Source organism: Agrobacterium sp. DKPNP3, assembly GCF_052686535.1.
Window position 1 is genome coordinate 1 of the sequence record NZ_JBQYSN010000018.1, and the last position, 57,671, is coordinate 57,671.

48 protein-coding genes and 1 pseudogene (1 of these 49 running past the window's edge) are annotated in these 57,671 nt (G+C 58.8%); 32 read left to right on the plus strand and 17 right to left on the minus strand.

Translation table 11 applies throughout. From position 1 onward, the window contains the following. The 10 genes and pseudogenes from ACUTJJ_RS07600 to ACUTJJ_RS07645 all read left to right on the plus strand — a co-directional run. Positions 1–382: pseudogene (locus ACUTJJ_RS07600) on the plus strand (carbohydrate ABC transporter substrate-binding protein); the annotation flags it as partial. 57 nt (positions 383–439) lie between these two features. After that, a complete protein-coding gene (locus ACUTJJ_RS07605; RefSeq protein ID WP_063949156.1) occupies positions 440–1,408 on the plus strand; it encodes a carbohydrate ABC transporter permease in 969 nt (322 codons plus the stop codon). Beyond that, positions 1,401–2,444 (plus strand): carbohydrate ABC transporter permease, encoded by a 1,044-nt coding sequence (locus tag ACUTJJ_RS07610; protein ID WP_445541803.1) that lies wholly within the window; start codon positions 1,401–1,403, stop codon positions 2,442–2,444. Before ACUTJJ_RS07605 ends, ACUTJJ_RS07610 begins: the two co-directional genes overlap by 8 nt. A gap of 22 nt (positions 2,445–2,466) precedes the next feature. Then, on the plus strand, positions 2,467–3,546 hold the full coding sequence (locus tag ACUTJJ_RS07615) for an ABC transporter ATP-binding protein (protein ID WP_445541804.1): 1,080 nt from the start codon (positions 2,467–2,469) through the stop codon (positions 3,544–3,546). 37 nt (positions 3,547–3,583) lie between these two features. Further along, the gene (gene araD / locus ACUTJJ_RS07620; protein ID WP_445541805.1) at positions 3,584–5,308 is read left to right on the plus strand and encodes an L-arabinonate dehydratase; all 1,725 of its coding nucleotides are present in this window, start codon (positions 3,584–3,586) and stop codon (positions 5,306–5,308) included. Positions 5,309–5,319: 11 nt separating this feature from the next. Next, positions 5,320–6,117, plus strand: coding sequence for an NAD-dependent epimerase/dehydratase family protein (locus ACUTJJ_RS07625; protein ID WP_445541806.1), 798 nt, complete (start codon positions 5,320–5,322; stop codon positions 6,115–6,117). Between the two features lie 33 nt (positions 6,118–6,150). Then, the gene (locus ACUTJJ_RS07630) at positions 6,151–6,861 is read left to right on the plus strand and encodes a ribonuclease activity regulator RraA (protein ID WP_445541807.1); all 711 of its coding nucleotides are present in this window, start codon (positions 6,151–6,153) and stop codon (positions 6,859–6,861) included. Positions 6,862–7,207: 346 nt separating this feature from the next. After that, positions 7,208–8,137: a sugar ABC transporter substrate-binding protein gene (locus ACUTJJ_RS07635; RefSeq protein WP_063949162.1), complete on the plus strand. Its 930-nt coding sequence runs from the start codon at positions 7,208–7,210 to the stop codon at positions 8,135–8,137. A 224-nt stretch (positions 8,138–8,361) separates the two neighbouring features. Beyond that, positions 8,362–9,903, plus strand: coding sequence for a sugar ABC transporter ATP-binding protein (locus ACUTJJ_RS07640; RefSeq protein WP_445541808.1), 1,542 nt, complete (start codon positions 8,362–8,364; stop codon positions 9,901–9,903). 32 nt (positions 9,904–9,935) lie between these two features. Then, a complete protein-coding gene (locus ACUTJJ_RS07645; RefSeq protein ID WP_445541809.1) occupies positions 9,936–10,964 on the plus strand; it encodes an ABC transporter permease in 1,029 nt (342 codons plus the stop codon). 96 nt (positions 10,965–11,060) lie between these two features. Here ACUTJJ_RS07645 and ACUTJJ_RS07650 read toward each other — a convergent pair whose 3' ends face one another. After that, positions 11,061–11,816 carry a gamma-glutamyl-gamma-aminobutyrate hydrolase family protein gene (locus ACUTJJ_RS07650; protein WP_445541810.1) on the minus strand — a complete coding sequence of 252 codons (756 nt, stop codon included), beginning with the start codon at positions 11,814–11,816 and terminating at the stop codon, positions 11,061–11,063. Positions 11,817–12,105: 289 nt separating this feature from the next. Between ACUTJJ_RS07650 and ACUTJJ_RS07655 the strand changes: the two genes are divergently transcribed. Next, positions 12,106–13,203, plus strand: coding sequence for a TRAP transporter substrate-binding protein (locus ACUTJJ_RS07655; protein WP_144576582.1), 1,098 nt, complete (start codon positions 12,106–12,108; stop codon positions 13,201–13,203). Positions 13,204–13,562: 359 nt separating this feature from the next. Here the strand turns inward: ACUTJJ_RS07655 and ACUTJJ_RS07660 are convergent, their stop codons facing one another. Then, complete coding sequence (locus ACUTJJ_RS07660; RefSeq protein ID WP_445541811.1) at positions 13,563–15,044, minus strand: TRAP transporter large permease; 1,482 nt, start codon at positions 15,042–15,044, stop codon at positions 13,563–13,565. A 32-nt stretch (positions 15,045–15,076) separates the two neighbouring features. After that, the gene (locus tag ACUTJJ_RS07665; protein ID WP_063949168.1) at positions 15,077–15,616 is read right to left on the minus strand and encodes a TRAP transporter small permease subunit; all 540 of its coding nucleotides are present in this window, start codon (positions 15,614–15,616) and stop codon (positions 15,077–15,079) included. A 390-nt stretch (positions 15,617–16,006) separates the two neighbouring features. Here ACUTJJ_RS07665 and ACUTJJ_RS07670 point away from each other — a divergent pair, with 390 nt between their 5' ends. Together ACUTJJ_RS07670 and ACUTJJ_RS07675 are read left to right on the plus strand one after the other, a co-directional pair. Next, positions 16,007–16,231 carry an aa3-type cytochrome c oxidase subunit IV gene (locus tag ACUTJJ_RS07670; RefSeq protein WP_063949169.1) on the plus strand — a complete coding sequence of 75 codons (225 nt, stop codon included), beginning with the start codon at positions 16,007–16,009 and terminating at the stop codon, positions 16,229–16,231. Between the two features lie 65 nt (positions 16,232–16,296). Next, a complete protein-coding gene (locus tag ACUTJJ_RS07675) occupies positions 16,297–16,830 on the plus strand; it encodes a hypothetical protein (RefSeq protein ID WP_445541812.1) in 534 nt (177 codons plus the stop codon). A 12-nt stretch (positions 16,831–16,842) separates the two neighbouring features. Here ACUTJJ_RS07675 and ACUTJJ_RS07680 read toward each other — a convergent pair whose 3' ends face one another. Next, positions 16,843–18,096 carry an NAD(P)/FAD-dependent oxidoreductase gene (locus ACUTJJ_RS07680; protein WP_445541813.1) on the minus strand — a complete coding sequence of 418 codons (1,254 nt, stop codon included), beginning with the start codon at positions 18,094–18,096 and terminating at the stop codon, positions 16,843–16,845. Positions 18,097–18,384: 288 nt separating this feature from the next. On the opposite strand from ACUTJJ_RS07680, the gene ACUTJJ_RS07685 reads away from it, so the two are divergent. Beyond that, positions 18,385–20,118: a methyl-accepting chemotaxis protein gene (locus ACUTJJ_RS07685; protein WP_445541814.1), complete on the plus strand. Its 1,734-nt coding sequence runs from the start codon at positions 18,385–18,387 to the stop codon at positions 20,116–20,118. Positions 20,119–20,276: 158 nt separating this feature from the next. Here ACUTJJ_RS07685 and ACUTJJ_RS07690 read toward each other — a convergent pair whose 3' ends face one another. Both ACUTJJ_RS07690 and ACUTJJ_RS07695 read right to left on the minus strand, forming a co-directional pair. Further along, positions 20,277–22,565: an NADP-dependent malic enzyme gene (locus tag ACUTJJ_RS07690; protein WP_445541815.1), complete on the minus strand. Its 2,289-nt coding sequence runs from the start codon at positions 22,563–22,565 to the stop codon at positions 20,277–20,279. A gap of 160 nt (positions 22,566–22,725) precedes the next feature. Next, complete coding sequence (locus tag ACUTJJ_RS07695) at positions 22,726–23,625, minus strand: LysR family transcriptional regulator (RefSeq protein ID WP_445541816.1); 900 nt, start codon at positions 23,623–23,625, stop codon at positions 22,726–22,728. Positions 23,626–24,024: 399 nt separating this feature from the next. Here ACUTJJ_RS07695 and ACUTJJ_RS07700 point away from each other — a divergent pair, with 399 nt between their 5' ends. The 11 genes from ACUTJJ_RS07700 (at position 24,025) to queE (ending at position 36,696) form a co-directional block, all read left to right on the plus strand. Next, positions 24,025–26,454, plus strand: a complete 2,430-nt coding sequence (locus ACUTJJ_RS07700; RefSeq protein WP_445541817.1) for a glucose/quinate/shikimate family membrane-bound PQQ-dependent dehydrogenase — start codon at positions 24,025–24,027, stop codon at positions 26,452–26,454. 274 nt (positions 26,455–26,728) lie between these two features. Next, entirely contained in the window at positions 26,729–28,159 is a 1,431-nt protein-coding gene (locus ACUTJJ_RS07705; protein WP_144576576.1) for a mannose-1-phosphate guanylyltransferase/mannose-6-phosphate isomerase, read from the plus strand. Between the two features lie 291 nt (positions 28,160–28,450). Continuing rightward, positions 28,451–29,683: an ABC transporter substrate-binding protein gene (locus ACUTJJ_RS07710; RefSeq protein WP_209091264.1), complete on the plus strand. Its 1,233-nt coding sequence runs from the start codon at positions 28,451–28,453 to the stop codon at positions 29,681–29,683. Positions 29,684–29,823: 140 nt separating this feature from the next. Continuing rightward, the gene (locus ACUTJJ_RS07715; protein ID WP_296067193.1) at positions 29,824–30,726 is read left to right on the plus strand and encodes a carbohydrate ABC transporter permease; all 903 of its coding nucleotides are present in this window, start codon (positions 29,824–29,826) and stop codon (positions 30,724–30,726) included. Beyond that, positions 30,719–31,660 carry a carbohydrate ABC transporter permease gene (locus ACUTJJ_RS07720; RefSeq protein ID WP_209091266.1) on the plus strand — a complete coding sequence of 314 codons (942 nt, stop codon included), beginning with the start codon at positions 30,719–30,721 and terminating at the stop codon, positions 31,658–31,660. The genes ACUTJJ_RS07715 and ACUTJJ_RS07720 overlap by 8 nt, the downstream gene beginning before the upstream one ends. A 5-nt stretch (positions 31,661–31,665) precedes the next feature. Then, positions 31,666–32,754, plus strand: a complete 1,089-nt coding sequence (locus tag ACUTJJ_RS07725) for an ABC transporter ATP-binding protein (RefSeq protein WP_445541818.1) — start codon at positions 31,666–31,668, stop codon at positions 32,752–32,754. Between the two features lie 56 nt (positions 32,755–32,810). Next, positions 32,811–33,575 carry a sugar phosphate isomerase/epimerase family protein gene (locus ACUTJJ_RS07730; protein ID WP_445541819.1) on the plus strand — a complete coding sequence of 255 codons (765 nt, stop codon included), beginning with the start codon at positions 32,811–32,813 and terminating at the stop codon, positions 33,573–33,575. Positions 33,576–33,597: 22 nt separating this feature from the next. After that, positions 33,598–34,731, plus strand: coding sequence for a Gfo/Idh/MocA family protein (locus tag ACUTJJ_RS07735; RefSeq protein WP_063949183.1), 1,134 nt, complete (start codon positions 33,598–33,600; stop codon positions 34,729–34,731). A gap of 146 nt (positions 34,732–34,877) precedes the next feature. After that, entirely contained in the window at positions 34,878–35,588 is a 711-nt protein-coding gene (queC, locus tag ACUTJJ_RS07740) for a 7-cyano-7-deazaguanine synthase QueC (protein WP_445541820.1), read from the plus strand. Further along, positions 35,588–35,944, plus strand: coding sequence for a 6-carboxytetrahydropterin synthase QueD (gene queD / locus ACUTJJ_RS07745; protein ID WP_445541821.1), 357 nt, complete (start codon positions 35,588–35,590; stop codon positions 35,942–35,944). The genes queC and queD overlap by 1 nt, the downstream gene beginning before the upstream one ends. Further along, positions 35,941–36,696, plus strand: coding sequence for a 7-carboxy-7-deazaguanine synthase QueE (gene queE, locus ACUTJJ_RS07750; protein ID WP_445541822.1), 756 nt, complete (start codon positions 35,941–35,943; stop codon positions 36,694–36,696). The genes queD and queE overlap by 4 nt, the downstream gene beginning before the upstream one ends. 94 nt (positions 36,697–36,790) lie before the next feature. On the opposite strand, the gene ACUTJJ_RS07755 is transcribed toward queE, so the two are convergent. Then, positions 36,791–38,227 (minus strand): NAD-dependent succinate-semialdehyde dehydrogenase, encoded by a 1,437-nt coding sequence (locus ACUTJJ_RS07755; protein ID WP_404495038.1) that lies wholly within the window; start codon positions 38,225–38,227, stop codon positions 36,791–36,793. 602 nt (positions 38,228–38,829) lie between these two features. On the opposite strand from ACUTJJ_RS07755, the gene ACUTJJ_RS07760 reads away from it, so the two are divergent. From ACUTJJ_RS07760 to ACUTJJ_RS07775, 4 genes are all read left to right on the plus strand, one after another. Beyond that, a complete protein-coding gene (locus ACUTJJ_RS07760; RefSeq protein WP_063949188.1) occupies positions 38,830–39,336 on the plus strand; it encodes a molybdopterin-dependent oxidoreductase in 507 nt (168 codons plus the stop codon). Between the two features lie 21 nt (positions 39,337–39,357). After that, on the plus strand, positions 39,358–41,280 hold the full coding sequence (locus tag ACUTJJ_RS07765) for a putative bifunctional diguanylate cyclase/phosphodiesterase (protein ID WP_296067182.1): 1,923 nt from the start codon (positions 39,358–39,360) through the stop codon (positions 41,278–41,280). A 115-nt stretch (positions 41,281–41,395) separates the two neighbouring features. Continuing rightward, positions 41,396–42,091: an FkbM family methyltransferase gene (locus ACUTJJ_RS07770; RefSeq protein WP_144576567.1), complete on the plus strand. Its 696-nt coding sequence runs from the start codon at positions 41,396–41,398 to the stop codon at positions 42,089–42,091. A 317-nt stretch (positions 42,092–42,408) separates the two neighbouring features. Further along, the gene (locus ACUTJJ_RS07775; protein ID WP_445541823.1) at positions 42,409–43,245 is read left to right on the plus strand and encodes an alpha/beta fold hydrolase; all 837 of its coding nucleotides are present in this window, start codon (positions 42,409–42,411) and stop codon (positions 43,243–43,245) included. 52 nt (positions 43,246–43,297) lie between these two features. Here the strand turns inward: ACUTJJ_RS07775 and ACUTJJ_RS07780 are convergent, their stop codons facing one another. The 7 genes from ACUTJJ_RS07780 to ACUTJJ_RS07810 all read right to left on the minus strand — a co-directional run bounded on the left by ACUTJJ_RS07780 (position 43,298) and on the right by ACUTJJ_RS07810 (position 50,667). Further along, positions 43,298–44,680: an FGGY-family carbohydrate kinase gene (locus tag ACUTJJ_RS07780; protein ID WP_445541824.1), complete on the minus strand. Its 1,383-nt coding sequence runs from the start codon at positions 44,678–44,680 to the stop codon at positions 43,298–43,300. Next, on the minus strand, positions 44,677–45,000 hold the full coding sequence (gene rhaM, locus ACUTJJ_RS07785) for an L-rhamnose mutarotase (RefSeq protein ID WP_445541825.1): 324 nt from the start codon (positions 44,998–45,000) through the stop codon (positions 44,677–44,679). Before rhaM ends, ACUTJJ_RS07780 begins: the two co-directional genes overlap by 4 nt. Before the next feature lie 3 nt (positions 45,001–45,003). Further along, positions 45,004–46,014 carry an ABC transporter permease gene (locus ACUTJJ_RS07790; protein ID WP_445541826.1) on the minus strand — a complete coding sequence of 337 codons (1,011 nt, stop codon included), beginning with the start codon at positions 46,012–46,014 and terminating at the stop codon, positions 45,004–45,006. Beyond that, positions 46,011–47,012: an ABC transporter permease gene (locus ACUTJJ_RS07795; RefSeq protein WP_063949195.1), complete on the minus strand. Its 1,002-nt coding sequence runs from the start codon at positions 47,010–47,012 to the stop codon at positions 46,011–46,013. Before ACUTJJ_RS07795 ends, ACUTJJ_RS07790 begins: the two co-directional genes overlap by 4 nt. A 14-nt stretch (positions 47,013–47,026) precedes the next feature. After that, positions 47,027–48,559 (minus strand): sugar ABC transporter ATP-binding protein, encoded by a 1,533-nt coding sequence (locus ACUTJJ_RS07800; RefSeq protein ID WP_445541827.1) that lies wholly within the window; start codon positions 48,557–48,559, stop codon positions 47,027–47,029. Positions 48,560–48,784: 225 nt separating this feature from the next. Continuing rightward, positions 48,785–49,795 carry a rhamnose ABC transporter substrate-binding protein gene (rhaS, locus tag ACUTJJ_RS07805; protein ID WP_404494696.1) on the minus strand — a complete coding sequence of 337 codons (1,011 nt, stop codon included), beginning with the start codon at positions 49,793–49,795 and terminating at the stop codon, positions 48,785–48,787. Between the two features lie 47 nt (positions 49,796–49,842). Continuing rightward, complete coding sequence (locus ACUTJJ_RS07810) at positions 49,843–50,667, minus strand: DeoR/GlpR family DNA-binding transcription regulator (protein WP_063949198.1); 825 nt, start codon at positions 50,665–50,667, stop codon at positions 49,843–49,845. A 200-nt stretch (positions 50,668–50,867) separates the two neighbouring features. Here ACUTJJ_RS07810 and ACUTJJ_RS07815 point away from each other — a divergent pair, with 200 nt between their 5' ends. Then, on the plus strand, positions 50,868–52,964 hold the full coding sequence (locus ACUTJJ_RS07815; protein WP_445541828.1) for a bifunctional rhamnulose-1-phosphate aldolase/short-chain dehydrogenase: 2,097 nt from the start codon (positions 50,868–50,870) through the stop codon (positions 52,962–52,964). 189 nt (positions 52,965–53,153) lie between these two features. After that, on the plus strand, positions 53,154–54,446 hold the full coding sequence (gene rhaI / locus ACUTJJ_RS07820; protein ID WP_445541829.1) for an L-rhamnose catabolism isomerase: 1,293 nt from the start codon (positions 53,154–53,156) through the stop codon (positions 54,444–54,446). An 81-nt stretch (positions 54,447–54,527) separates the two neighbouring features. On the opposite strand, the gene ACUTJJ_RS07825 is transcribed toward rhaI, so the two are convergent. Then, positions 54,528–55,529: a DUF2125 domain-containing protein gene (locus ACUTJJ_RS07825; protein WP_445541830.1), complete on the minus strand. Its 1,002-nt coding sequence runs from the start codon at positions 55,527–55,529 to the stop codon at positions 54,528–54,530. A 49-nt stretch (positions 55,530–55,578) separates the two neighbouring features. Between ACUTJJ_RS07825 and ACUTJJ_RS07830 the strand changes: the two genes are divergently transcribed. Then, positions 55,579–56,130 carry a gamma-glutamylcyclotransferase gene (locus ACUTJJ_RS07830; protein WP_445541831.1) on the plus strand — a complete coding sequence of 184 codons (552 nt, stop codon included), beginning with the start codon at positions 55,579–55,581 and terminating at the stop codon, positions 56,128–56,130. Here the strand turns inward: ACUTJJ_RS07830 and ACUTJJ_RS07835 are convergent. Continuing rightward, positions 56,103–56,900, minus strand: coding sequence for a lysophospholipid acyltransferase family protein (locus ACUTJJ_RS07835; protein WP_445541832.1), 798 nt, complete (start codon positions 56,898–56,900; stop codon positions 56,103–56,105). The genes ACUTJJ_RS07830 and ACUTJJ_RS07835 overlap by 28 nt on opposite strands. 115 nt (positions 56,901–57,015) lie before the next feature. Then, positions 57,016–57,671 carry the 3' portion of a YdcF family protein gene (locus ACUTJJ_RS07840; RefSeq protein WP_445541836.1) on the minus strand. Its footprint extends 61 nt past the window's final position, so 656 of the gene's 717 nt are visible here — the last part of the coding sequence; its start codon lies beyond the right edge, outside the window; it ends in the stop codon at positions 57,016–57,018.

A 57,671-nucleotide genomic window follows, 5' to 3' on the forward strand; every position in this document is an offset into this window, starting at 1 on the left:
CGGCACCGGGATCGTCGGCTTCAAGCAGACCAAGAACCCCAAGATCGTTGCCGACATCCTGAACTTCCTCGCTCAGGACGAGAACTATCTCGACTTCACCATGCGCACCCGCAACGTTCCAGCCAACAAGGCCGTGGCTGACAAGGGCGTGACCTACACGGGCGCAACGCCTGCAACGCAGAAGGCCATGAACGCCTGGCTGGATCAGGTGCCCGGCATCAGCCCGATTGCCTATGCCTATCAGGGCTACAAGAACAACCGCGCCATGTTCAACATCTCGGTCCAGCGCATCACCCAGGCCATCGTTGGTGAGAGCACCGTCGATGAAGCGATGGCCCGTGCGAAGGCGGACCTTGAGGAAGCGTTGAAGCAGGCGAAGTGATCCGTCGCCTTCCGGCGCGGCGCATGCCGCGCCGCGCCGGATAGAAGGAGGACCCTCATGTATAAATTTCTTGCTCCCGTCATGGGTATTGTCGAACTGCCCTTTTCCTTCCTGCAGAAGGTCCTCGGCCACCGTCGGATCGCCTGGGTGTTTCTGACGCCCAACCTGATCCTGTTTGCGGTCTTCGCCTTTCTGCCCATCGTGCTGAACATGGCCTACTCCGTGACCGGCAGCGAACAAATATTGCTCTCCGAGCGCCCTTCGGTGGGCGGCGAAAACTTTTCGGTCCTTCTTTCCTGTCAGAACTACCTTGATCCGAATTCCTGCGAGCGTGACCTCTTCTGGCGCTCCGTCTGGAACACGCTGTTCTTTGTCGTGCTGCAGGTGGGTTTCATGGTCGGATTCTCACTGATCACGGCCATCGTGCTCAATCGTGATATCCGTGCGCGTGGTTTTTTTCGCGCGGTCTTCTTCTTCCCGGTTCTGTTGTCGCCCGTTGTCGTGGCGCTGATCTGGAAGTGGATTCTCCAGCGTTTCGGCGTCCTGAATGCCGCCATGGAGGGGCTCGGTCTCGGTTCGGTGGACTGGCTGCTCGAAGCTAATCTTGCCTTCGGCTGGTCGGTCTTCCTGTCGGTCTGGGCGCATATGGGCTTTTACACGCTCATTCTTCTCGCCGGCCTGCAGGCGATCCCGCGCGATGTCTATGAGGCCGCGCAGCTGGACAAGGCGAGCCCGTGGCGCATCTTCCGGCGCATTACCCTGCCACTGCTTGCGCCCACCATGCTGGTCGTTCTCGTCCTGTCTGTCATCAAGGGCGTGCAGACATTCGATGAAGTCTTTGCCTTTACTGGCGGTGGCCCGGGTTCGGCGACGACTTTCATCATTCAGTTCATCTATCAGACCGGCTTTGCCGGGACGCCCCGCAATTTCGGCCTCGCGGCTGCGGCTTCGCTGCTGCTCGCCGTGGTGCTCGTGGTGCTGACCGCCCTGCAATTCCGGGCAAACAGGAGCAAGGTCGATGGCTAGGATTGGCGCATTTCTGACCCGTACCCGCGGCCGCGACGGCAAGCTGCACTGGACCGACTGGCTGTCCTACGCCTATCTCGGCGTTGCCGTGCTGATGATGTTCGGCCCCGTCGTCTGGCTGGTGCTCTCCTCGTTCAAGACGGAAGCGGACCTCCAGCGCTTCCCGCCGCGCCTTCTGCCCTACAGCCAGGAAACCGTGGCCGTGGACGGGCAGCCAAATCCGCTGCCGGCCTATGTGGATAAAGACGGCCGCAAGCTCGGCATGATCAGGCGCATCGGCCTCGTGGCGCAGGTGGTCGACCCCGCCAAGCCGGCCGAAGTCCTGAAGATGCCGTTCAACGAGCTGAAGCCTGCCGAAAAGGTGGCACTGGCAACGGAAAACTATACCGAGCTTTTCCAGCGCTTCAATTTCCCGCTCTATTTCTGGAACTCGACCTTCATCACGGTGACCTCGACCATCATCATGCTGATCGTCAATTCCATGGCGGCCTTCGCGCTCTCGAAATATCAGTTCAAGGGCAGGGGCGCCGTGCTGGCGCTGGTGGTCGGTACGCTGATGATCCCGCAGACCGTCGTGCTCGTGCCGCTGTTTCTCATCACCAGCCAGCTGGGCATGATCAACAGTCTCTGGGGCGTGATTATACCCGGTGCGGCTACACCGACCGGCGTCTTCCTGCTCCGGCAATATATGCTGACGATCCCGGATGAAATTCTCGATGCGGCGCGCATGGACAAGGCCAGCGAGTGGAAGATCTACTGGCGCATCATTCTGCCGCTTTCAGCACCGGCGCTTGCGGTTCTGGCGATCCTTGCGATCATGTGGCGCTGGAACGATTTCCTCTGGCCGCTCATCGTGCTGACCCGCAACGACAACTTCACCCTGCAGCTGGCGCTCAACTCCTTCCAGGGCGAGATGACGACGGAATGGAGCAATCTTCTGGCCATGACGGTGCTGACACTCGCCCCGATCGCCCTGGTTTTCATGTTCCTGCAAAAATACATCGCCACCGGCATTGCATCGACTGGCGGCAAATAATCCTCAGGGAGGAAATACGACAATGGCAAGTATTCAGCTTCGTCAGGTCAAAAAGACATATGGCGCGCTCGATGTGATCAAAGGCGTCGATCTCGATATCAAACATGGCGAATTCTGCGTGTTCGTCGGCCCTTCCGGCTGTGGCAAGTCCACCCTGCTGCGCATGATTTCCGGCCTCGAAGAGTTGAGCGGCGGCGATATCGTCATCGGTGGCGATGTGGTCAACACCGTGCCCGCTGCCGATCGTGGCCTTGCCATGGTGTTCCAGTCCTACGCGCTTTATCCGCATATGACGGTCCGCGAAAATCTCTCTTTTGGTCTTGAGAATATCGGCACGCCTAAGAAGGAAATCGCCGAGAAGATCGCCCAGGTCGCCAAGATGCTGCAGATCGACCAGCTTCTGGAGCGTCGCCCCAAGGACCTGTCGGGCGGTCAGCGCCAGCGCGTCGCCATCGGTCGCGCCGTGGTGCGTGAACCCCGCGTCTTCCTTTTTGACGAACCCCTGTCCAACCTCGACGCAGAGTTGCGCGTTGATATGCGCGGCGAAATTTCCAGTCTGCATCGGCGGCTCGGCAACACCATGATCTACGTCACGCATGATCAGGTGGAAGCCATGACCATGGCCGACAAGATCGCCGTTCTGCGCGCCGGCAAGCTCGAGCAATTCGGCGTGCCGCTCGATCTCTATAACCGCCCGGCCAATCTCTTCGTGGCAGGCTTTATCGGCTCCCCGAAAATGAACTTTTTCGCAGGCGAAGTGACCTCGGACGCAACGCCCGCGCTGAAGATCGCGACCGGCGAGTTGATCCCGCTGCCGCAGACCGGCTTTGCCTATAAGCCCGGTCAGAAGGTGACGCTCGGCGTGCGCCCGAACCATGTGGAGCCGGGCGAAGGCGGCGCACTGACGATGTCGGTTCGCACAGCAGAACAGCTGGGCGGGGAGTCCTATCTCTACGGCAATCTCGGTGATGGCACTCCCGTAACGCTGCATCTTTCCGGCCAGACCTCGACATCGGCGGGCGAAGTCATCCGCCTGTCGGCGCCGCTTCAACACATCCATCTCTTCGATACGACGAGCGGGCTAACGCTCCGGCACGACTGACAGCCTTAAGCGCAACCCGCAATGCAGGACCATTGACATGACCGATAAAAAACTCCGCTCCGACCGCTGGTTCGCACCCGACGACCTGCGCAGTTTCGGCCACCGCTCGCGCATGATGCAGCTGGGTTATGCGGAGGAGGATTTTGTCGGGAAACCCGTCATCGGTATCCTCAACACCTGGTCGGAACTCAACACCTGTCACTCGCACTTTCCCGAGCGCGTGCAGGACGTGAAACGCGGCGTGTTGCAGGCGGGTGGCTTCCCGGTCGAAATGCCTTCGCTCTCGGTCGATGAGAGCTTCACCAAGCCGACGTCCATGCTTTACCGCAACATGCTGGCCATGGAGACGGAGGAAATGATCCGCTCGCATCCGCTTGACGGCGTGGTGCTGATGGGCGGTTGCGACAAGACGACACCCGGCCTCGTCATGGGTGCGATATCGGCCGGTGTACCGATGATCTATTTGCCCGCCGGCCCAATGATGAGCGGAAATTATGCCGGCAAGGTTCTGGGGTCGGGTTCGGACGCCTGGAAATATTGGGATGAGCGCCGCGCCGGCAATGTGACGGACGAGGAATGGCGTGGCGTGCAGGGCGGCATTGCCCGTTCTGCCGGTGTGTGCATGACGATGGGCACGGCCTCGACCATGACGGCCATTGCCGACGCGCTCGGCATCACCCTTCCGGGTGCCTCCTCCATTCCGGCCGTCGATTCCGAACATCAGCGCATGTCCGCCGCCTGCGGCCGCCGCATTGTCGAGATGGTGTCGGAAGACCTGACACCGGACCAGATCCTGACGGCGGCAGCTTTCCGTAATGCCGCCATCGTTGCGATGGCCACCGGCTGCTCCACCAATGCCGTCGTCCACCTCATCGCCATGGCGCGCCGCGCCGGTGTGCCGATGACGCTGGACGAGCTGGACGAACTTGGCCGCGTTACGCCACTCATCGCCAATGTCCGTCCTTCCGGCAAAGACTATCTGATGCAGGACTTCTTTTACGCCGGTGGCCTTAGGGCGCTGATGAAGCAGCTGGAAAGTCGTCTCGACTGTTCCGTGCTGACCGTAACCGGCCGCAGCATGGGCGAAAATCTCGAGGGCGCGAAGGTCTATAATGATGACGTTATTCGCTCGCTTGACAATCCCGTTTATGCTGAAGGCTCGCTTGCCGTGCTGCGCGGCAATCTCTGCCCTGACGGTGCCGTCATAAAGCCGGCCGCCTGCGATCCCAAACTGCATGTCCATCAAGGGCCGGCGCTCGTATTTGACAGCTACCCGGAAATGAAAGCCGCCATCGACGATGAAAATCTCGACGTCACGCCCGACCATGTGCTGGTGCTGCGCAATGCCGGTCCGCTCGGCGGCCCCGGTTTTCCCGAATGGGGCATGTTGCCAATCCCGAAGGCGCTGATCAAAAAGGGTCATCGCGATATGCTGCGCATTTCAGACGCCCGCATGTCCGGCACGTCCTACGGGGCGTGCGTCCTGCATGTCGCACCGGAGAGTTTCGTCGGCGGTCCGCTGGCACTGCTGAAAACCGGCGATATTGTGCGCCTCGATTTGCCGCAGCGCCGCCTCGATATGCTGGTCAGCGAAGAGGAAATTGCAGAGCGCCGGCGGGCATGGCAGGCGCCTGCGCCGCGTTATGAGCGTGGCTATGGCTATCTCTTTTCGAAACACGTCACGCAGGCGGATCAGGGTTGTGACTTCGACTTCCTGCAGACGGATTTCGGACGTTCCGCCGGCGAGCCGGATATTTTCTGAGAGGCACCATTATGTTGAAGCGATTGCTCATCACCGGTGCCGGCGGCAAGCTGGGCAGCATGTTGCGCGGACGGCTTGGCCATGTTGCTGAAACCATCCGTCTTTCTGATGTGGTTGATCTCGGTTCGCCAGCGCCCCATGAAGAGCTCGTCCGCTGCGCGCTGGAGGACGAGCAGGCAGTGCATGATCTTGTCAAGGGCTGTGACGGCATCGTTCATCTCGGCGGTATCTCTGTCGAGAGGGCCTTCGATCCAATAGAGGCCGCCAATCTGCGTGGTGTCTACAATCTCTATGAAGCGGCGAGGGCACACGGCAATCCTCGCATCCTGTTTGCCTCCAGCAACCACACGATCGGCTATTATCCCCAGGGGCAGCAGCTTGGTCCTGAGACGCCTTTTCTGCCTGATGGCCTCTACGGGGTTTCCAAGATTTTCGGTGAGGCGATGGCGAGCCTCTACCATTCCAAATTCGGACAGGAGACGGCCATCGTGCGCATCGGCTCCTGTGACGAGAAACCCACGAACTGGCGCATGTTGTCGACCTGGCTCAGCTATGGCGACTTCGTCTCTCTGATAGAGGCGACCTTTCGGGTCCCAAAACTCGGCTGCCCGGTTATCTGGGGCGTTTCGGCCAATGACGACAGCTGGTGGGATAATTCTCATGTCGATTTTCTCGGCTGGCAGCGGCGCGACAATGCCGCGCGCTACCGGGCCGAAATCGAGCGCGACGTCCCGCGCCCCGATTCCGAGGCCGCGATCGCGAAATACCAGGGCGGGGTTTTTATCGATGAGCCCATTCACAGGACCTGAAACACATTATCCGGCCATTGCGAGGAGACAGATATGAACAATGAAACGCGCGAAAAACTGTTGACGATTTCCGTCGCTACGCTGGCGACAGCGCTCTACAAGCGCGGCCTGCGAAACCAGGTCATCCAGGGCGTGCGCCCGCTGGGCTACAAGGGCAAGAACATGGTTGGCCCTGCCTTTACCCTGCGCTACATGCCGGCCCGCGAGGATCGCAACCAGCTCGTCGAATTTCGCAATCCGGCCCACCCGCAGCGCGTCGCCATCGAAACCTGCCCGCCGGGCCATGTGCTTGTCATGGACAGCCGCAAGGATGCCTCGGCCGCCTCGGCCGGCGATATTCTTGTCACGCGCCTGATGGTGCGCGGCGGTGCGGGCATCGTTTCCGATGGCGGTTTTCGGGATGCGGCCACGATTGCCGAGCTGGATATTCCGGCCTACCACACCCGGCCTTCGAGCCCCACCAATCTCACCAAACACGAGGCTATCGAGATCAACGGCCCCATCGGCTGCGGCGATGCGCCGGTCTTTCCCGGGGACATCATTGTGGGCGATGCGGATTGCGTCATCGTCATCCCCGCCGACATTGCCGATGAGGTGGCGACGGAAGCGGTGGAAATGACGGCCTACGAAGATTTCGTGGTGGAGCAGGTGAAAGCCGGAGAGACGATCATCGGGCTTTACCCTTGCACAAAGGAAGAGCATCAGACTGCTTTTGCGGAGTGGCGTAAGATCAACAATCGCTGAACACTCAGGCCATTCGAAAACCAACGCCGCGCGACGCCAGTTGCGCGGCGTTTCTGTTTGAGCCTCCAATGGATCCAATGATTGATAAGGGCGCTCGGCGCTTACCGAACATTCGCTCCGAAATCGTTTTTTCTGAAAATTCAAGCCCATTACCGCCTTGTGTCCCGCTTTGCAGCGTCGCTGCGAAGAAGGCATTGACGTCTGAGCCAAAAATGGAATAAATATATCGAACAGACAGAAATTCGGTTTCATTATTCCGTTTTCTGGTGTGAGGAGGTTGCGGCGAACCTGCGGGTTCGCCTCCGGTTGGGAGAGGCGGCACCGGACGCCATGGAGGAGAAAAACAATGAGGAAATTCATCATCGGTGCAGCCGTATCTGTGCTTATGGGCACGGCGGCACATGCAGAGACTGTCGGCGTTTCGATGGCGCTGTTCGACGACAACTTCCTGACGGTGCTGCGCAATGGCATGCAGGACTATTCCAAGGAACTGAAGGGCGTTACCCTCCAGGTCGAAGACGCGCAGAACGACGTCGCCAAGCAGCAGAGCCAGATCCAGAATTTCATCGCCTCCAAGGTCGATGCGATCATCGTCAACCCCGTCGATACGGACGCGACGGCCGCCATGTCGAAGCTTGCCGCCGATGCCAAGATTCCGCTCGTCTACGTCAACCGCCAGCCGGTGAACGTTGACAGCCTGCCGGATGGCCAGGCCTTCGTGGCTTCCGAAGAAACAGTCGCCGGCACGCTCGAAACCAAAGAAGTCTGCCGCCTTCTCGGTGGTAAGGGCAAGGCCGTGGTGATGATGGGCGAGCTTTCCAACCAGGGCGCGCGCATGCGTACCCAGGCGGTTCATGATGTTCTCAAGACCGACGAGTGCAAAGGCATCTCGATCGTGGAAGAGCAGACTGCGAACTGGCAGCGTACCCAGGGTGCCGACCTCGTCACCAACTGGCTGTCGAGCGGCGTCGAGTTCAACGCCGTCATCGCCAACAACGACGAAATGGCCATCGGCGCCATCCAGGCTCTGAAGTCGGCCGGCAAGGACATGAAGGAATATGTCGTTGCCGGTGTGGATGCGACACAGGACGCACTTGCCGCGATGCAGGCGGGCGACCTCGATGTTACAGTGTTCCAGGACGCGGCAGGACAGGGCAAGGGCGCTCTTGATGCAGCGCTGAAGCTCGTGAAGGGCGACAAGGTCGAGAAGAAGGTCTACATTCCCTTCCAGCTCGTAACTCCTGAAAACGTCAAGGACTACGTGGCCAAGAACTAAGGCCTTCCTCCGGCATCCGTGTCCGATTGTTATCGGGTCAGGGTGCCGGCTCCTGGCTGCGCCGGAGGCAGTGCCGGCCCAGCCGATCGATGCCCGACTTCCGTCGTGAAACCGTTGCAGCGCCCCTTAACGTCCTGATCGACATGGTGCTGCAAGCCTCCTCGGAGGCAGGGCGCTGCAGGAGAATGCCTGACGCCGGAATTTTGTCTATTGTGGAGGATAAGATGGTCGTCAGTCCATCAACAATGGCCGCCGTGCGCGCCAGCGGAGCCGTGCCGAATGCGGAATTTCTTCTCGCGGCGGATGGTATACGCAAGGAGTTTCCTGGCGTCGTGGCACTCGACGATGTGCAGTTTCACCTCAAGCGCGGCAGCGTTCACGCGTTGATGGGCGAGAACGGCGCCGGCAAGTCAACGCTGATGAAGATCCTCGCGGGGATTTACCAGCCGGACAAGGGCGAAATTCGCCTCAAGGGCGCGCCGATCCGTCTCGATTCCCCTCTCGATGCGCTGGAAAACGGCATCGCCATGATCCATCAGGAACTGAACCTGATGTCCTACATGACCGTTGCGGAAAATATCTGGATCCGCCGCGAGCCGAAAAATCGGCTTGGCTTCATCGACCATGGTGAAATGTACCGGCGCACCCAGACGCTGCTTGAGAGGCTCGGTATCGACATCGATCCCGAGACCCGCGTCGGCGAACTCTCGGTCGCGAGCCGTCAGATGGTTGAGATTGCCAAGGCTGTCTCCTACGATTCCGACGTCCTCATCATGGACGAGCCGACATCTGCGCTGACGGAGCGTGAGGTGGAGCATCTGTTCCGCATCATTCGCGATCTGAGGGAACGCGGCATCGGTATCGTGTACATCACCCACAAGATGAACGAGCTGTTCGAGATCGCCGATGAGTTTTCGGTGTTTCGCGATGGGAAGTATATCGGGACCCACGCCTCGACCGATGTGACGCGAGACGACATCATCCGCATGATGGTTGGCCGCGAAATCACGCAGATGTTTCCGAAGGAAGAGGTCCCGATCGGCGATGTAGTGCTGTCTGTCAAGGGCCTGACACTCAATGGCGTCTTCCATGACGTCTCCTTCGATGTCCGCGCCGGTGAAATTCTCGGCGTTGCCGGCCTCGTCGGATCTGGCCGTTCCAACGTGGCGGAAACCGTCTTCGGCGTGACGCCTGCGTCCTCCGGCACGATTGAAATCAACGGCAAGACCGTGTCGATCGACAGCCCGACGACGGCCATCAGCCATCGCATGGCGTTCCTGACGGAGGACCGCAAGGACACCGGGTGCCTGCTGATCCTCAATATTCTCGAGAACATGCAGATTGCGGTCCTGCAGGACAAATATGTCGCCAATGGCTTCGTGCAGGAAAGCGCCCTGTCGGAAGCCTGCGAGGAGATGTGCCGCAAGCTTCGGGTCAAGACGCCGCATCTTTATGAGCGCATCGAGAACCTTTCGGGCGGCAACCAGCAAAAGGTGTTGATCGGCCGCTGGATGCTGACCAAGCCGCGCATTCTTATTCTGGATGAGCCAACGCGCGGCATCGATGTCGGGGCCAAAGCGGAAATCCACAAGCTGGTTTGCGAGATGGCGCGCCAGGGCGTCGCTGTCATCATGATTTCCTCCGAAATGCCGGAGGTTCTGGGAATGAGCGACCGCATCATGGTCATGCATGAAGGTCGGCTGACCGGCTTCCTTGATAGAAGTGAAGCCACGCAGGTGAAGGTGATGGATCTCGCATCGCGGTGAGGCGCGCCGGGATTTCTCGAGGAGGAATTATTATGACTACGAACGCCGCCGACGTGGAGTTGGGTGCAAAATCCGGACGCAAGCCGCACCGGCGCATACCGCCCGAGGCCAATATTTTCTTCGTTCTGATCGGCATTGCGCTGGTCTATGAAATCCTCGGCTGGATTTTCATCGGCCAGAGCTTTTTGATGAATCAGCAGCGCCTGACGATCATGATCCTGCAGGTGTCTGTCATCGGCATCATCGCCGTTGGCGTGACGCAGGTCATCATCACCGGCGGCATCGATCTTTCTTCCGGCTCCGTCGTCGGCCTGACCGCGATGTTGTCCGCGAGCGTCGGGCAGTCGTCGACATGGCCGCGGGCGCTTTATCCTGGTTTGACCGACCTGCCTTTTTTCATTCCGCTGGCAGTCGGCGTTCTGGCTGGTGCATTGGCGGGTTTCATTAACGGCCAGCTTATTGCCCGAACCAAAATTCCGCCGTTCATCGCCACCCTCGGCATGATGGTGACAGCGCGCGGTCTTTCCAAATGGTACACGAAGGGTCAGCCGATCTCCGGCCTCACCGATGGCTTCAATTTCATCGGCACTGGCATCTGGCCGGTCGTGGTGTTCCTCGTCGTTGCCGTCATCTTCCATGTGGCGCTGCGCTATACGCGTTACGGCAAGTTTACCTATGCGATCGGCGCCAACCAGCAGGCCGCGCGCGTGTCCGGTATCAATATCGAGGCGCATCTGGTCAAGGTCTATGCGATTGCCGGTATGCTCGCAGGTCTTGCCGGTGTGGTCACCGCCGCCCGTGCGCAGACCGCACAGGCCGGTATGGGCGTGATGTATGAGCTTGATGCCATCGCCGCAGCCGTTATCGGCGGTACGTCGCTGGCCGGCGGCGCGGGACGTATCACCGGAACCGTGATCGGCACGATCATTCTGGGTGTCATGACGTCCGGCTTCACATTCCTCAGGGTCGACGCCTACTATCAGGAGATCGTCAAAGGCCTGATCATCGTCGCCGCCGTGGTGGCCGACGTCTACCGCCAGAAGAAGCGCGCAAAGCGCTAAATCCTCCTCCTCCCGAGCTGGGGCAAGCTTTCAGGGCTTGCCCCTTTTTTATGTCCTGACGACAGGGGCGTGCTTGCGCCCCACAGCGCAACGGGATCAGACCTTGCTGTCTCGGTAGGCGTGGACAGCTTTGCCGAAGGCTTCGAACAGCGCCCGCGATGGCGCATCCGTTTCTGCCCAATATTCCGGATGCCACTGTACACCGACAGCAAAGCCTTTGGCGTCTATAACCGAGACGGCCTCGATGGTGCCGTCCGCCGCCGTTGCTTCCACTTGCAGACGCGGTGCGGTTTCGGCGATCGCCTGCCGGTGCAGTGAATTGATCTGGATTTCGCCCGACATGCCGAGATGCTGTGCGATGCAGGAGCCTTCGCGCACATGAACCGGCTGGCGAATGGCGAAGGCCACGTCGCGATCGTCATGTTCCGGCTTGCGGTGGTCCCATGTGCCGGGCTGTTCCTGGATTTCGGACGCCAGCGTGCCGCCAAGCGCCACGTTCAGCTCCTGAATGCCACGGCAGATGGCGAGCATTGGAATTCCGCGCTCGATGGTGCGGCGAATGAGCGGCAGGCTGGTGGCATCGCGGGCGGGATCGAAAGGGCCGTCACTCTCCTGCGCCTCCTTTCGGTAGAGCGAAGGGTGCACGTTGGTCGCGGAGCCGGATACCAGCAGGCCATCCACCCGGTCCAGAATGGCGTCGATCTCATTGCCATTCTCGAATGCGGGGACGACGAAAGACATGACGCCGGCGACTTTCAGGGCGGCGGAAAGGTACTGGTTCTGCGCGGCGTGCCAGTCGGCTCCGGCAAAATGCCTGATGTCGGCGGGAACGGCGATGATGGGTTTTGGCATGATGGCTCCGGGACGAATTTTCGAATTTGTGGGGCTGCCGGCCTGCCAAGTCAAGCTCTGCTTACACCTGCACTCAATCGTCCATGCACCTAAAGTATAAGGCAATGCCGCGATATTTCGGTTGCAAATAAAACGCGGAGAAAATTCCCCGGCTGACAGGTTCTTCCGCCATTAATTCTCGGCGCAGGCGCTTGTCAGCCGGGCTCCAACCGTGCTTACTTTGCTTTGCCTGAACAGCAACGAGGGGAATTCAAAGCTGCAGGTAGCGTTCATATCTGGGAGGATATAGATGGATCGCCGTTCCTTTATGAGAAAAGGTGCGCTTGCGGGGGCTGCCACGGCAGCACTGGCTGCGCCCGCCATTGCGCAGCAAAATACCAAGATCACATGGCGCCTGACGTCATCGTTTCCGAAATCACTCGACACGATTTATGGCGGCGCAGAGGATATTTCCAAACATGTGGCCGCCGCGACGGATGGCAATTTCACCATTCAGCCCTTTGCCGCCGGGGAAATCGTGCCTGGTCTGCAGGCGGCCGATGCGGTGTCTTCAGGCACCGTCGAAATGTGCCACACCTGCTCCTATTATTATGTCGGCAAGGACCCGACGTTTGCCATCGGCACGGCCATACCCTTCGGCCTCAATGCTCGCCTGACGAACTCCTGGTTCTATGAGGGCAACGGCAACAAATTGCTGAACGAGTTTTACGCCAAGCACAATCTTTACGGCATGATTTCAGGCAACACCGGCGCCCAGATGGGTGGCTGGTTCCGCAAGGAAATCAATACGGTTGATGACTTCAAGGGCGTGAAGATGCGTATCGCCGGTCTCGCAGGCAAGGTGGTTGAAAAGCTCGGCGTCGTGCCGCAGCAGATCGCCGGCGGCGATATTTACCCGGCGCTCGAAAAGGGCACCATCGATGCGGCGGAATGGGTTGGCCCTTACGACGACCACAAGCTCGGCTTCCAGAAAGTGGCGAAGTATTATTATTATCCGGCCTTCTGGGAAGGCGGTCCGGTCATCCACTCCTTTGTCAATCTCGACAAGTGGAACAGCCTGCCGAAGCACTACCAGACGGCTCTGCAGGACGCCTGCGCCTTCGCAAATACCAATATGATGGCGAAGTACGACGCCAGGAACCCGATCGCCATCAAGCAGCTGGTGTCTGAAGGTGCTGTGCTGCGGCCGTTCAGCCAGGAAATTCTCGAGGCTTGCTATAAATCGGCGCTCGAGGTCTACGCCAATATTTCGGCGTCCAATCCTGACTTCAAGAAAATCTACGAGGATCAGGTAGCCTTCAAGCGCGAGGGATATCTCTGGATGCAGCTCGCTGAATATACTTTCGACACCTTCATGATGATCCAGCAGCGCAACGGCAAGCTCTGATCATTCGGCAACGGCGGCGGCCCGGGCAAAGGCCTCGGAGACTTCGGTCTCCGGGGTTTTTGTTGCTTGCTTATACTTTCGCGGATTCGAAAAAGTAGATGGCGATTTATAACGCCTCTGAGAACGAAGGCGGCGGCCCGTGAACAGCCGGGGCAGGCCGGTGAAATAGCACGCTGTCCTCTGCGAACCTGCCATTGGGCGCGGGTCGAAAACGTCGTGCAAGTCGTTCGTCAGCGGGAGGAGCCGGGCAGGCTGGTTGCGATGGTCTGGTTTGATTCAAAAAGGTGGAAGGCAAGGGGCAACCTTGCCTTCCACGTTGCTGTCAGCAGCTTTGCGCCGATCTATCTATAAGTCGGTCGTCAGGGCCCGATTTTCGGCGGCTCGCCCAGATTCGGCGTGCCCGGCAACCCGCCCGGCTGGCCCCCCGGCAGGCCGAAGTTCGGCATCGTGTTACCACCCTGATTGCCGAAGGCTGGTATTTCGATCTTGATGGAATTCAGGTCGACCGGCGGCGCTTTATCGAGCCAGTAGGTGACGGATTCCGGCCAGAAGATCACGATGGCGACAAGGATGAGCTGCATGCCGAGCCACGGAATGGCGCCCATGTAGATATCCGATGTCTTGACGGAGCGCGGCGCAATGGAGCGCAGGTAAAACAGCGCAAAGCCGAAGGGCGGGTGCATGAAGCTCGTCTGCATGTTGATGCAGATCAGGACACCGAACCAGATGAGGTCAATGCCTAGCGACTGGGCGATCGGTGCCAGCATCGGAATGACGATGAAGGCGATCTCGAAGAAATCGAGAAAGAAGGCCAGGAAGAAGATGAAGATGTTGACGAAGATCAGAAAGCCGATGGGGCCGCCGGGAATGCCCGACAACATGTGTTCGATCCAGAGTGAACCGTCCATGCCCTGAAAGACGAGGGAGAAGCAGGTCGCGCCGACCAGAATGAACACCACCATCGACGTGATGTGCATGGTGGAATGCATACCCTGCTTGACGAGGTCCCAGGTGAGGCGACGATGGGCAGCGGCGAGAGCCATGGCGCCGACGACGCCCAGCGCACCCGCTTCGGTCGGGGTGGCCAGCCCCAGAAAGATGGTGCCGAGGACGAGGAAAATCAGCACGATGGAAGGGATCATGCCCGCGAGCACACGAAACACTAGCGCCCGATTGAGTTCACCGCGCGCTTCCGGCGGCAGTGCCGGGAGGTCCTTCGGTCGCACGATCGACATGAACAGGATGAAGAGCATGAAGATGGCGACCTGCAGGATCGATGGGCCGATCGCGCCGAGATACATGTCGCCAACCGATTTTCCGAGCTGGTCGGCCAGGACGATCAGTACCAGCGAGGGTGGAATGACCTGCGTGATCGTTCCGGATGCCGCGATGACCCCGGTGGCAAGGCGCGGATTGTAGCCATATTTCAGCATGATCGGCAGCGAGATCACGCCCATGGTGATCACGGAAGCCGCAACCGTGCCCGTAATGGCGCCAAGGATCGCGCCGACGATGATGACGGCATAAGCGAGGCCGCCGGGAATGGCGCCGAAGAGTTTACCGGTTCCCTCAAGCAAATCTTCCGCGAGCCCACATCGCTCCAGGATGGCGCCCATAAAGGTAAAGAAGGGAATGGCGAGCAGAAGATCGTTTGAGACGATGCCGAAGATGCGCAGCGGCAGAGCCTGAAGGAAGGCCGGTGAAAAATGCTCGGTGAAGATGCCAATGACCCCAAAGACGAGGCCGACAGTGGCGAGCGAGAAAGCGACCGGAAATCCATAGAGCATGAAAATGATCATGCCGAGGAACATCAGTGGTGGAAGAATTCCATATTCAAACATGTGAAATATCCTGAAGGTTCAGATCGGCGCGATCATTGCAGGGGCTTTTCGTACTTGGTGTCGAGCGCATAAAGCCCGTTGAGGGCGCCTATGCGCTTGATGAGTTCGGAAAACCCCTGCAGAACCAGCAGGGCAAAACCGGCAAAGATGATGAGCTTGACCGGCCAGCGGATGAGGCCGCCGGCATTGGACGACATCTCGTTCTGATACCATGACAGGGTGAACATCGGCCAGGACAGCCAGGCGAGGTAGAAGCAGCCTGGCAGCAGGAACAGCACGATGCCGATAATATCCACCCAGATCCGCTTTCGCGCCGAAATCGCGCCGTAGATAATGTCCACGCGCACATGTTCATTCATGCGCAGTGTGTAGGAAGCGCCGATCAGCACGATAAAGGCAAACATGTACCACTGGATTTCCAGCCAGCCATTCGAACTATAGTTCAGGGCATAACGGACCATGGCGTTGCCGGCGCTCACAAGGCAGCAGATCAGTACGAGATATCCGGCGACCTTGCCTAGACCTTCGCTGACAAGATCTATCAGCGCACTTAATTTCAAGAGCGATTTCATGACTTTCCCCTCTTCCCTTTTCGGGCTTGTGGCGGAAAGTAAAGCCGGGTGCCTTTCCCCGCGGCCACGCCTCCACGTGCCTCCGCTTCCACAGGTCCCGGTGTTCCTCCCCACAGATTCCCGTGTATGGTCCAGCGACATGAAAAGCAACAAAAACCGCGAGGAAACGGGGCTTTTACGCGCTTTTTTCAACCCCGCCTGAAAGGATGTTGCGCAGGCTCAGAATTTCTTCTCTCTTGTGACTTCGCCTTTCTTTCGCGCGCGGTGCATTGCGTCTTTCGCCGGGTTTATGTTAGGTCAAGCTATGGAGAATCCGGCATGAGCGCTCGATCGATTTGGGGGGCAAGCCGCGGGTCGCGGCCGTGTTGGATGGAGCAAAGGGGAAGCGGAATGAGCGAACACCACACAGGTCCGGTCGAAGTTGGTGCCGAGATGAATTATGCCGAACACGAGAAGACCTATAACGGTTTCCTGGCCCTGACGAAGTATGGCACTATGGTGCTGTGCGTCTTGATGCTGGCGATGGTTGCAGGCTTCTTCACATCGGCGGGTCTGCTCGGCGGTTTGGTCGTCTTCCTCGTCCTTTCTGTCGCAGGCTTCATTCTATTGCGCTGAGCGAATACGCTCGTAGGCGGTTTGGGCGATAGCCGACATTGCCGAACGGCCGGAGAGGCACTGTGATGAAACGCCTGTTCTATTGCCTGTTTCTGCTGGTGACGCTTTCGCATCCGTCATGGTCGCGTGACCTGTCGGGGGCAGAGCAGGATAGCCTGCTGAAACAGATCGAGCGGTTCGACGCTGCGTTGAACGCGCAGGATTTCGAGCTCGTCGGCAAAACCGTGCCGCCGAAGATATTCGAGTCGATCGCAAAAGACGCCGGCATCACTGTGGAACAGTTGCGGACTGCGCTGACGGCGCAGATGCAGATGGCGCTCGCAGCGGTGAAGATCACCGAATTCAGCATGGACAAGCAGGCGATCACCTATGCGCAGACGCCTGATGGTACGCCTTATGCTCTCGTTCCCACCAAGACGGTCATGGAAACAGGCGGCCAGACAATCGAGGCGAGATCCCATACGCTGGCAATGCTGGATGGTGCAGACTGGTATCTTCTGCGGGTCACCGACCAGCAGCAGGTGAGCATTCTGCGCAAGGTCTATCCGTCCTTTGCCGATGTAAAATTCCCCGAAGGATCGATGGAGCCGGTGAAGTAACAGGCTTGACGGTCAGGAAAAGCGTCCGGCCCGAAACGGATCGACGGAAATGGTCGTGTCTTGGCCGTTGACGAGCTGCGTCACCAGCCGCGCGGTGGCGGCGGACTGGGTCAGGCCCAGATGGCCATGGCCGAAAGCGTAGATGACAGAAGGGGTTGCCCTTGCCGTTCCGATGACGGGAAGACAATCCGGCATGGACGGGCGGAAACCCATCCATTGCGTCCCGCCCTCAAGCTTCAGCCCGGGCAGGAAGCGTCCCGCCTTTTTCAGCATCGCTTCCGAGCGGCGGAAATTGGCTGGCAGTTCCAGACCGCCAAGCTCCACCGCCCCGCCGACACGAATGCCGTTTGCAAGCGGCGTGACGACGAAACCGTGGTCATTGAAATAAAGTTGACGCGTCAGGTTGAAGGCATTGGCGGGAAGCGTGGTGTTGTAGCCACGCTCCGTTTCGAGTGGCACGGCATTGCCAAGCGATGCCGCGAGCTTCCGGGACCACGCGCCGCAGGCGACAATCACCCTGTCGGCATCGATCTTGTCACCATTTTCCAGCGTGACGATCGTACTTTCCCCGACGGCGTCGATGCGCTCAGCCTCGCCTTTTCGCAAGCTGGCGCCGCGGGCGATGACGAGATCGAAAATCGCGCGGGTGAAATCGTAAGGATCCGAAACCTGCAAGCCATCAGGAGAAAATACAGCGTGGCCAAATTGCGGCGCGAGTCCCGGTTGCAGCTCTTCGATTTCCCGGCGACCGACGCGCTGGAAGGTAAATCCGGCGCGCTCCTTTTCGTCCCAGTCCTTGCGCGAAGCTTCAAGGCTTGCCTCGCTGTCGTAAAGATCGAGCGTGCCGGTTTTGGAAATGAGGTGCGAAAGCTCCGGCATGGCCGCAACATGGGCCATTTCAACGCTGGACAGCCGGTTGATGTCGGTCAGTGCCTTCAGGCCATGGCGGAAGTTGCGCTCGGCGCTGGCGCGCCAGAAGCGCCACAGCCAAGGCGCTATCTTGCTCGCATAGGCCGGCGGGACGCTTAGTGGCCCGAGCGGGTCGAATAGCCAGCGGGGGGCTTTTTTCATGATGCCGGGGGCGGGGATGGGAATGATTTCGGAAAATGCCAGGATGCCGGCATTACCGGAGCTTGCGCCCCGTGCACCGTCGCCGCGCTCCAGCAGCACCACATGGCGGCCGGCATTCTGCAGATAAAGCGCCGCCATGGAACCGATAATGCCGGTGCCGATGACCAGCACGTCGCATTTCAGGGTTTTGGTCATCGGCGCTCCTGCAAGACAATTTCTTGGATCGCAATACCAATGAATGCCTCGCAGATGAAAGGCCGCTTCATGCCGCCTTCGAAGAAATATTAGTGGTGTGGCAAATAAGCGCTGACGGCACAAGGCGACGCCAAGGAAACGGCAGGAAAAATACTTTCAGCTATTAATAGTTATGCTCCATCATTAAGTGCTATTTAACGCACGTCTACTAGGTTCTCTCGCAGCCAGGCCGGCAACCGGTTTCAGAACGGCGGGCAGTCCGTATTCAGTAAATTTGGGGATTTCAGTATGTCTCGTTTTTCAAAGTTCGGTTTCGATGCGAGCGCGGTTCTAGACGCCCTCAGCAACTCCCAAGCCATCATTGAATTCGATCTCAATGGTAACATCCTCAAGGCGAATGAGAATTTCTGCAAGGCTGTCGGTTACACGGAGTCGGAGATCGTCGGTCGGCATCACCGGATGTTTGTTTCTCCAGATGAAGTCACCTCTCCCGAATATCGTCATTTTTGGGAGAAGCTGTCGCGCGGTGAACACGACAAAGGGCAATATTGCCGCCGGACCAAGAACGGCGACGAGCTCTGGATCGAAGCTTCCTACAATCCCGTTTTCCGTTTCGGTAAACCCTACAAGGTCGTAAAGATTGCAAGCGACATTACCATGACGAGGCGAAAGAGCGCCGAAGATAACGGCAAGCTGGCGGCGCTATCTCGCGCGCAGGCCATGATCGAGTTTGACCCCGACGGAACCATTCTCTGCGCCAATGCCAATTTTCTGGAGGCGGTCGGGTATCAGGAGAATGAGATTGTCGGCAGACATCACTCGATGTTCTGCGAGCCATCCTATGTTGAATCCGCGGATTACCGGACCTTCTGGGAGGAGCTACGCTCGGGCAGTTTCTCCACCGGCCAGTTCATGCGGTTTGGCAAGGACGGGAAACGCGTCTTCATTCAGGCCTCGTATAACCCGATCCTTGATGATCGCGGCCGCGTGTTCAAGGTGGTGAAATTCGCTTTTGACATCACCGAGCGGGTTCGTGCCGTGGAAGAGCTGGGCGAAGCGCTTGAGCGGCTTTCCCAGTGCAACATCCGCGTTACCCTCGACCGGCCGTTCATCGGCGAATTCGAAGGTCTGCGCCGCGATTTCAACAAGTCCATCGCCGAATTCCAGAAGACGCTGGAAAATGTGCTTGGCCAGACAGGTGATCTGACACGCAGCAGCCAGGAAGTAAGCGAGGCATCGGTACAGCTGGCGGAGCGTTCGCGCGAACAGGCCATGGCGCTTGAAGAAACCTCCGCCGCGCTGGAGGAAATCACGGCAACCGTTCATTCCTCCACTGAAAATACCAGGGAGACCCGAAGGCTCGTTCAGAGCGCCCGCGAATCGACATCCATTTCGACGGAGGTGGTGGCGCGGACCGTCAACGCCATGCAGCGGATCGAGACGGCGTCGCGGGAGATCAGCCAGATTATCGGCGTCATCGATGAAATCGCCTTTCAGACCAACCTCTTGGCACTCAACGCCGGTGTCGAAGCGGCGCGTGCGGGCGATGCAGGCAAGGGCTTTGCGGTTGTTGCTCAGGAAGTTCGCGAACTTGCGCAGCGTTCCGCCAATGCCGCCAAGGAAATCAAGGCGCTGATCAATAATTCCGGCACCGAAGTGCTGGAAGGTGTACGGCTCGTTGGCGAAACCGGCGAAGCTCTCAAGCAGATCGATGCGCTGGTGAAACATATCGACAGCAATGTCGACATGATCGCGAAGGCAGCCGACGAGCAATCTCTCGGCATCGGCGAAATCAACAGGGCCGTCAGCCAGCTCGACCGTATGACGCAGGAAAATGCCGCGATGAGTGCAAGGACGACGGCGATCAGCGCGACACTTGCAGAAGGGGCAGAGGCTCTGTCTCAGCTCGTGAGCCTGTTCAAGCTCAACCGCCGCTCTGTGCAGCGTGAGGATGGCTCTTCAATCCATACCGCGCGGCCAAATGCCGGGCGGCAGTCCCATCGGCCGGCGCGGGCCGCCTGAGGGGGCTTCGGCAGGCAGGCTCTAACGAGATAAAATGCGGCGGCTGCAAAACAGCCACCGCATTTCTGTTTAAAGCGAAGGCGGCGTTCCTGAGAGAACGGTTCGACTTCGTGCTGGGCGTGTTCCGTCGGCAGGGATCAATCCGTGCAGGCGGTCCATTATCGTCCGGCGTTATAGGCCGCTATCGCTGCCATGTTGACGATATCGCTGTCTTTGGCACCCATCGAGGTGATCTGTACCGATTTATCGAGGCCAACGAGCAGCGGACCGATGACGGTCGCTCCGCCCAGTTCCTGCAGCATCTTGGTCGAGATAGAGGCGGAATGGATGGCTGGCATGACCAGAACATTGGCCGGGCCAGACAGCCGCGCAAAGGGATACTGGCTCTGCATGCGTTGGTGGTTCAGCGCGACGTCGGCCGACATTTCGCCATCGACCTCGAAGTTGACGTTGCGCCTGTCGAGGATTTTCACCGCTTCGCGTACCTTGTCGGAGCGTTCACCGACCGGCTGGCCGAAGGTGGAATAAGCGAGCATAGCAACGCGGGGCTCGTAACCAAAACGGCGCGCGAGGCCCGCTACCTCTTCGGCGATATCGGCGAGGTCCTCAGCATTCGGCATGTCATGGACGGCGGTATCGGCGACGAAAACGGTGCGGTTGCGCGAGACAACAAGAGAAACCCCGATCACGCGGTGCCCCGGCTTGGTGTTGATGCAGCGGCGGATGTCTTCCAGCGCGGTGGAATAATTGCGTGTAACGCCCGTCACTACCGCGTCAGCGTCGCCCATTGCCACCATGCAGGCGGCGAAGTGGTTGCGGTCGTTGTGGATCAGGCGTTGCACGTCACGCAGCAGGAAGCCGCCGCGTTGCAGCCGAGCGTAAAGATAGTCGATATAGGCATCGACGCGGCTGGAGAGACGGGCATTGGTGATTTCGATATTGGCACGGTCGAGATCGATGCCAGCACGCTCCGCATTGGCCTTGATGATATCGTCACGGCCGAGCAGGATGGCGGTGCCAAGCCCTTGAGCGGTGAACGAAATCGCCGCGCGCATGACCTGTTCTTCTTCCGCTTCGGCAAAGACCACGCGCTTTGGCGAGCGCCGAACGCGCTCGTAAAGGCGCTGCGTCGTCGAGGCCATCGGGTCGCGGCGTGCGGAAAGCTCGCGGGCATAGGCATCGAGATCAGGCAATTCGCGCTGGGCGACGCCGGTTTCTATGGCAGCCTTGGCCACGGCAACGGGAATGGCCGAAATCAGGCGTGGATCGAAAGGCACCGGAATGATGTATTGCGGCCCGAAACGCGGGCGGTTGCCCTGATAGGCGGCCGCCACATCGTCAGGCACGTCCTCACGCGCCAGATCGGCAAGCGCTTGTGCAGCAGCAATCTTCATCGCATCGTTAATCTGGCGGGCGCGAACGTCAAGCGCGCCGCGGAAGATATAGGGGAAGCCAAGGACGTTATTGACCTGGTTCGGATAATCGGAGCGACCGGTCGCCATGATCGCGTCGTCGCGAATGCGCGACACCTCCTCGGGCGTGATTTCGGGATCGGGATTGGCCATCGCGAAGATGATCGGCTTCGGCGCCATGGAACGGATCATCTCCTCGGTGAAGGCGCCCTTCTGCGACAGGCCGAAGACGACGTCCGCGCCCTTCATTGCCTCCGCCAGGGTACGGTTCTCAGTTTTCACCGCGTGCGCGGATTTCCACTGGTTCATACCCTCCGTGCGGCCCTGATAAATTACCCCCTTGGTGTCGCAGAGGGTGATGTTTTCCGGGTTGAAGCCCATCGCCTTGATCAGGTCCATACAGGCAATCGCGGCGGCGCCTGCACCGTTGCAAACGAGCTTTGTCGTCTTGAAATCGCGCCCTGTCAGTTCGATGGCGTTGATGAGGCCTGCGGCGGCGATGATCGCGGTGCCGTGCTGGTCGTCATGGAAAACGGGAATATCCATCAGTTCGCGCAGCCGGCTTTCGATGATGAAACATTCCGGCGCCTTGATGTCTTCGAGATTGATACCGCCGAAGGAGGGGCCGAGATAACGCACGCAATTGATGAATTCGTCCGCGTCTTCGGTATCGACCTCAAGATCGATGGAATCGACGTCGGCGAAGCGCTTGAAGAGAACTGACTTGCCTTCCATCACTGGCTTGGAGGCTAGCGCGCCGAGATTGCCAAGGCCAAGGATCGCAGTCCCGTTGGAAATGACGGCAACCATGTTGCCACGCGTCGTGTAATCGTAAGCGGTCGCCGGATTTTCGGCGATGGCTTTTACCGGTACGGCCACGCCGGGAGAGTAGGCGAGCGACAGGTCCCGCTGGGTTGCCATCGGTTTCGTCGGGGTGATTTCCAGCTTGCCCGGTCTGCCCTGTGCATGGAAATCAAGGGCTTCCTGATCCGTAACCGATGTTCTGGTGCTTGCGGGTTTTGTCGTGTCGGACATGGGCTGAGCGTGCTTTCCTGGCGATAACAATGTAGAAATATCAGCCGTTGTTATTGTATTTTTCGCGCGCCTGCCAAGCCTTTCATTGTTGTTCAGTGCAGCAAATTTAAGCGTAATGAAATTTAAAGACGTTTTAATCGATTAAGTCCGCTTGCTGTCCTCAGGAGCCTCGTCGGTAAGCTCGGAGCGCCATATTTACGAAGGCGTCCACATGAAGGGCGAGTGGGCCACGCCTGACGACGAGCACGCAGTCAGACCATGCCTCGGCGCTGTCGATCGGCACAGCGGCAATGCCACGTGTGGAACGCACGGTGCTTTCCGGCAGAATGGAAATTCCCGCACCTGCTTCCACAAGTGCAAGGATCGTATTGATATTGGCGATACGCATGCCGATCTTCGGCTCGCAACCGGCATCCTCGAAAAGGGTCAGTGCGCTGTTGCTGAGGCCCAGGCCGATCTCGTCGATCGGCAGCAGGAGATTTTCCTGCGCGATGTCGCCAGCCGAGAGTCTGGAGCGGGAGGCAAGCGGATGGTCTTCCGAAACCGCCACGCATAGTTTCGAGCGGTCGAACGGCATGGCCCTCAGGGTTTGGGGTAGCGGGGGAAGGGGCGTGCGGATGAAGGCGACATCGGTCTTGCGCGTTTCCACTTGCTCGATCAGTTGTTCCATCGTCATGCCAGGCAAGAGCTCCAGAGTCACATCCCTGTGCTCATCCCCATAGCGGGTGATGAGCGCCGGCAGCTTCCGCTCGGCCATGACGCTGGTGCCATAACCTATGCGCAGCGTTCCCAGCTGGCCACGCCTTATCTGCCGCGCCTTGTCCATCGCGCTTTTGGTGCGGGCGAGGATTTCTTCCGCCTCCACGAGCATGGATTGCCCCGCCGGCGTGAGTTCCACACCGCGATTGATGCGATGAAAGAGTTTGAAGCCAAGCGTTTCCTCCAGTTGTCGGATGCGCTGTGTAACGGCCGGCTGGGCAATTCCGAGCTGTATGGCTGCGGCGCGGAAATTCCTGGCCCTTGCGGCCTCCACGAATATGGTAAGTTGTCGAGTGTCCATGGCAGAGAGGTCTTTATAGCGGCAGGCTTTGCGTGATATAAGTGCAGCTTATCAAAATTGTCCTTTTCGCGCATTGTCATCTTGTCGCAGGCGACGTTATACCGCAGTTCAGGATCGTGAGCGTCTTTATCGCCTGTGCAGGTGAGGGCGATCCGGACCGGGGAGGATTTGTTCAAGCACATTGTCTGCCGTCCAAGGGGACGGCGGTAACCTGCAGTGAATGGGTCAAATGACAGTTACAACGGAAGTCTTCCCCACCATTGTTCCCCGTTCAGCCGCGCCGCCACCGGCGCACCTTCGTATCGCCGCATCGGCGACGAACTGTCCGCGCTTTGCGGGACACTGAACGATCATCGGGCCTTAAGCCTTCTGGGCGGCTCTTCTAACCGGACAAATATTATGGGTAATCCAGCAACTTCATTGTCGCTCCCGGCCAGATTATGGCTGTTGGTGCTCGGCGCGGTCATCATTGCCGCAGGACTGTTCTTCTCCATTGGCGGCGGCCAACTCGTCGCCCTCGGCGGCAGCCCCTATTTTATCGTCGCAGGTATCGCGCTCGTCGTCTCCGGCCTGCTCATTCTGCTGCGCAAGCCTGCGGGTGCGCTTGTTTTCGGTCTCACTTTCATCCTCACCGGCATTTGGGCGGCATGGGAAGTGGGGCTACATTTCTGGCCGCTGATTTCCCGCCTGCTGGCAATCGGCGTCGGGGCAACCGTTGTTGCCCTGTCGTACCCGCTGCTGCGACGTGCGGCTGGCAAAACGCCTGCATTGGGCTCTTCTCTTGCGGTTGCGGCGGTTCTTGCCATCGCCTCCGGCGCCGGTTTTGCCGGCATGTTCGTTGCGCATCCGACCGTCGCCTTCAATGGCGAGGCGGCCGCGCTGACGCCCGTAACGCCGGAAACGGAGCAGAAGAACTGGGAACATTACGGCAATACTTCCGGCGGCAGCCGCTTTGTCGCGCTTGATCAAATCACCCGCGACAACGTCAAGAACCTCGAGGTGGCGTGGACTTATCACACGGGCGATACTCCGATCAGCCCCGGCGCGAACGGCGCGGAAGATCAGGAAACGCCGCTGCAGGTGGGCGACACCGTGTTCCTGTGCACCCCGCACAATAATGTCATCGCGCTTGATGCCGACACCGGTGCTGAAAAGTGGAAGACGGAAATCAACGCCAAATCCTCGGTCTGGATGCGTTGCCGCGGCCTTGCCTATTTCGATGCCAAGGCGCCGCTGAAACAGCCGACCGCGCCGGGCTCGACGCCCGTCACGCCGGCGGTGGTGGCCGAAGGCGCGCTTTGCCAGCGCCGAATCTTGATGAACACCATCAATGCGGAACTCATCGCGCTTGATGCCGACACCGGCGCGTTTTGCCCTGACTTCGGCACCAATGGGCGCGTCGATCTGAAAATCGGTATGGGAGATGCCCCCGACCCGCAATATGTCCTGACCTCGGCTCCCACGCTCGCCGGCACAACCGTTGTTGTTGGCGGTCGTATCGCCGACAACGTGCAGGTCGATATGCCTGGCGGCGTGATGCGCGGTTTTGACGTGGTGACGGGCGAGCTTCGCTGGGCGTTCGACCCGGGTAATCCTGACATCACCAAACTGCCGCCTCCGGGCCAAACCTATACGCGTTCCACGCCGAACGTCTGGGCATCCATGTCCTACGATCCGGACCTGAACACGGTCTTCATGCCTGTCGGCAGCCCTTCGGTGGACTTGTACGGCGTGACCCGCACACCGCTCGACCACAAATATGGTGCCTCGATGCTGGCGCTCGACGCCACGACCGGTCGCGAAAAATGGGTCTACCAGACGGTTCATAACGACCTCTGGGACTTCGACGTGCCGATGCAGCCGAGCTTCATCGATTTCCCGAAAGCGGATGGAACGACTGTGCCGGCATTGGTCTTCGGCACCAAGGCGGCGCAGATCTATGTTCTCGACCGGGCGACCGGGCAGCCGCTGACCAAGGTTGAGGAAGTTCCGGTGAAGCCCGCCAACATTCCGAACGAGCCTTATGCGCCGACGCAACCACGCTCGGTCGGCATGCCACAGATCGGTGCGCAGACCTTGACGGAAGCGGACATGTGGGGCGCGACCCCGTTTGACCAGCTTCTTTGCCGTATCGCCTTCAAGGGCATGCGTTATGAAGGACTTTACACGGCACCCGGTACTGACCTCTCGCTCTCTTTCCCGGGCTCGCTCGGCGGCATGAACTGGGGTGGCATTTCCACGGACCCGACGACGAACACCATTTTCGTCAATGACATGCGCCTCGGTCTCTGGATCCAGATGAAAGAAGCTGCGCCGACCAAAGCTGTCGCCAGCGGTGGCGAGAGCGTCAACACCGGCATGGGCGTCGTTCCCATGAAGGGCACGCCCTATGCGGTCAACAAGAACCGTTTCCTCTCGGCGCTCGGTATTCCCTGCCAGGCTCCGCCTTACGGCACCATGACCGCAATCGACATGAAGACGCAGCAGATCAAATGGCAGGTGCCGGTGGGCACGGTCGAAGATACGGGTCCGCTCGGCATCAAGATGGGCCTGCCCATCCCGATCGGCATGCCGACGCTTGGCGGCACGCTTGCCACTCAGGGCGGCCTCGTCTTCATCGCTGGCACGCAGGACTACTATCTGCGCGCCTTCGATACGGCAACCGGCAAGGAAGTCTGGAAGGCCCGCCTTCCCGTCGGCAGCCAGGGCGGCCCGATGAGCTACAAGTCGCCAAAGACCGGCAAGCAATATGTCGTCATCTCGGCCGGAGGTGCTCGGCAGTCTCCGGATCGTGGCGATTACGTCATCGCGTATGCTCTACCGAACTGATCCGTGTCGTTCAGTTTTTTGAATGGAAACCCCGGAAGATGATTTCGGGGTTTTCCTTTGTCTGCGTGCGGCATGCCGCCCGTTCGTGCGGAACCTCATCATCATCCTGGCGTTAGGAAAAACAGCCTGCCGGCCACGCACCGCCGCGCACCAGGCGTTCAGAGGACGGAATTATCAGCCCTTGCTTATCCACAGCTTGAACTGGTGATGGCGGTGTCGTGAAATATCTATATTGTCCGGCGCGTCAGGGAATTTGAGTAAGAAAGGTTTTGTAGTGAACGAACAATCTCGAAAGATCACGCCGGTTCTTCTTGCTGGTGGTGCTGGCTCGCGGCTTTGGCCGGTATCGCGTGATCAGTTGCCAAAGCAGTTTCAGCCGCTGGTTGGCAATCTTTCGACATATCAACAGACGCTGAAACGCGTCGGTGATAAACGTCTTTATTCGGAAGCCCTGGTCATTACCAACGAGGATTTTCGCTTCTTTGCCCGTCGCCAGGCTGAAGAAATCGATCTGCCAGCGACCGTTGTGCTCGAGCCCGCCCGCCGCGACAGTGCCGCTGCGATGGCTGCCGCTGCCGTGCTTGCCGAACGCCGCGAACCGGGCTGCCTCGTACTGGCGCTTGCTGCCGACCACGTGGTTCTCGATCCCGATAAATTTTCCGACGCCGTAAAGCTTGGCGCCAAGGCCGCCGATCAGGGCAGTATTGTTGTTTTTGGCCTGGTGCCAACGGAGCCGCGCACCTCCTACGGATATATCAAACCGGGCGAGCCGATTGATGGTGAGGCTGACCTCAGCACCGTCGATGCCTTCAAGGAAAAACCGGATGTATCGACGGCGATTTCCTATCTGGAAAAAGGTTATCTCTGGAATTCCGGTAACTTCCTGTTCCGCTCCGATGTGATGATTGCCGAACTCAAGGCTTTTGCGCCGGAGATTCTCGCGGCGGTAACGCAGGCGGTTGACCAATATGAAAGCGACCTTGGATTTGTGCGTCTGGATAAGGATAGCTTTGAAGCCTCTCCCAAAAACTCCATCGACTATGCGGTGATTGAAAAAACGAAGCGCATGGCGGTGGTGCACGGCCATTTCCGCTGGTCCGACATCGGCAGCTGGGATGCGATCTGGGAAATCGCTGACAAACATGACAATGAGAACGCGCTTGAAGGCAACGGCGTGTTCATCGATTCCGAAGGCTGCCTCATTCACTCCACACAGCTGCTGACGACGGTTGTCGGAGCAAAGGACATGGTGGTTGTAACCACCAAGGATGCGGTGCTGGTCGTCCCAAAGAACCGGGTACAGGATGTGAAGGGTCTGGTTGAGACGCTCAAAGACAGCAAACATGCGCCGCAAACCGAAACTCACAAGCGGGTCTACCGACCCTGGGGCTATATCGAACACATGTACGTGGACGAGCGTTACCGGGTCGGCCACATCACGGTCGATCCCGGCCACCGCATTTCGTTCCAAAGACACTATCATCGCTCAGAGCACTGGATCATCGTCAAGGGCACTGCGACCGTGACGATCGGCGAGGAAACCCGGCTGCTGACGGAGAACCAGTCTGTTTATATTCCGATTGGCCAGCCGCACCGTCTCGCCAATGAGGGGCAGATTCCGCTCGAGCTGGTCGAAATTCAAACCGGGGCATACCTCGGCGAGGATGATGTGATCCGCATTGAGGATGATTATAAGCGCGAATAGTAGGTAACCTTCTAAGATAGCGCGACAGAGGCGAAGCGGGAGGTATTCCGATTCGCCTTTATGTTTCTGACGGCGAGCACCTGCTACTCAAATACGGATGCAGCAGCGGCCTCCCTTTCAAAAATGGAGGGAACGGCGGTACGTAGCATGCAGCCCCGCGCGGATTTTGCCGGATTTCGGGTCGAGAAGGGTGTCTAAAATAGCCACATCGAGATTCGCATTTTAAGCGGTTGCCTAATCAAAATTCTTCGCATAGGTTCCAACTGTAACGTTTCAGTGAGGGAGGAGCTCATGCGAATGCGTCTTATTTCTGCGGCCTTTTTGGCCAGTGTGATGATTCCGGCGGGTGTAGCCGGTGCCACCGATCTTGAGGTGACCCATTGGTGGACGTCGGGTGGTGAAGCCGCCGCCGTGGCCGAACTGGCCAAGGCTTTCGATGCGACCGGCAATAAGTGGGTGGACGGCGCGATTGCCGGTTCGGGCGGTACGGCCCGGCCGATCATGATCAGCCGCATCACCGGCGGCGACCCGATGGGCGCGACCCAGTTCAACCATGGCCGTCAGGCGGAAGAACTCGTTCAGGCCGGCCTGATGCGTGACCTGTCCGATGTCGCCGCAAAAGGGAACTGGAAAGAGGTCATCAAGCCTTCCAGTCTACTGGACAGCTGCACGATTGATGGGAAGATCTATTGCGCGCCGGTCAATATTCATTCCTGGCAATGGCTCTGGCTGTCCAATGCGGCCTTCAAAAAGGCAGGCGTTGAAGTTCCGAAGAACTGGACGGAGTTTGTTGCGGCCGCACCGGCGCTGAAAAAGGCCGGCATCCAGCCGCTCGCGCTCGGCGGGCAGGCCTGGCAGGCAAACGGCTTGTTCGATACGCTGACGCTTTCGATCGGCGGCAAGGATCTGTACCAGAAGGTCTATGGCGACAAGGATGAAGAAGCGGCTGCGGGTCCCGACATGGCGAAGATTTTCGCGGCGGCTGTTGAAGCACGCGACATGGCAAAGGGCACCAATGTTCAGGATTGGAACCAGGCCACCAACATGGTGATAACTGGCAAGGCTGCTGGCCAGGTGATGGGTGACTGGGCGCAGGGTGAATTCCAGCTGGCCAACCAGAAAGCCGGCACCGACTATTCCTGCCTTCCTGGTCTCGGCCTGAGTGAATATCTGACCACGGGTGGCGATGCCTTCTATTTCCCGGTTCTTAAAGATGAGGAAAAAACCAAGGCGCAGGACGTGCTGGCAGCAACCATCGTCGATCCAAAGACGCAGGTTGCCTTCAACCTGAAGAAGGGCTCGCTGCCTATCCGCGGTGACGTAGATCTCAATGCAGCGAATGACTGCATGAAAAAGGGACTGGCCATTCTGGCCAAGGGCAATGCGCTGACCAGCGTTGACCAGCTGATTTCCGCGGACTCGCAGAAGCAGAAGGAAGACCTGATGGCAGAATTCTTTGCTGGCTCGATGTCGGCAGAGGATGCGCAGAAGCGCTTTGCGGATATCATCGGCTCGGCTGACTGATCGTGATTTCTCCGGTTGGGGGAGCGGCTCGCTCCCCCTTCCAACGTCCGGCTCACAACAAAACAATCTTGTTTGTCGGGGTTCCGTGCAGCGGAGAATTTCTCTCGGCTGTTGACTGTAACGTTACAGGAGGAGGTAACATGGCGGGTCAAGCGCGCTCCGGGCGCCCCAACCAGCTCTTTCGCAATCTGAATTCCAAGATTGCTTCCATCCCCATGATATTGACCGCAGTGGTGATCTTCCTCGGCGGGACGATCTGGACGGTCGTTTATTCCTTCACCAATTCTAAGCTTCTGCCGCGGGCGAGCTTTGTCGGTTTCGATCAATACGAGCGGCTATGGGCCGCGCCACGCTGGATCGTCTCGATCCAGAATTTGGCGATTTACGGGGTTCTGTCCTTGATCTTCAGCCTCGTCATCGGCTTCGTGCTGGCGGCGCTGATGGACCAGAAAATTCGTTTCGAAAACACCTTTCGCACGATCTTCCTTTATCCCTTCGCCCTGTCCTTCATCGTGACAGGTCTTGTCTGGCAATGGCTGTTGAACCCGGAATTCGGGATCCAGTCCGTGGTCCGCTCAATGGGCTGGGAAAGTTTCACGTTCGATCCGCTCTATAATTCCCAGATCGTTATCTACGGCATCCTGATCGCGGCGCTCTGGCAGGGAACCGGGCTTGTCATGTGCCTGATGCTGGCCGGGCTTCGTGGCATCGACGAGGATATCTGGAAGGCGACGCGCGTGGATGGCATCCCGATGTGGAAAACCTATATCCTCATCATCATTCCCATGATGCGCCCCGTCTTCATCACCACGCTCGTCATCATCGCCAGTGGCATCGTCAAGGTCTATGATCTGGTCGTGGCGCAGACCAGCGGCGGACCGGGCATCGCGTCTGAAGTGCCGGCGAAGTACGTCTACGACTACATGTTCCAGGCGCAGAATCTGGGGCAAGGTTTTGCCGCCTCCACCATGATGCTCATCACCGTCGCGATCATCATCATTCCATGGGCCTACCTCGAATTCGGAGGCAAAAAGCGTGGCTAATATCAGCACCTTGAATACCGTTGTTGCCGCCAGCGACGCGGTTGCCGACAAGCTTTCCGGCCCGCGCGGCAAGAAGCCGAGGAAGACCTTTTCCCGCCGCAACATCATCCTCTACGGCACGCTCTTCGTGGCCGCCGCCTATTATCTCCTGCCGCTCTACGTGATGGTCGTCACCTCGCTGAAGGGAATGCCGGAAATCCGCCTCGGCAACATCTTCGCGCCGCCGGTGGAGATCACCTTCGAGCCTTGGGTGAAGGCCTGGGCCAATGCCTGCACAGGCCTCAATTGCGACGGGCTTTCGCGTGGTTTCTGGAACTCCGTACGCATTCTCGTGCCATCGGTGGTCATTTCCATCGTCGTCGCGTCCGTTAGCGGCTACGCCATGGCGAACTGGAAGTTCAAGGGATCGGAACTATTTTTCTCGATCCTGATCATCGGTGCCTTCATCCCCTATCAGGTGATGATCTATCCGATCGTCATCGTGCTGCGCGAACTGGGCATTTACGGCACGCTGACCGGTCTCGTCATCGTCCACACCATCTTCGGCATGCCGATCCTGACGCTGCTGTTCCGGAATTACTTCGCCTCGCTGCCGGAGGAACTCTTCAAGGCAGCGCGTATCGACGGCGCCAATTTCTGGCAGATTTATTTCCGCATCATGCTGCCGATGTCGCTGCCGATCTTCGTCGTGGCGATGATCCTGCAGGTGACGGGCATCTGGAACGACTTCCTGTTCGGCGTGGTGTTCACGCGGCCGGAATATTACCCGATGACCGTGCAGCTCAATAATATCGTCAACTCCGTACAGGGCGTGAAGGAATACAACGTCAACATGGCCGCCACGCTTTTGACCGGTGCGGTGCCGCTGATCGTTTATTTCGTCTCCGGCAGGCTATTCGTGCGCGGCATTGCCGCCGGCGCAGTGAAAGGTTGAGTTATATGAACAAAAGCGTTTCCATCCGTGATCTTTATCTGTCTTTCGGTGCCGTCACCGTTCTGAAAGACCTCAATCTCGATATTTACGACGGCGAATTTCTCGTTCTGCTTGGCTCGTCCGGTTGCGGCAAGTCGACCCTGCTCAACTGCATTGCCGGGCTTCTGGAACCGACCGACGGGCAAATCTTCATCAAAGACCGCAACGTCACCTGGGAGGAGCCGAAGGATCGCGGTATCGGCATGGTGTTCCAGTCCTATGCGCTTTATCCGCAGATGACAGTGGAGAAGAACCTGTCATTCGGCCTCCAGGTCGCCAAGGTTCCAAAGGATGAAATTGACCGTCGCGTCAAAAGAGCCGCCGGCATCCTGCAGATCGAGCCTTTGCTGAAGCGCAAGCCGGCAGAGCTTTCCGGCGGCCAGCGTCAGCGCGTGGCGATCGGCCGGGCGCTGGTGCGGGACGTGGATGTCTTTCTTTTCGACGAGCCGCTGTCCAACCTCGATGCCAAGCTGCGTTCGGAACTGCGTGTCGAAATCAAGCGGCTGCACCAGTCGTTGAAGAACACCATGATCTACGTGACGCACGACCAGATCGAGGCGCTGACGTTGGCGGACCGGATTGCCATCATGAAGAGCGGGGTCATCCAGCAGCTGGCCGATCCCGTCACCATTTACAACAAGCCGCGAAACCTCTTCGTTGCCGGTTTCATCGGTTCGCCATCGATGAACTTCTTGCGCGGTGAGCTGATCGAAAAGGACGGTAAGGTCGTCTTCACGACCAATGGGGTTACGTTCTCACTTGATGGCTACCATGCCGAAACACCGCTTGCCGCAGGGCGTGCCGTGGTCCTTGGCGTGCGGCCGGAGCATGTGCGCGTCGATGCCGATATCCTGAGTGGCGAAGTGCATGAGGCTGTTGTCGATATCGAAGAGCCGATGGGTGCCGACAATCTGATCTGGCTGAAACATGCCGGGCATACCATGTCCGTCCGCGTCGGCGGCCACAGGCGGTTTTCGCCGGGCACCAAGGTTCGCCTCGGTCTCGACATGGCGATGGCCTCGCTGTTCGACGCGCAAAGCGAAGAGCGGCTTTAGACGCCGCAACTATTCCCCCACACAATCCCAAGCCCAGTATCTCTATGGAGGAGACAATGACAGAACTCGGTTTTCAGCTCTACAGCGCCCGCAATTTTCAGCCCTTTTCCGATATCCTGAAAAAACTATCGCCGGCGGGCTACAGCCAAGTCGAAGGGTATGGCGCCATGTACGCCTCTCTCGATGAGGCCGGCCTGAAGGGGCTGCGCGCTGAACTTGATGCCAACGGTCTAACCATGCCCACCGGCCATTTCGGCCTCGATCTCCTCGAGGGCGATCCGGGCAGGGCGCTGAACATTGCGAAAGTTTTGGGCGTGCAGGCGATTTATTGCCCTTACCTGATGCCCGATCAGCGCCCGACAGATGCCGCTGGGTGGTTTGCCTTCGGCAAGCGTCTGCAGGAGGCTGGCAAACCTTTTGTCGACGCCGGCCTCACCTTCGGTTGGCACAACCATGATTTCGAGTTCAAGGCGCTCGCCGATGGCTCCACGCCGCAGGAACAAATATTTGCCGGCGGCCCGGACCTGAAGTGGGAAGCGGATATCGCCTGGATTGTCAGGGGCAATGCCGATCCGCTCGCCTGGATCGAAAGCTACGGCAAACGCATCAATGCCGTGCATGTGAAGGATATCGCACCATCGGGTGAAAACGCGGATGAAGACGGTTGGGCCGATGTTGGTCATGGTACGGTGGACTGGAAGGGTCTTATCGCCGCATTGAAAGCAAAGTCCGCCACGAAACATTTCGTGGTCGAGCATGACAATCCCAAGGATATCGACCGGCTGATCACCCGTTCGATCACATCGTTCAAAACCTACTAAGTCTCAATTTCGGAGTTTCATCATGGCCAGAGATCTTGGCGTCGGCATCATCGGATGCGGCAATATCTCGTCTGCATATTTTTCGCTGGCACCGCTCTTCAAGGGCATCAAGGTGCTGGCCTGTGCCGACCTCAACCGCAATGCAGCGGAACTGAGGGCGGAAGAGTTCGGTGTTGTCGCGCAGTCCATCGACGATCTGCTCGCCAACCCGGAAATTGACGTGGTGGTGAACCTCACCATCCCCGCCGCACATTATCCGGTTTCGAAGGCGGCCCTTGAGGCGGGAAAACACGTCTATTCGGAAAAGCCGCTGGTGCTTTCGCTGGAAGAGGGCGAGGAGTTGCGGCGCATTTCGCGGGAGAAGAACCTTTCCGTCGGCTGCGCCCCGGATACTTTTCTTGGTGGTGCGCATCAGCTTGCCCGCAAATATATCGACGAGGGCAAGGTCGGACGCATCACCTCGGGCACCTGCCATGTGATGAGCCCCGGCATGGAAATGTGGCACCCCAATCCGGGTTTCTTTTTCCTGCAGGGCGGCGGGCCGATCCTCGATCTGGGGCCGTACTACGTCGCCAATCTCATCAACCTCATCGGCCCGGTCAAGCGCGTTGGCGCGCTCACCTCGATGGCAAGCCCCACCCGCACCGTAACCAGCCAGCCGCTTAACGGCGAGATCATCCCCGTCGAAACACCGACCAATATCCACGCCCTGCTGGAGTTCGTGAATGGTGCGACGATTACGCTTTCGGCCAGCTGGGATGTCTGGTCGCATCGCCACGCGAACATGGAACTTTACGGCACGGACGGCTCGATCTTTGTGCCAGACCCGAATTTCTTCGGGGGCGTTGTGGAGGCGAGCGGCCGTGACAAGAACATTCAGCCGCTGGAAGACTGGGCGCATCCCTTCGGTATCGCCAATCAGGAAAGCCCGAACGGCCCTCGCGCCAACTATCGTACGGCCGGGCTTGCCGATATGGCGATTGCCATTCTGGAAGGTCGCGACGCGCGCTGCTCGCTGGATCGTTCGCTGCACGGTATCGACGTGATGACCTCGATCCTGAAATCGGGTGAAGAAGGCCGCTTCATCGAGATGACGACGACATGCACGCAGCCGGCAGCTCTCGGCATAGAGGAGGCACAGGCGCTGCTGCGCTAAGGTTTTTACTATAGCTTGGAAAGCGGCGGAGGAAACTTCGCCGCTTTCCGTTCTTCGCGGTACCTCTTCACAATCCCCTCGCTTTGCTTTAAAGCCGCGCCTTATCCGGTCGCAGCCCACCCGGTCAAAACAAGGGATCCTGAACTATGAAAACCATCGTCATCTGCTCCGGCGGATTGGACTCCGTTTCGCTTGCGCATAAAATCGCCGCGGAACATGAACTTCTCGCTCTCGTATCCTTCGATTATGGCCAGCGCCACGGGAAGGAACTGGATTTTGCCGCTGATTGCGCCAGACGGCTCGGCGTGCCGCATCATATCATCGATATCAGAGCCATCGGCGCGCACCTCACCGGTTCCGCACTGACCGATGATGTGGAGGTGCCGGACGGGCATTATGCGGAGGAGACGATGCGTTCCACCGTGGTGCCGAACCGCAATGCCATCATGCTCACCATCGCGTTCGGGCTGGCTGCCGCGCAGCAGGCGGATGCAGTGGCGATTGCCGTTCACGGCGGCGATCATTTCATCTACCCCGACTGCCGGCCGGGCTTCATCGACAGCTTCAATGCCATGCAGGCGCACGCGCTTGAAGGCTATGCCGATGTGAAACTCTTCGCGCCCTATGTCACCGTTTCCAAGGCGGCGATTGTGACCGATGGCGTAAAATACGGCACGCCGTTTGGTGAAACCTGGTCCTGCTACAAAGGTGGCCTTACGCACTGCGGCCGCTGCGGCACATGCGTGGAACGGCGTGAGGCCTTTCATCTGGCCGGCGTGACCGACCCGACCGATTATGAGGACCCGGACTTCTGGGTGGCTGCCACCCATGCCTTTGCGGCGCAGGAGGTGCGTTGATGTTCCGCATCACCAAGGAATTTCACTTCTCCGCCTCGCACCAGTTGAAAAGCCTGCCCGCCGACCACCAGTGCAGCCGTCTGCATGGCCATAATTATATCGTTGAGGTCGAGCTTGCAGGCGAAGAGCTCAACGAGCACGGTTTCGTGCGCGATTACCATGAGCTTGCGCCGCTGAAGTACTACATTGACGAAAAGTTTGACCATCGCCACCTGAATGATGTTCTCGGCCATGACCGGGTGACGGCGGAATGCCTGGCGAAACATTTTTATGACTGGTGCAAGGAGCGTCTGCCGGAAACCAGCGCCGTGCGGGTTCGCGAAACCGCCAAGACCTGGGCGGAATACCGGCCATGACGGCGGCTGCACAAAAGATTGCAGCGAAGGACACCACGATCCGCATCAGCGAAATCTTCGGGCCGACCATTCAGGGCGAAGGTCTGCTGATCGGTTCACCGACGGTTTTTGTGCGAACGGGGGGCTGTGACTACCGCTGCTCCTGGTGCGATACGCTGCACGCGGTCGATAGCGATTATCGCGACACGTGGAAACCCATGTCGGTCGACGCAATCTGGCAGGAGGTGCGGCGGCTGTCCGCGGGTGTTCCGCTGACGGTCTCGTTGTCTGGCGGCAACCCTGCCATCCAGCCACTTGGCGAATTAATCGCAAAAGGGCAGTCCGAAGGTTATCGCTTCGCGCTTGAGACGCAAGGCAGTGTCGCCAAGGATTGGTTCGGCTCTCTCGACTACCTGGTTCTGAGCCCGAAGCCGCCATCGAGCGGCATGGAGACGGACTGGTCGGCTTTCGCAGACTGTCTCGGTTTCGCTGGCACCCGACCGCAGGTGGCCTTGAAGGTTGTTGTTTTCGATGATGTTGATTACGCCTACGCCAAAGCCGCGTCAGCGCGTTTTCCGCATCTGGCGGTCTATCTTCAACCCGGCAACCACACCCCGCCGCCCCCGGATGATGACGACGCGCGTGTCGATATCGATGGGGTGATGGACCGGATGTTATGGCTGGTGGACAAGGTGAGCGAAGACCGCTGGTTTTCCGCCCGCGTGCTTCCGCAGCTTCATGTGCTCTTGTGGGGAAACAAGCGGGGCGTTTAACTGGCTGCCGTTCAGGTGCCCGTGCGCCAGGATATCGGGGGGCGCGATGGAAGTTCTGGGCGAATATTTCCGCCCAGAACCGACTTTTTGAGCCTCAGCTCATCTGGCTGACGAACTTTGTCTCCAGATAGGCTTGAACCGCTTCTGAACCGCCTTCCGTGCCGTAACCGGAGTCCTTGATGCCGCCGAAGGGGACTTCGGGGAGCGCAAGGCCGTTGTGGTTGATGGTCAGCATGCCGGCCTCGACCTGCTGGCCGAGCGCGTGCGCGGTCTTGACCGAGCCGGTGAAGGCATAGGATGCAAGACCGAAGGGCAGGCGGTTCGCTTCGGTGATGGCATCGTCAAACGTCGAGAAGCGGTTGATGATCGCGACCGGGCCAAAGGGCTCGTCGTTCATGATCTTCGCAGACGTGGGCACATTGGCGAGAACCGTCGGCTCGAAAAAATTGCCCTTGTTGCCGATGCGGCGGCCCCCGGTTTTCAGTTCGGCGCCGTGGGAAACTGCATCGTTGATGAGGCCTTCCAGTGCGGGAATGCGGCGCTCATTGGCGAGCGGCCCCATGACCACGCCGTCTTCCAGACCATTGCCCACCTTGATTGCCTTCGTGGCTTCCACGAAACCTTCAAGGAAACGATCCGCCACGCCGTCCTGCACGAGGAAGCGGGTGGGCGCGACGCAGACCTGACCGGCATTGCGGAACTTGGCAAGCGAGGTGACCTCGATCGCCTTGTCGATATCGGCATCGTCAAAGATCATGACGGGCGCGTGACCGCCAAGTTCCATCGTCGCGCGCTTCATATGCTTGCCCGCAAGCGCTGCCAGATGTTTGCCGACCGGGGTTGAGCCGGTGAAGGAAATCTTGCGGATGACCGGATGCGGGATCAGGTATTCGGAAATTTCCGAAGGAACACCATAGACAAGGCCGATGACGCCGGCAGGCACACCGGCGTCGACAAAGGCGCGGATGAGTTCTGCCGGAGATGCCGGGGTTTCCTCGGGCGCCTTGACGATGATGGAGCAACCGGTGGAAAGCGCCGCGGAGAGCTTGCGGACGATCTGGTTGATCGGGAAATTCCAAGGCGTGAATGCTGCCACGGGACCGACCGGAAGCTTGATGGCAAGCTGCGAAACGCCCGTCGCGCGGGCAGGGATAACCTGGCCATAGGTGCGGCGGGCTTCTTCGGCAAACCAGTCGATGGTGTCGGCAGCACCCATGATCTCGGTGGCGGATTGCGCCAGCGGCTTACCTTGCTCGCGGGTCATGATATAGGCGATCTTGTCCTTGCGCTCGCGCAGGATGTCGGCAGCCTTGCGCATGATCTTCGAACGCTCGAAGGGCGAGGTGTCGCGCCAGACCTTGAAACCGCGCTCGGCCGCGGCAAGCGCCAGATCGAGGTCTGCTTTCTCGGCATGGGCGATCGCGCCGATGATTTCGTCGGTCGCGGGATCGGACACGGCGATCGTCTTGCCAGAAACGGCGTCTCGCCATTCGCCATCAATGAGAAGTTTGATGTCGGGATAGGTGTGCATAGGGACTACCTTCATGATGCGGCCGATACGGCGGTAGCCGTCCGACCCGGAGACGTGAACAGATTTTCCTGACCGGACGATATCCGGCATCGCGGCTTTCGCTGCGCGGGACAGGTGTCTGGATATTTCCAGCAGAGGTTCAGGAACCGCCGGAAACGAAATCGACAGCCATTATATTAAGATTCGTGATGGGTGTTTCAACCGTGCACTTTGGCAATCGTGAGGATTTTTCGTTGAAGCAGCCCGCTCTCATGCTCCCGGTTTGCCTTTCGAATGGCGTTTGATTGGCCCGTATTTTACCCCGAATCAGAGGGCTTCCGCCGAGGAGGTCGTTGAGCAGTCTCGCCGCTATATAGACTTTCCCCCGTGGCCTGCGCCTTGGAAAAGCCTCCTGCTTGACCCATAACCGGGCGCCGGGATCAAAAAACTACATTAGCGCGAAAAACTTATCAAAAGAGTTTACTCAAAACCTAGAGAAAATACGGACAAAAACTCAGTGAGGATATAACATCATTTCCTGATATATATTGATACCGTCGGTTCCCTTGACCTTTAACGGTTGGCGAAAACCCTCGACCTGAACCTATCGATGGAGAAAAACCATGAGTTTCGCCCGGGTACTGCTCAGCGCGTTCTTGTCGCTCATATGGCTTTCCTGTGCCGAGGCGGGGGACATAGCCAAACCGCAGGGCAAACCGATATTAACCATTTCTGGCAACATCACCAATACGAATGCCGACGGCGCTGCGCAGTTTGATCGCGACATGCTGGAAGCGCTCGGCATGGAGGCGGTGGAAACGACGACCCCCTGGCACGATGGCCGCGTTCGTTTCGAGGGTGTCCCGCTCTCTAAATTGATGGATATCGTGGGTGCAAAGGGCACCAACGTCACGGCAGTCGCGCTTAACGATTACGTCAGCACCATACCCATCGACGACTTTAAGAAATACAAGGTTATCCTGGCGATCAAACTGAATGGCAATTACATGACCGTTCGCGAAAAAGGCCCTTTGTTCGTCATATATCCCTATGACAGCGATCCGGAATTGCAAAAGCAGACCTATTACACACGGTCCGCATGGCAAGTTGCCAAATTGATAGTGGAATAAAGGTGCCGTTTGCGGAAACTTGTGGCGGTCATTATCTGTTGCTTCGTCCTGGCAACGGGCTATATCGCTTTCGTCATTGCCGAGCGGCAGACCGCTCTGCAGAAATTTGCCCGTTATAATGATTCCTGGGCCGTCAGCCAGACGGTCGCCGAATTCCTGCGTCTCCAAAACAGACTGGCGATGTTTGCGCTCTCTCCCGGTAAGGTAGACCGGGATGAATTGCAGCTGCGTCTGGACATCATGCTAAGCCGTCTCGAGCTTCTCAAACAGGGAAAACTTGGCGCCTTCATCAACGAACAGCAGCAGTGGCGGGAACTCGTCGCCAAGATCGATGATGTTTTGGCCAAGCTGGAGCAGCGGATCAACAGTCTCGAACCAGCAGAGGTTCCGGATCTGATTGCGGCGATGAGCGCGCTGGATGCGCCGATGACGACGCTTGCCTCGTCCTCGGTTGCCTTTGACGTCAATCTCATCGATACCGCACACGAGGATGTGCGCAAGCTTCACATTGTTTATACCGCGCTTGCGGGCGGCCTGATCCTGTGCGGCATCGCGCTGGTGATCTTGCTGCTTCGCCAGAACGATCTGCTGAACCGGGCGCAGAAAAGCATGCGTGGTCTGACCGACGATCTGCGGGCGGCCACGCTGGAATTGCAGGCGAAAAATGTGAGGCTCGAACATGACGCCTATCATGACGCGCTGACGGGGCTACCGAACCGCGCGCTGTTCCGGCAGGAATTGATCGAGAGATTACGCCGATCCTTTGGCGGAACCGGCACGACCGCAATCCTGCTTCTCGATCTCGACGGGTTCAAGGACGTCAACGATACGCTCGGCCACGATGCGGGCGATGCGCTGCTTCAGGCCGTGGCGCAGCGCCTTTCCGCAATCGGCGGTGATTACGACATGGTCTGCCGTCTGGGCGGCGACGAATTCGCGGTGGTTTCCGACGATCTCAACGAAGATGCCGCGCGACGCCTCGCCTCCAAGCTCATCGACCAGATCAGCCGCACCTACCAGCTGGGTGAGCAGGAGGTCAAAATCGGGACCTGTATCGGCATCGCCATTTCGCATGGCGCCGTCGATGCGGACGAATTGTTCAAGCGTGCGGATCTCGCGCTTTACGAGGCCAAGGCTATCGGCCCCGGCCGGGCGAGTGTGTTCAAGGTTCGCATGCAGAAGCAGTTGACCGAGAAGAAGTCCTTCGAGGCTGACCTGCAGACTGCGCTGCAGAATGACGAGCTGGAAGTGTATTACCAGCCGCAGGTGGCAACCCAGACCCGCAAGCTCTGTGGCTTCGAAGCGTTATTGCGCTGGAAACATCCTGTCCGCGGTGACGTGCCGCCCAGCGTGTTCATTCCCGTCGCAGAAAGGACTGGCCTCATTCATTCGCTGGGTAAATGGGTGATGGAGACCGCGTGCCGGGAGGCCATGCAATGGGACGAGGACATGAAGGTGGCGGTCAATCTTTCGCCCGTTCAGTTCCACAGCACCAGTCTCATCCAGAACGTCATGGGCGCGCTTGAAAAAAGCGGACTTGAGCCGAGCCGTCTGGAGCTTGAGATTACGGAATCTATCCTTCTCAACAAGAGTGACCAGACGATCAATACGCTGTCGCGGCTGAAGGCGGTCGGCATCAAAATCGCGATGGACGATTTCGGTACCGGCTATTCGTCGCTCGCCAACCTGCGAGGCGTCCCCTTCGACAAGATCAAGATCGATCGTTCTTTCCTGCGAGATATAACCACCGACCGCGATGCGCTTGCGATCGTAGAGTTTGTGGTTGGCGTCGGTCGCAGTCTGCGGATGACGACGATTGCCGAGGGTATCGAGACGGAAGAGCAATATGAGTGCGTGAGGCGCCTCGGCTGCGATCAGGTTCAGGGATATCTCATCAGCAGACCCCTGCCGGCGAAAGAACTGGTGGCTTGGAGTTCTGTGTGAACGAATGCCCGTTCTCTGGCGAAAGCGATGGCTTTTTTACTTGATTTATCGTTGATTGCCAAACCGCAGCATCCGCTTCGCTGACGTTGCTGACTTTATGAAAAGGCATGAACTAATGGAAATACTGGACGTGCATGGGGTGGCCCTTCCTCTTTCTTCCGATGAGGTCTCGCCCGTCATCTGGCAGGCGCTGACCGACGGCAGCTATGAGGCAAAAGAAGCGCGGAGCGTCCTGAAAGCCATCAAACCAGGCGATCGTGTTCTCGAGTTGGGATCGGGCATCGGCATCATCACCTCGATCATCGCCGGCATTGAGGATGTATCCGTCTGGGCTTTCGAGGCCAATCCCTCCACGGCCGCGCTCGCGGAGCGGGTCATCAAGGCCAATTGCCGCGGCAATGTCGTGTTTTCGCAGGGACTTCTTACCGCCGACGAGCCGAGCTCCTATGCCTTTTATGTTCGCAAGGATCTCTGGATGTCGTCCATGGACGAAAATCAGGGCCCTTATGAAAAACGCATCGAAATCTCCTCCGCGAATATCGATGAATTTGTTGCGGAGCAGGGCATTACCGCGCTCGTTATGGATATAGAAGGCGCGGAGCGCGATCTGCTCGGCAAGGCCGAGCTTGCCGGCGTGGAGCGGATATTCGTTGAACTGCACGACCACCTTTACGGTCTCGCCGGCGTCCGCGACATCATGCAGGCACTCACCGCCAAAGGTTATGCCTATGATCCGCGCGGCTCTCGCGGTCCCTGCGTGCTGTTTTCCCGGGATGACGGCCCGAGGGAATACGATCCCGAGGTGGATTGAAAGCCGGGCATCTCACGCCGAGAGCGACGTTGGAAAGTTTGTTTTAAACTGCGGGCAGGGCGCTTAGCGTTTTGCCCGCAATCATTTTACCAGCCGCTTGCGCCATCCGGCGCAACCTTTGGAGCTTCATGCCCTTTAGTGCCCGTGTCACAATTCATCTGGTAGCGGGCGGCTCCATTATTATTGCCAAAAACGCAATTCATTCCGAATTATTATTGTAATTGTTGAGGCCGTTTTCCTGCGTCATTATCCCTCCATCAAACCGGCGCACAACAGGATGCACCGGAGATGCCAACGCAACCGAAGGAGAAACGATTATGGGCTTTGTTAAGACGACAGACGGAACCGAAATCTTCTACAAGGACTGGGGCCCGAAGGATGCCCAGCCGATCGTTTTCCACCACGGATGGCCGCTCTCTTCCGATGACTGGGATGCGCAGATGCTGTTCTTCCTCTCAAAGGGATATCGCGTCGTCGCCCATGACCGCCGTGGCCACGGCCGCTCGGCGCAGGTCTCGGAGGGGCACGACATGGATCATTATGCTTCCGACGCCTTTGCGGTCGTTGAGGCGCTGGACCTGAAGAACGCCGTCCATATCGGTCACTCCACCGGCGGCGGCGAGGTTGCCCGTTATGTCGCAAAGCATGGTGAGCCCGCCGGCCGTGTCGCCAAGGCCGTTCTCGTTTCCGCCGTACCCCCGATCATGGTCAAGACCGAAGCCAATCCGGAAGGCCTGCCGATGGAGGTTTTTGACGGCTTCCGCTCGGCGCTTGCCGCAAACCGCGCGCAGTTCTTCCGCGATGTGCCGGCTGGCCCGTTCTATGGTTTCAACCGCGATGGCGCGACCGTGCATGAAGGCGTGATCCAGAACTGGTGGCGTCAGGGCATGATGGGCAGCGCAAAGGCCCACTACGACGGCATCAAGGCCTTCTCCGAAACCGACCAGACCGAAGACCTGAAGAATATCAGCGTTCCGACGCTGGTGCTGCACGGCGAAGACGACCAGATCGTGCCGATCGCCGACTCGGCTCACAAATCGATCAAGCTGCTGAAAAACGGCACCCTGAAGACCTATCCCGGCTTCTCGCACGGCATGCTGACCGTCAATGCCGATGTGCTGAACGCCGACCTGCTTGCCTTTATCAAGGGCTGAGGCTTTTGCAGAACGGGAATGCGGCCGATCATTCGGCCGCATTTTATTTGGGCTAGGTCAAATGGCCCCGCCAGGCGGTGCGATAGGACGTCAGCTCGGGGATATCCCCCGCCGTGAAATGACGCTCTCGCCCTGCAACCGGCTTGATCCCGGTGAGGAGCGCAGCACCCGCACTGGTTCCTGTCGAGCCTTCCATGGCAATGACGTCGGTTTCTGCGAAAGCGGCGAGTGCTTTCAAATAGAGCGCGTTTCCGGCGAAGGGTCCTTCAACGACCACAGGTCCTCTTCGTTCAACAAGCGAAAGGCAGAATTCCGTCATCAGGGCGAGATAGAGCGAGGCAGTGGCATGTCGCTCCGCCCCTGTCGCATCGCCATCGGCGATCCAGCGTGCCGCCTTTTCCGGAAAGGGGCCGGAGCCGCTGACCACGCTCGGTAGCAGCATCATTCCTTTTTCGATAACCGCCCCGAGCGCGGCTTCAATCTCGTGGATCGTCGCTGGTCCGAATTGCTGCGCCAGCATCTCATATTCCCTGCCGCCCATGAAGCGAGAGGAAGGAACGGGTCGCCCGAGGGCATCGACATTCAAAAGCGTATCGCGGCTGGGATCCAGCGCATCCGCCTTGCCGCCAATGGCGAAATTCACCACCCAGGTTCCGGTGGAAACGACAGAAAAATCTCCGTTGCGGCGAAGGAGGTGCGGCAGGAGCGAGGCATTGGAATCATGGATGCCGCAATAGACCGGCATCGTCGCAGACAGCCCGGTTTCCTGTGCCAGCGATGGGCGTATCGTTCCCAGCACATCGAAAGCGGAGCGGACAGGCGCCATCAGATGCTGGATGCCGAGACGCTCCACCAGCGAGGAAAAGCTCTTCCGGCGCGGGTTCCACAGGTCCGTGTGGCAACCAAGCGATGTCGTTTCGGTTGCATGAACGCCGGTCAGCCGCCCTGCCCAATATTGCGGGTAAGTGACGATGTTGAGCACCCTGGCGAACTCGTCCGGAAAGGCGGTTTTCTGGAAATGGATTTGTGCACCGAGGTTCAGTCCTGCAGGAAGCTGCGGCGAGCCGGTCTCTGCGAAATCGGGCCTGATCTCGCGATAGGCCTCCTGAACGGGTTTGGGGTAGCTATGCTCGTAATCGAGCACCGGCATGGCAAGGTTGCCGTTTCCATCGAGAAGCGCTGCTGAAGCGCCATGGGTGGTAATGGAAATCGCATCGAAACCCGGGTCGCGGCCAAACCGCTGAAGCGCGGAAAGAATGAAGTGCCAGAGCATCTCCACATCATAATGCGGGTAGGGGCCATCGCGAAGAACGGGGTTCGTCCGCTTCTCGCCGGCAATTTCCTCGCCGCTGCCGGTGTCGATGACGACCACTTTGGCATTGGTCTTGCCGATATCGATGACCGCGACCCGGCTCGGTCTGGTGCTGTCGCTCATGGCAGATGGAACACCGTCACCAGGTCTTTTGCGACCGGCGAATTATCGGGATTGCTGTCCATGATGTCGGCCATATGGGCCCACCACTTTTTCATCACGGGATGATCGGGCAAAGCCGCCATGCCGTGGGTCTTCGGCCGCGTCAGCACGCCGAAGAGAGTGTTGGTTTCCGGGTCGAGATGGATGGAGTAGTCGCTGACACCTGCCTCGTGCAGCAGCGCCACCAGTTCAGGCCATATCTCGTCGTGGCGCTTTTTGTATTCGGCCTCCTTGCCGGCGAAGAGTTTCATCTTGAAGGCGTGTTTTTCGAGTTCCGGCATGGCTCAGCCTTTCATGGCTCGAAGGCGACGGACGACGATGGGGATGGCGATGGTGATGATCAGCAGCAGGCCGACAAAGATCGACATGACGATACCGGGCACATTCAAAAGACCGAGACCGAAGGTGACGAGGCCCATGACGAAGGCGGCGATGACGACGCCTGCAATTGTGCCGGAACCGCCGAGAATGGAGACGCCACCCAGCACCACCATGGTCACCACCTCAAGCTCCCAGCCTTGAGCGATCGACGGGCGGGTAGAGCCGAGCCGCGAGGTGAGGCAGACGGCGGCGATGCCGCTCATCAGGCCGGTGAGCAGGAAGAGGATGAACTTCACGCGCTCGACGGGAATGCCGGAAAAGCGGGCGGCGAAGGGGTTCGTGCCGATGACATAAACCTGCCGACCGAAATTGGTTGCATGAAGCAAAATGGCGAAGAGGACGGCCATAACGATGAACAGCACGAATTCGAAGGAGATCACCCAGAACACGTAGCCTTGACCGAAATAGCCGAAGTCCGCCGGATATCTGCCATAGGCCTGATCCCCCAGCACCATATAGGAAATGCCGCGAAACAGGCTCATGGTGCCGATGGTGACGACGATGGAGGGCAGTTTCAGCCCCGCGACCAGAAAGCCGTTGAAGGCGCCGCAGAAAAGCCCGGTGCCAATGCCGATGGCGACGAGGCCGGGCGTGCCGACACCCATCTGCACCGCCGCTCCCATGGCGGTGGAGGCGAGCGCGATGATCGCGGCGACTGACAGGTCGATTTCACCGGCGATGATCAGAAGCGCCATGGCAAAGGCGATGATGGCCTTTTCCGTGAAGTTGAAGGTGGCATCGGAGAGGTTCCAGGCATTGAGGAAATAGGGCGAGGCGAGCGAATTGGCGATGAAGATGAGGATCGCGACGCCAAGCAGCAGCACTTCCCAACTGGCCATGATACGGCTGAGCGGTGTGCCGAGTTTGTCGGGAATGACGCGCGGCGCCTGCGACGGTTGGGAATTCGTGCTCATGCGGATGCTTCCTTGCCATGGTCTGCGGCGGCCCTGTCACGCAGGATGATGCGGCCCTTCCTGGCCTCAGCGCGCGCATTGAAGACAACAGCGAGCACGATGACCACGCCTGATATCGCCATCTGCGCGAAGGGCGAGATGCCGATGACGGGCAGCGCGTTCTTGATGACGCCGAGGAACAGCGCGCCAAGCACCGCTCCGGCCACCGAACCGATGCCGCCGGCAATCGAGATGCCGCCGATCACATTGGCCGCCACACTATCCAGTTCGAAACCGGCGGCGATATCCACATAGGCGACGGCGTAACGCGACACCCAGAGATAGCTGGCGAGACCGGCGAGCGCGCCCGAGAGCACGAAGGCGAAGAAGCGGGTGCGGCCGACATCGATGCCGGCATAGACCGCCGCACCAGGATTGCCGCCGGCGGCGTAAGCAGAGCGACCGAAGGAGCTGCGCGTGAGCACCAGCCACGCGCCGGCGATGATGAGGATCGCCACCCATGAAAGCACCGGCATGCCGAGGATCATGGTGCGCGGCACATTGAGGAAGGTCGGCGAAAACTGATGCGCATTCACCCAGCCGCCGCCCGAAAGCACGAAGGCCATGCCGCGATAGATGGTGAGCGTGCCGAGCGTGACGACGATGGGCGGAATGCCGAGCCACCAGACGAGTATGCCGTTGATGGAACCCAGAAACGCCCCGATGCCGACCGCCATGGCAATGAGAAGCGGCAGCGGAATGCCCGGAAAGGCGGCATTGGTCATCGCCACGGCCATGCCGGTAAAGGCGAGATTGGCGGCGACGGAGAGGTCGATGGATTTGGTGAGAATGACCGCCATCTGGCCAAGCGCCAGAATGATGAGGATGGACGTATCATTGAATATATTGACGAGATTGCCGGGCCGGCCGAAGCCGGGTGCGCGCAGGGCAAAGCCCGCAATCATGACGATGATGATGCCCGCCAGCAGCCATTCGCGATTTTTGAGTAGACGTTGCATGTTCGTGGCCCCTCTCAGGCATTGCCGGTGGCGGCGCGCACCAGCTTTTCCGGAGAAAAATCGGCGCGTTCGAACTGGCCCGCCATCAGGCCTTCGCGCATCACGATGGCGCGGTCGGACATGCCGAGGATTTCGGGAAGTTCGGATGAAATCATGATGATGGACAGGCCTTCGGCGGCAAGCTCGCTGATGAAGCCGTGCACGGCGGCCTTGGAGCCGATATCGATGCCCTTGGTTGGTTCATCGAGAATGATGACCTTCGGCTGGGTGGCGAGCCACTTGCCGATCACCACCTTCTGCTGGTTGCCGCCCGAAAGGGTGCCAACAGGCACCGAAAGGGCGGCGGCGCGCAGATCGAGCCGTGCGGCATATTTGCGCGCCAGCGCGAATTCATTTGCGGCGGCGAGAAAACCTTTGCGCGAGGTGCGGGTGAGGGAGGGCAGCGACATGTTCTGGTAGATCGGCATATCGAGCGCCAACCCGTGGCGGCCCCGCTCTTCCGGCACATAAACGATGCCGGCGCGGATCGCATCTTCCGGCGAGCGGATGGCGAGCGGCTGGCCGTTCAGCGTCACCTCTCCCGAAGCCGGGCGGGTGATGCCGAACAGCGACTGGCAGAGTTCGGAGCGCCCGGCGCCGATCAGTCCATAAAGACCGAGAATTTCACCCTTGCGCAGATTCAGCGAAATATCGCGGAATTCGGTCTGATGTGAATAATCGCGTACTGAAAGAACCGTTGGACCAAGGGGGACGGCCTGTTTGGGAAAGGCATTCGTCACGTCGCGGCCAACCATCAGTCGCACGATTTCATCTTGCGGGGTGGTGGCAAGCGTGCCAGCGCCAACCATTATTCCGTCACGGAACACGGCATAATTCTCGGCGATTTCATAGACTTCATCGAACTTGTGGCTGATGAAGAGGATCGCCTTGCCCTGCCGCTTGAGGTTTTCGACGATGCGAAAGAGGTCATCGATCTCCTTGCGCGAAAGAGCGGCGGTCGGTTCGTCCATGATAACGATACGCGCCTCGACGGACAGCGCTCTGGCGATTGCGACCAGATGGCGCTGCGCAATCGACAGGTCTTTCAGCCGAATGGAAGGATCGATGGTGCTTTCCAGCTGTTCCAGCAAAATTCTGGCGCGCGTGTTGATGGTCTTCCAGTCGATCAGGCCGAAACGGCCTTTTGGCGCATGGCCGAGGAAGATGTTTTCGCCGACCGAAAGCTCATCGAACAGCACGGTTTCCTGATGAATGGCGGTAACGCCTGCATCGATGGCATCCTGTGCGCTGTGAAAGTGGACAGTCTTGCCATCCAGCAGGATTTCGCCTTCGTTCGGGCGATAGATGCCGGTGAGGATTTTGACGAGCGTGGATTTGCCCGCGCCGTTCTCGCCGATCAGCGCGGTAACCTTGCCGGGGTAGAGTGCAATATCGACGCTATCCAGCGCTCTAACGCCAGGGAATATCTGGCTGATGCCGCGCATTTCCAGAATGGGCGTGGGGCTGGGGGCCTCTGTCATGTTGATGGTTTGGGTTTCAGCACGCATTATCAGGTCTTACCGGTCAGTTTCGAGTGAAGTGATCGGGGCTACCCCCCTCTGCCCTGCCGGGCATCTCCCCCACAAGGAAGGAGATCGGCCAGAAGAAAACGCTCGCTCACTCGCAACGTTGGAGATGGCCGAGAGGCCGCCGCATATCGATCTCCCCCTTGTGGGGGAGATGCCCGGCAGGGCAGAGGGGGGTGACCTCCGCACCGCCGGATATTATCAAGATCAAAAAATCTTCGAGAACTGGTCGATATTCTTTGCGTCATAGATGAACGGGTCAGCCATCGCCGCTTCGCTGTTTTCGCCAACCTTGATCTTGCCCATGCGGCCAGCTTCGATTTCCGAGCCCGGCTTGCCGTCGGTTTCGCCCTTCACCAGGCGATAGGCGATCTGAGTGGCGGAGTAACCGAGGTCGATCGGGTTCCAGATGGCGAATTCCTTTGTCGCACCGGACTTGATGGCGCCCGCCATTTCGGACGGCAGGCCAAGGCCTGTGACGAAGACCTGACCGATCTTGCCCGCATCCTTCACGGCCTGCGAAGCGGCGAGAACGCCGACTGTCGTCGGTGCGACGATGACCTTCACATTCGGCTGCGAGGAGAGCAGTCCCTGCGCTTCGCGATAGCTCTTGTCGGCAAGGTCGTCACCGTACACCGTGGTGACGAGGTTGAGGCCGGGGAAATCCTTCAGCTGCTTTTTCATCTCGCCGATCCAGACATTCTGGTTCGTGGAGGTGGTGGTAGCAGAGAGAATGGCGAAATCGCCCTTGCCGCCTTCCAGATGTGCCGCAGCCAGCTGCAGGCACATCTTGCCGATCAGCGCGTTGGACGAGGGGTTGAGCTGGAGAATGCGGCCTTCAGGTGCTACGCCGGAATCCCAGGAAATGACCTTGATACCGCGCTGTGCCGCCTTTTTCAGTGAAGGAACAACGGCATCAGGATCGTTTGCGGAAATCGCGATGGCATCGACGCCCTGCGCGATCAGCGAATTGATGACTTCAATCTGGCCTTCCGCCGTGGTGCTGGTCGGGCCGGTATAGATGATCTCGACGCCGCCGAGGTCCTTTGCGGCTTCCTGTGCGCCCTTGTTGGCGGCTTCGAAAAAGCCGTTGCCGAGCGATTTGACGACGAGCGCGATCTTGACGTCGGCGGCCTGGGCAACACCGCCCAGTCCCGCGACAGAAAGAGCTGCGCTCAGTGCCAAGACGCTGGTCAATGTTCTGCGTGTAAGTTTCATGTCCCTTTTCCTCCCGTTTTGAACCTTGTTTTTCTCCCCGGCGCTCCTCATGCGACCGAAGAAGAATTCTCCTCATCCGGCGGGCCGGATGTTTTTCCCACGGCACCGGCAATCAGCAATTCGACGCCGGCATTTTCCACCATCCTTGCCGCCTCGTCCGAAATCCCGTCATCGGTGATGATGGTCGTGACGTTTTCGAGCGGGCATAAAATCAGGCTGGACCGTTTTCTGAATTTCGAGGAATCGACCATCACGATCAGCTCTTCCGCCTGCCGCATCAGTTTCTGTTCGCTCTGGATCACCAGCGCATCGGATTCCATAATGCCGAGCGCGCCGACACCTTGCGCACCGAGAAATATCCGCCGCGCATAAAAATTGCGGATCGCATCATTTTCGAAAGGTGACAGGATAAGGCTCTGATCGCGATAGATCGCACCGCCCGGCACGCTGACACTGCATTTGGAATGTTTGACCAGATGTTCGGCAATGGCGAAAGAATTGGTCATCACCTGCAGGCGGCGCGCCGCCATGTAATGCACCATCTGAAATGTCGTGGTGCCGCCATTCAGGATGATCGCGTCGCCATCATTGCAGAGATCGACCGCTTTGCGCGCAATTGCGCGTTTCTTGTCGATATTGACCGATTCGGAAACGCGGAACGGCCGCGCTGCCAGGTTGCCGAGCTGCGGCGGATGGACCGCCTCCGCCCCGCCGCGCACGCGCCGCAACTTTCCCTGAACATGCAAAGACGCGATATCCCTGCGGATCGTCGCTTCCGACGCATCCGTCAGTTCGGCAATATCCTGCACCGTCACGACAGCTTTCTCCTGTGTGGCGCTCAAGATGATGCGATGGCGTTCGCGTTCGTGCATGGGGTCCTCCTGACCGTGATTATTCGCAAACTCTTTACGTTGTCAATCAATAACGATCAAATTAATCAATATCGCGCTGCAGCATGAGAATTTATGATCGTTTTTGATTGACATCTTGCTTTTGGATGCGCGATACCTGGCATTAAAGGAGGCGGGCCGATATCGGCTCCGCGAATGCAGACAGATATTGGGAGGAAGACATGACGGGAACATCCCGCCTTCTCGAAAGCCGTTGGGACGACGCCTATGCGAAGACGCTCGATGAGCCGGGCAAGCTACTTTATCGCTCCAATTTGCTCGGTGCCGACAAACGCATCACCAATTACGGCGGCGGCAATACGTCCGCGAAGGTGCTCGAGGTCGATCCGCTGACGGGCGAGAAGGTCCGCGTCATGTGGGTGAAGGGTTCCGGCGGCGATGTCGGCACCATCAAGCTTGATGGTTTTGCAACGCTTTATCTCGAGAAGCTGGAAGCGCTGAAGGGCATTTATAAGGGCGTTGAAGACGAGGACCGCATGGTCGGTTTCCTGCCGCACTGCACCTTCAACCTCAACCCGCGCGCCGCCTCCATCGATACGCCGCTGCACGGTTTCGTGCCCTATGACCATGTCGATCATATGCATCCCGATGCGATCATAGCGATTGCCGCCTCGAAGAATTCGAAAGAACTGACGCAGCAGATCTTTGGCGATGAAATCGGCTGGCTACCCTGGCGTCGGCCCGGTTTCCAGTTGGGTCTCGATCTGGAGGCTTTCGTCAAGGCCAATCCTGGGGCCAAGGGCGTGGTGCTTGAAAGCCATGGCCTCTTTACCTGGGATAACGACGCCAAGGCTTGCTACGAACTGACGCTCGCCATCATCAACAAGGCGATCGAGTGGTTTGCGGAAAAGACCGAAGGCAAAGTGATTTTCGGCGGTGCCGTGGCCAAGAGCCTGCCAATTGCCGAACGCCGCGCCATTGCCGCCCGGCTGATGCCGGAAATCCGTGGCCGCATCGGCCGCGAGGAACGCAAGCTCGGCCATTTTGATGATCAGGATGCGGTTCTGGAATTCGTCAATTCTAAGGATCTGAAGCCGCTCGGGAACCTCGGGACATCCTGCCCGGACCATTTCCTGCGCACGAAAATTCGTCCGCTGATTCTCGATCTCGATACAGCGAACCCGGATGTGGACGCGCTCACGGCCGCTCTCGACGCGGCGCTGGAGGCTTACCGCGCGGATTATACGCGCTATTATGAAGCCTGCCGCCACGATAATTCGCCAAAGATGCGCGATCCGAACCCGGTGATCTTCCTGATCCCCGGCGTCGGCATGTTGTCCTTCGCCAAGGACAAGGCCACCGCCCGCATCGCCGCCGAGTTTTATGTAAACGCCATCAACGTCATGCGCGGCGCGTCCACCGTATCGGAGTATCAGGGTCTTCCCGAGCAGGAAGCCTTCGATATCGAATATTGGCTGCTGGAAGAAGCAAAGCTGCAACGCATGCCGAAGCCGAAAAGCCTTGCCGGGCGCGTGGCTTTCGTTACAGGCGGTGCCGGCGGCATCGGCCGGGCAACCGCGGAACGGCTGGCAGGCGAGGGCGCCTGCGTTGTGCTGGCGGATATTGACGAAGCGGCGCTGGAGGCCGCCAGGGGTGATTTAGCCAAGCGTTACAGTGGCGATGCGGTCCGTACCGTCAAGCTTGATGTGACGCAGGAAGATGCCGTCATTTCCGCCTTTGCGAAAGCGAGCGTGGAATTCGGCGGTGTGGATATTCTGGTCTCCAATGCCGGCATCGCCTCCTCCGCGCCGGTGGAAGACACAACGCTTGCCATGTGGAACAAGAATATCGACATTCTCGCGACAGGCTATTTCCTCGTTTCGAGAGAAGCATTCCGGCTGCTGCGGCGACAGAATCTCGGCGGCAACGTCGTTTTTGTCGCTTCCAAGAATGGCCTTGCCTCTTCTCCCAATGCGTCGGCCTATTGCACGGCGAAAGCTGCGGAAATTCATCTCGCCCGTTGCCTTGCGCTCGAAGGGGCGGAAGCGGGCATTCGCGTCAACACTGTCAATCCCGATGCCGTCCTGCGCGGTTCGAAGATCTGGAGCGGCGAATGGCGCGAGCAGCGCGCGGCGTCTTCCAAGATCGAGGTGACCGATCTGGAGGAACATTACCGCAAGCGGTCGATGCTGAAGCTGAACGTCTTTCCGGAAGATATCGCCGAGGCGATCTACTTCCTGGCGTCCGACGCCTCCGCCAAATCGACCGGCAACATCATCAACGTCGATGCCGGTAATGCGCAGAGTTTTACGCGATAAGGCGTTTGGCGCCTTCTTATTTCCGTCATTCCGGCCTTGTGCCGGAATCCAGCCAGCCCAACTCCTTGGGCTGAAGGAACTTATCCCGCCGCGCGGACGCGCGTCGACCGGACACCGGCACAGTGCCGGTATGACGGAGATAAGGTCTATAAGCTAAGCATGCACGGGACCAATTCCGGGGAGGAAGAAATGACCGAGACGAAAATCGCCGCTGATGTTATCGCGGCTGAAAACGAAAAACGCATTGTCGCGCTGACGCAAGATTACGATGCGCTTGGCAACCAGCTTGGCCGCCGCAACATTGATGTCGATGCCATCGCCGCCAAGGTGGCGGAGTTTTTCGTCGCCGTGCCTTCCTGGGGCGTTGGTACCGGTGGCACCCGTTTTGCCCGTTTTCCCGGCACTGGCGAGCCGCGCGGCATTTTCGACAAGCTCGATGATTGCGCCGTCATCAACCAGCTGACACGGGCGACGCCCAACGTTTCCCTGCATATTCCGTGGGATAAGGAAGACCCGAAGCGATTGAAGGCGCATGCCGATGCGCTGGGCCTCGGTTTCGACGCCATGAATTCCAACACGTTTTCGGACGCGCCGGGCCAGAGCCATTCCTACAAATACGGGTCGCTGAGCCACACGGATGCCGCCACGCGTCGGCAGGCCGTCGAGCACAACATCGAGTGCATCGAAATTGGCAATGCCATCGGTTCCAAGGCGCTAACGGTGTGGGTGGGCGATGGCTCCAACTTCCCCGGCCAGAGCAATTTCACCAGGAGTTTCGAGCGTTATCTCGCGGCCATGGCGGATATCTACAAGGCGCTGCCAGATGATTGGCGCATCTTTTCCGAACACAAGATGTACGAGCCGGCCTTCTATTCCACCGTGGTACAGGACTGGGGCACCAATTACCTCATCGCCAATACGCTCGGCGAAAAGGCCTTCTGCCTCGTTGATCTCGGCCATCATGCGCCGAACACCAATATCGAGATGATCGTCGCCAGGCTCATCCAGTTCGGAAAACTCGGCGGTTTCCATTTCAACGACAGCAAATATGGCGATGACGATCTGGATGCCGGCTCGATCGAGCCCTACCGGCTGTTCCTTGTCTTTAACGAACTGGTGGACGCCGAACATCGCGGCGTGAAGGGTTTCCATCCCGCGCATATGATCGATCAGTCGCATAATGTGACGGACCCGATCGAGAGCCTGATCTCCAGCGCCAATGAAATCCGCCGCGCTTATGCGCAGGCCTTGCTGGTGGATCGCATGGCTCTCGATGGCTATCAACAGGAGAATGATGCGATGATGGCTTCAGATACGTTGAAACGGGCTTATCGTACCGATGTCGAGCCTATTCTCGCCATGGCGCGACATAAGGCCGGCGGCGCAATTGATCCGATTGCGACCTATCGTGCCAGCGGCTACCGCAAGCGGGTGGCTGCAGAACGCCCGGCATCCATAGGCGGTAGCGGCGGCATCGTGTAGTCCTCTCGCGCTTTAGGTGGAGGAGCGCCGGAGGGCAGGGCTTATGAAACCTAGATGTGATCGCCTTGCCTCCGTATCCCCTCAGATCGGGGGGATTTTGCCGAGAGGGATGAAGCCGCTGATCGTTGCGCGTCCTTGGTCGACAACCAGATCGACGGAGGCGCGGTCGGCGCCACTGGCGAGCGCGCGTAGCAGTTTGCGGGCGGTTTCGATGGTGGACTGCAGCTGCGGGAAAGCCTGCTTCGCATTGTCCGACCAGGCTCCGAGCTTTTCGATCTCCAGCTTGAACTGCCCCGACAGGTAACCTTCGTTGTCGAAGGAGAAGGGGCCGGTGATCCGCATGATGCGGCCTTCGCCGATATCGGCAACGAGGCGACGAAGCTCTCCGCTGGTGCCGTATAGGCCGGATTTGTCGGTGCCATCCACCATGCCTGCCTTACCGGCGAGCGTCACATCAAGAATGGCGTCCAGTCGCGGAAGCACCTGCGGCCAATCCTTGATGACGGTGGCCGAATCCGTGAGCGTGATCGCACCGTCGAGGTCTGCGCCGTTCTGGCGCAGATGCATCTCCGTCTTGACGGCGTCAAAGTCGATCGTCTGACCGGTGACGGAAGAAACCGCCTGTGCCTTCAGCCCGTCGATCACGAGCGAGCTGCGGTCGATGCCTTTCAGTTTAGTAACGATGCTGGACTGCATGTTTTTCCATTCTGCCGAGACCGTCAGGCCATGCGCGGAGCGTATTTCAGCAGGCGAATCGAGTTCCCAGACGATATGGCCGGGATTATAGACCTGCGCTGCCGAGCGCAGTTCGCCGAAGGACGCCGACACGCCGTTCTGGCTGTCATCCACCGTCACCTTGGAGCAGAAGAGGCCGATGCGGAAGGGGTAACCCTTGAAGGCGATATCGCCGCATTCGCCGCTGACGCTGCGGGCCTGCGACGGGGAGATGACGTTCAGGACCGTCTGCTTCAATTTCTCGGCGGCGTAAAACCACCCCGCCGTATAAAGTCCGATAACCACCAGAATGGCGATGGCGAGCCAGAGGAATTTCTTGGCCGTGCCGGATTGGCTTGACGCTGCCATATTGATCTCCGATGAACAGACTTCAGGGAATTTTGATTTGGCTTGGGATATGGACGATTTTTGGGTCTTTGGCTACGGTTCGTTGATGTGGAACCCCGGCTTCGCCTTTGCGGAGAGGCAGCAGGCCCGGCTTCACGGGTACCGGCGCTCGCTGTGCATCAGTTCCAATTTCTACAGAGGCACGGAGGAAAGGCCCGGCCTCGTTCTCGGGCTCGAGCGTGGCGGTTCCTGCCTCGGCGTTGCGTTCCGCGTGCGCGGCCCGGACCGTGACCCCGTCATGGATTATCTGCGCGAGCGGGAGCTTGTGACGAACGTTTACAAGGAGCGGCTGGTAACCGTGACGCTCGCTGAAGGTCGCCGTGCCACCGCCGTCACTTATGTTGCCGACCCCGCGCATGAGCAATATATCGGCGGTCTTGGTGTCGCCGAATCAGCTGTTATCATTGCCGCAGCAACCGGGCGTTCCGGTCCGAACACGGATTACGTCTTCAACACCGTGCGGCACCTGCAGGAAATGGGCATTCGCGATTCACTCCTTGAAAACATCGCGAAGAATGTCGATACGCTTTCCGCTCAACCGGCGATGTTCTCGCGGCCCTGAAGCTCGGCGATCCGCTTGACGGCGCTCGGTGGCAGCGGCAGGCTCGGATTGTTGCGTGCCGTTTCCAGCAGCAACTCGTCGCTCGCCTTCTCCGTGACCTCGATCAGCCGCTTGAAGAAAACGTCAGGGTCCAGCCCCGGCTCGATGGCAGGCAGGATACGTACCTTGAAGTGACCTGGGTAACGCATGGTGGACCGTCGTGGCCAGAAGAGGCCGGGATGCATGGCAACGGGAATGACAGGAACCTGAAGATCACGGTATAGTCTTGCGATGCCGTAGCGATATTCAGGCTCGGCGCCCGGCGGGCGGCGCGTCCCCTCGGGATAGATTATCAACTCTCGGCCGGCGGCCATTTCCTCTTTCGCGCGTTCCATAACCTTCAGCATCACCTTGCCGCGCGCGGCGCGGTTGACCGGAATCATACGCTGCTTCATCGCGTACCAGCCGAATAGCGGTATCCAGAGCAGTTCGCGCTTCAGGATGTAGACAGGGTCGCGCAGGTTGGGAAGCAGCGCATAAGTGTCCCAAAAAGACTGATGCTTCGGCGCAAAAATGCAGCCTGTTTCGGGGATGTGTTCAAGACCCTCGATTTTGAAAGTCGTGCCAACGATGACCTTCATCAGCCAATGGTTGGACCGCGCCCAGTTCTTGGGGATTTCGTAGGCGATCCTACGGGGAAGAATGAAATATATCGGCGTCAACACGATCATGCGGACGATGAGATTGAGGTAAAACAGCGTATTGAAAAGAAAAGATCGCAGCTTGAGCATCAACAGCCTTCCCGGGGCGCAGCCGTTCCGACGCCTTGGAAAGGCGTCGGTGCGGATGCCGATGCCAGACGCCTACACGAAAACAAGGGGCGGCAGCAAGCGTGTTTCTGGCAGCTTACGAGGAGGCTGCCGTTACTTTCGGCGCCGTGTGGTCGATTGGGGCCTTGCGCAGGCCGTCACCTTTTCCGAAGCCGGTAAGGTCACGCGCCGCCGCTGCCACGAATTTCAGATATTCGTACAGCATCGTTCTCACAACATCCGGTTCAACGAACCAGTTCGTGCGGGCAAGATCGGCACTGATGACGGGATAGGCGATGAATTCCGTCTGCGGACTTGCGCTGCGCAACTCATGCAGGCTGCGGTGCATGTGATAATTGTTTGTGACAACGACAATGGAGGAATAGTTGTGATCGCGTATCCAGCTCGCCGCTTCGTTGGCGTTGCCAATCGTATCTATCGCCTTGTACCCCATATCGACGCAGCAGGAGAACATGTCGGATGAGCCTTGCGTCATCTTGCGAATTTGGGAACGGGTGGTGGCGGGATTGACGCCAGAGATCAACAGCCGCTTTCCGACGCCATCCCTCAGCAGACCCACCGCCTGCTCGATGCGCTGGTAACCACCGGTCAGAACGATGATGGCGTCCCCCCTTGCGCTTTCAGGTGGGCGCATGGAGGCGACGGAATCAGCAAACCACAGAAAGCCGCCTGAGAAAACGCCGAGAAGTATGAGGCAGAGGAGGATAAAACCACGAATAAAGCGGCGCAGGG

What these genes read in the sequence shown, in the direction of transcription:
- ACUTJJ_RS07635 (WP_063949162.1), top strand. Translation starts at nt 7,208, where the DNA reads ATGAGGAAATTCATCATCGGTGCAGCCGTATCTGTGCTTATGGGCACG.
- ACUTJJ_RS07680 (WP_445541813.1), bottom strand. Translation starts at nt 18,096, where the DNA reads ATGACCAAAACCCTGAAATGCGACGTGCTGGTCATCGGCACCGGCATT.
- ACUTJJ_RS07755 (WP_404495038.1), bottom strand. Translation starts at nt 38,227, where the DNA reads ATGCACACCTATCCCGACATCAAACTTCTCATTGATGGCGAATGGCGA.
- ACUTJJ_RS07640 (WP_445541808.1), top strand. Translation starts at nt 8,362, where the DNA reads ATGGTCGTCAGTCCATCAACAATGGCCGCCGTGCGCGCCAGCGGAGCC.
- ACUTJJ_RS07625 (WP_445541806.1), top strand. Translation starts at nt 5,320, where the DNA reads ATGTTGAAGCGATTGCTCATCACCGGTGCCGGCGGCAAGCTGGGCAGC.
- ACUTJJ_RS07645 (WP_445541809.1), top strand. Translation starts at nt 9,936, where the DNA reads ATGACTACGAACGCCGCCGACGTGGAGTTGGGTGCAAAATCCGGACGC.
- ACUTJJ_RS07800 (WP_445541827.1), bottom strand. Translation starts at nt 48,559, where the DNA reads ATGCGTGCTGAAACCCAAACCATCAACATGACAGAGGCCCCCAGCCCC.
- ACUTJJ_RS07770 (WP_144576567.1), top strand. Translation starts at nt 41,396, where the DNA reads ATGGAAATACTGGACGTGCATGGGGTGGCCCTTCCTCTTTCTTCCGAT.
- ACUTJJ_RS07605 (WP_063949156.1), top strand. Translation starts at nt 440, where the DNA reads ATGTATAAATTTCTTGCTCCCGTCATGGGTATTGTCGAACTGCCCTTT.
- ACUTJJ_RS07760 (WP_063949188.1), top strand. Translation starts at nt 38,830, where the DNA reads ATGAGTTTCGCCCGGGTACTGCTCAGCGCGTTCTTGTCGCTCATATGG.
- queE (WP_445541822.1), top strand. Translation starts at nt 35,941, where the DNA reads ATGACGGCGGCTGCACAAAAGATTGCAGCGAAGGACACCACGATCCGC.
- ACUTJJ_RS07775 (WP_445541823.1), top strand. Translation starts at nt 42,409, where the DNA reads ATGGGCTTTGTTAAGACGACAGACGGAACCGAAATCTTCTACAAGGAC.
- ACUTJJ_RS07790 (WP_445541826.1), bottom strand. Translation starts at nt 46,014, where the DNA reads ATGAGCACGAATTCCCAACCGTCGCAGGCGCCGCGCGTCATTCCCGAC.
- ACUTJJ_RS07665 (WP_063949168.1), bottom strand. Translation starts at nt 15,616, where the DNA reads ATGAAATCGCTCTTGAAATTAAGTGCGCTGATAGATCTTGTCAGCGAA.
- rhaS (WP_404494696.1), bottom strand. Translation starts at nt 49,795, where the DNA reads ATGAAACTTACACGCAGAACATTGACCAGCGTCTTGGCACTGAGCGCA.
- rhaM (WP_445541825.1), bottom strand. Translation starts at nt 45,000, where the DNA reads ATGCCGGAACTCGAAAAACACGCCTTCAAGATGAAACTCTTCGCCGGC.
- ACUTJJ_RS07715 (WP_296067193.1), top strand. Translation starts at nt 29,824, where the DNA reads ATGGCGGGTCAAGCGCGCTCCGGGCGCCCCAACCAGCTCTTTCGCAAT.
- queC (WP_445541820.1), top strand. Translation starts at nt 34,878, where the DNA reads ATGAAAACCATCGTCATCTGCTCCGGCGGATTGGACTCCGTTTCGCTT.
- ACUTJJ_RS07690 (WP_445541815.1), bottom strand. Translation starts at nt 22,565, where the DNA reads ATGTCCGACACGACAAAACCCGCAAGCACCAGAACATCGGTTACGGAT.
- ACUTJJ_RS07630 (WP_445541807.1), top strand. Translation starts at nt 6,151, where the DNA reads ATGAACAATGAAACGCGCGAAAAACTGTTGACGATTTCCGTCGCTACG.
- ACUTJJ_RS07825 (WP_445541830.1), bottom strand. Translation starts at nt 55,529, where the DNA reads ATGGCAGCGTCAAGCCAATCCGGCACGGCCAAGAAATTCCTCTGGCTC.
- ACUTJJ_RS07695 (WP_445541816.1), bottom strand. Translation starts at nt 23,625, where the DNA reads ATGGACACTCGACAACTTACCATATTCGTGGAGGCCGCAAGGGCCAGG.
- ACUTJJ_RS07795 (WP_063949195.1), bottom strand. Translation starts at nt 47,012, where the DNA reads ATGCAACGTCTACTCAAAAATCGCGAATGGCTGCTGGCGGGCATCATC.
- ACUTJJ_RS07815 (WP_445541828.1), top strand. Translation starts at nt 50,868, where the DNA reads ATGACGGGAACATCCCGCCTTCTCGAAAGCCGTTGGGACGACGCCTAT.
- ACUTJJ_RS07615 (WP_445541804.1), top strand. Translation starts at nt 2,467, where the DNA reads ATGGCAAGTATTCAGCTTCGTCAGGTCAAAAAGACATATGGCGCGCTC.
- ACUTJJ_RS07835 (WP_445541832.1), bottom strand. Translation starts at nt 56,900, where the DNA reads ATGCTCAAGCTGCGATCTTTTCTTTTCAATACGCTGTTTTACCTCAAT.
- queD (WP_445541821.1), top strand. Translation starts at nt 35,588, where the DNA reads ATGTTCCGCATCACCAAGGAATTTCACTTCTCCGCCTCGCACCAGTTG.
- ACUTJJ_RS07675 (WP_445541812.1), top strand. Translation starts at nt 16,297, where the DNA reads ATGAAACGCCTGTTCTATTGCCTGTTTCTGCTGGTGACGCTTTCGCAT.
- ACUTJJ_RS07610 (WP_445541803.1), top strand. Translation starts at nt 1,401, where the DNA reads ATGGCTAGGATTGGCGCATTTCTGACCCGTACCCGCGGCCGCGACGGC.
- ACUTJJ_RS07700 (WP_445541817.1), top strand. Translation starts at nt 24,025, where the DNA reads ATGGGTAATCCAGCAACTTCATTGTCGCTCCCGGCCAGATTATGGCTG.
- ACUTJJ_RS07810 (WP_063949198.1), bottom strand. Translation starts at nt 50,667, where the DNA reads ATGCACGAACGCGAACGCCATCGCATCATCTTGAGCGCCACACAGGAG.
- ACUTJJ_RS07780 (WP_445541824.1), bottom strand. Translation starts at nt 44,680, where the DNA reads ATGAGCGACAGCACCAGACCGAGCCGGGTCGCGGTCATCGATATCGGC.
- ACUTJJ_RS07725 (WP_445541818.1), top strand. Translation starts at nt 31,666, where the DNA reads ATGAACAAAAGCGTTTCCATCCGTGATCTTTATCTGTCTTTCGGTGCC.
- ACUTJJ_RS07710 (WP_209091264.1), top strand. Translation starts at nt 28,451, where the DNA reads ATGCGAATGCGTCTTATTTCTGCGGCCTTTTTGGCCAGTGTGATGATT.
- ACUTJJ_RS07670 (WP_063949169.1), top strand. Translation starts at nt 16,007, where the DNA reads ATGAGCGAACACCACACAGGTCCGGTCGAAGTTGGTGCCGAGATGAAT.
- araD (WP_445541805.1), top strand. Translation starts at nt 3,584, where the DNA reads ATGACCGATAAAAAACTCCGCTCCGACCGCTGGTTCGCACCCGACGAC.
- ACUTJJ_RS07655 (WP_144576582.1), top strand. Translation starts at nt 12,106, where the DNA reads ATGGATCGCCGTTCCTTTATGAGAAAAGGTGCGCTTGCGGGGGCTGCC.
- rhaI (WP_445541829.1), top strand. Translation starts at nt 53,154, where the DNA reads ATGACCGAGACGAAAATCGCCGCTGATGTTATCGCGGCTGAAAACGAA.
- ACUTJJ_RS07735 (WP_063949183.1), top strand. Translation starts at nt 33,598, where the DNA reads ATGGCCAGAGATCTTGGCGTCGGCATCATCGGATGCGGCAATATCTCG.
- ACUTJJ_RS07660 (WP_445541811.1), bottom strand. Translation starts at nt 15,044, where the DNA reads ATGTTTGAATATGGAATTCTTCCACCACTGATGTTCCTCGGCATGATC.
- ACUTJJ_RS07730 (WP_445541819.1), top strand. Translation starts at nt 32,811, where the DNA reads ATGACAGAACTCGGTTTTCAGCTCTACAGCGCCCGCAATTTTCAGCCC.
- ACUTJJ_RS07830 (WP_445541831.1), top strand. Translation starts at nt 55,579, where the DNA reads ATGGACGATTTTTGGGTCTTTGGCTACGGTTCGTTGATGTGGAACCCC.
- ACUTJJ_RS07685 (WP_445541814.1), top strand. Translation starts at nt 18,385, where the DNA reads ATGTCTCGTTTTTCAAAGTTCGGTTTCGATGCGAGCGCGGTTCTAGAC.
- ACUTJJ_RS07650 (WP_445541810.1), bottom strand. Translation starts at nt 11,816, where the DNA reads ATGCCAAAACCCATCATCGCCGTTCCCGCCGACATCAGGCATTTTGCC.